The sequence below is a fragment of the Scytonema sp. NUACC21 genome (genome assembly GCF_054684315.1).
This window is the reverse complement of the sequence record NZ_BAAFZH010000073.1, coordinates 57,672-101,503: the sequence shown is the minus strand read 5'-3', so window position 1 is coordinate 101,503 and position 43,832 is coordinate 57,672. Positions and strand designations below refer to the sequence as shown.

The window sequence follows — 43,832 nt, the reverse complement described above, 5'->3', positions numbered from 1 at the left end:
GCCAGATTTAAAGGCAACGGTCTATGAAGCTCGAAGCCCATCACTTACCGCGCTTTTCGGTAGTGTGGGTAGTTCACTTCATTAGTACACTAATCTGACGAAACCCGGTTTCTTCGACTTAGGTCAAGGAAAAACCGGGCTTTTCAAGTACTTAAAATGATTACTCTGGAGGGTATGGGCTTTGTGCGATCGCGATTGTGCCTAATGGGGAAACATTGCTAGATGAGCTAAAAGCCGATATGATTCACTCTTCATCAGGATGGACATTCCCAACCACATCAACACAAAGGGGAAGATTTTACGACCATAGCGAGTTAAAACAGGAGCCATGAGAGGATTGCGAGTCAGATTGTAAGAGAGGAAGCACCACAACCCAACAGTCATATAGCAAATACACAAAATCACCCCTAAACTCGGGAGATCGCTGCTAGCAAATAAAGGCACATAAATCCCAATGTTATTTCCACCATTTGCAATGGTCACTGCAGAGACGCGGTAAGTTTGAGGATCTCTGAGAGTTGCCCATAGGGACTTGTTATGGCGCTGAGATTTTGCAGGAGAGTTAAAGTTAGCTGTTACAGTTTGTACGACTTCCTCTGTTTCCTCTTCTTGAGTCATGAGATGGCTGATACCAATAGCAACTGGAAGAAAACCTAACAATCCAATCCAAGTGCTTGGAATGACTAGACCGCCGAAGAAGCCAGGGAGACTCGCAAACACTAATGCAGTAAATCCAAGAAATTCACCAAAAATAATGTGTTTGGGACGAAAGGTGCGATCGACTTTCCCAAAGAATGCGGTCAAGTATAAATTATCATCAAAGGTAGTTGCAAAAGCAGCAGAAAATCCAATAACTAATGTAGTAATTAGCCAACTCATGGTCATTGCTCACAAAGTAAAGACAATTTTGTTTTAAGCTATACACTTTTTGCTTTAGCAAAGGTTCGCCAGTTATAGCCGATTTCCCAGTGTTAAACTTTTTCTAGACGATGCGATCGCCAGCTATCAAGTTAGTGATTTATGTTCCTCAGTAAAGTACATGAGATGCGAACGTTCTCAATGTTACTGCCCTCAATGAGATACAAGCAAATGTTCTTTTTTCTTAAAAAGATAAATAAAAGTGATTGATAGCTGAGGAGAAAGTATCTTTACTCAGATTTTGCACCATTGCCCACAAAGGCGAAGAAACCGGGCTTCTGAACAAAAGATTAAGGCTAAGCCGCACGTTTGTTGTTGTGCGGCTTAGCCCTACCTGCGTTTTTAGGTAATCGAATGGCACTCTCTGAGAGTAGTCGTTCTCAACAAACCCTGTTTCTGAAGATGGTGCAAGATATCAGCCTAGTGGTCTGTCCCAAAAGTTTTGATAGGTTCGTAGTTGCGCTGTCTTCGCTATTACAACTCAGACCAACCCCCCAAAATTAATGGGACAGACCACTAGAACTCACCTCATTAATTTTGATGGGCTACAAGATACCCGACTTCTTAAAAAAGTTGGGTATGTAACTAAGGTAACCCCTCATAATTAATGCGATGAACCATTAGTTAATTGGAGATTCGTTACCGCTAGTACCATTAGGTGTCTGAATTGGAGTGCTATGAATGTTTGCTAACTTTTTCAGATCCTCAATTTTTTGGTTTAAAGTCTCAATATCAGCTTCTCGCTGACGGAGTGACCCTGCCTCATTATATTCAGCTACCAACTTAAAAAGTTCATCATTCTTTCTACTCAAAAGCTCGAGTATAATTTTGACATCAACTTGCTTATTTTCTAAACCCCCAAGTTTTAACACTTCTAAGTCTAGATCGTACTCAAACTTAGAAAATTTATTATTAAATTTAGCAGAAGTATCATAGCTTTCAGATGGGCGGATAGTACTATTGACAACTCCCAATAATACAGTAATGATACCAAATAAAAATATTATTTTTGATACTAAAAAGTTCAATACTCCGACACGCCTTAACCTCGATTGAATACTTGAATAAGCAACCGTGCTATACGTGTAATTAATAGGTAATGTCAGTTTTCTTACAGCTTACACTGAGATTCTACCCCAGTTTCGCAATCCTTGGACATGAGAAGTCGAATTACGACCTTGGGTTGAGCGATTTTAATTGGTAAAGAATTAATTGTCCGGCTTGATTTTCTATGAATGTTTATGATAACCTTCACTTAATCTAAAAATACGGCAAATCGATAGGCTTACTGCACTTTGTAGTTTGCTTGTTACTCTGCGTTTATTTCTTACACATGAAACTCTACTACATTACCTTGAATAATTCAGACGAAGCACGTAAGATTGGTCGTGCTTTGTTAGAGCAAAGGCTAGCTGTTTGTGTCAATTGGTTTCCGATTACCTGCGCTTACGTATGGAAAGGAGAAATCACAGAAGAACCAGAAGTAGTATTGATTGTGAAAACTCAACAGGGTTATCGGGATGAAATTGAAAGAGCGATCCGTGACCACATTAATTACACTAACTTTATTGCTGAAATATCGCCTACAGAAATTAACCAAACTTTCTTGGAATGGTTGAATGCTGAAGTTCCCATACTTCCTTTAACAAGGATCTCTGTCAAATGATTAGCATAATCTGCTCAGTCAAATTTTCTATTTCGTATGAATATTCGTCAAACTTCACAACCTTTAACAATCATTGGTCGTCGCTTTGTTTTTCTCTCAATAATTGTATTTGCTGCAACACTCATTTTTGCTAGTTGTAGTTAAAATCAAAATCAATTGATTGTAAATATAACCCAAAATATTCAAAAATCAGTAATTACGTAATTAGCGATCGTCCTCCAACGGCTACAGAATACTTTCAACAATGGGTGAGTATATGTTTTACGAACTTGTAGAAAAAGAACTGTCAAATGGTGAAGTTTGGTCTGTAGGGCAGATGGATAAATTACCACTTCACCTTCAGTTACTAGTGGAGCAAAACCAGGGAAGACAGAATATTTGGGAAGTTCCAAACAACCAGACCGAAAACGAGCCTCCAAAGAGAAATTTATTTACAAAGTAATTCTTCAATCACCAAATATAAGTGCGTAGGTTGGGGAGGGCTTACAGTACACGACAGGTATTCAGTATGGTCCGAATTAGGGTAAAGTCTTTTTAAGAAGTATTATTATTCCTTAAATGACTAAAATTCAAAGCCAGACAAAGGCTAACTTAAGAATCTTGCCCTGGTTTTTACGCTATTTGCGCCATCTCAACACCCACCCTTTTTCGTTACCTCACCTCAACAAGCAGCAAAGCTGGCTCTTAAGTGTACTGAGTACTTTTACTTTTGGACTCTTATCAAGTCTCATAACTGCGACTCCAGGACTTGGTGCGGAGGAAATAGAATTTACATACCCACCATTTGGTGACTTTTCCATTTCTACAGCTTCTTTGGAAGCATTCGCAAAGGAAGGTAAGATAACTAACGAATTTGCCTTCTATGCTAAGCGAATGGAAGCACAGCAGTTAGCTCAGTTACGCAATTTACTCAAGACACGCTATGAAATTTCCCCTACCCTAGTATCTCAGTTTACTTATTCCGGTATTGGTGAAAACCTACTGAAACGTTTGGGTGAATTGCTACTTACGGAAAATAGACAAAATGGTTTTTATGCCCTCCGCTCTGCACTTATCTTATCTGCTGCTGACCCAGAAGGTTTAACTCTTGTCAATATCATCCGTCGGTATCCCAGTGCGACATAGACATTTTTACCCCGGCAGTTCCAGAGCAAATTCGTCCATTTACCTGGTTGCAAACTCAAGATAAGTATCTTGTTCTCATGGAAAATGCTACTCATTTCTCCACTTCACAAACATTAAACTCCTCTCAAGGAGTCTTACCTGTTCCACCTCGTTTAATCGGTCCCGATCCTGCGATCGCTCAATCCTATGTTAAAGCTTTGAGCTTGGCTTTCTTCCAAACTCATTTGATAAAGCGGCAGGAATACCGTCCCTATCTAAGTGCAAGCTATGCAAAATTCATTAGTCAATCACTAATCAACTTAAGCTTAATACAAGCTTTCACAGCGCAACAGTTTGCTCAAATTTATAACGGAAGGTATTCAACATCAACTTCTTCATCAAGAAGTCAACCAAACCAGGATAAGCCTTAGTATCGTATTTCTTGACATCCTTTGCCTTCAGCCTTCTGATGTCGGCTTCAAGATGGAGGTAAGAATAGAGTTGCCTTCTTATGGTGAGAGTAGAGGGACTTTTTTCAGGTGTGAGGATTACATGACAACCTAAGACATCAGGAGGCGCAAATAAATGATACCTAAAATTTTAGTCACCTTTGGGGCACTACTTTTCATCGTTGAGCTATCACCAACTGCTCACGCTCAAACAGTCATGGGATCTCGGTCACAATCTCGAAATGTTACCTTATCAGGCGATTCTCTTCGTGGAGTTCAAAGTCGCAGTATTAGGGAACTTTATCCAAACTCTACGTCTCAAACTTCGAGCGCTACCCAAAACCAAGGAAATCTTACTCCCAGATCGCTCCAACCAAATCAGCAAAGTGTGGAGTTAGAAGATAGGCTCGATCTGGTTTTTGAGGAAAACTCACGGAAAACAACAGTTCTTAACCCAATATTAACCGAATTGGCAGGCGATCGCGACCAACGACTCAGAGTACAATATCAATTAACAGAAGATTAAGGGTACAATACTGGTTGAATTTGGAGTGGCATTACACCAAATATGGCACTACGACGATCAAAGGTTTTTGTGTAGAGACGCGCCATGGCGCGTCTTTAGACATAGCTCGGTTTGCCCCTTCAGCGACCTTTGATTAAGCTTCCTCAATTTCAAGTCGGGCTGCTGTGACTGCGTCAAAAGCAAAAGCCAAAACAAGTGGCATGGGACATTTTAAGACATAGGTAGAAATAACTGCTGCGATCGTTCCTATGACGGCTGATATAGACCAAAACTTTTCTTGAGCGGTCATTCCCTTTTGAGTTTTAATCAATCTAAGAACTTGGTTTGGAATGGGCTCTGGCATAACGGCACCTGGCGGAAAAGCCCAGTAGTTATTGGCTCTTTCCTCAAACACGTCTGTCCAGCCATTTTCTTGGCACCATTCTACAATCCAGTCATAGTGATAATGTTTCATATTTAGGTTAGGGAATCGAATTACCATAGTTAAATCGTTAGTCTTTCAATACTGTTAACAAATTAGCCGATTGGTTTAGAACTTAAGCATTATTTAGTTGTTGTCAAGCTTGGTTAAGAAATGAAAACACTGCAATTACTCTCTATACAGTCATATATTCACAGGCTACCAGCCACTAGCCTATTCTTGCACGAAAAGAAAATAAACTTAACTTGCATCTTCGCAACTCAATAATTCTCAATATATTGTGAGCATTTACTTTAAAATACCTCAGAAGCATCTAAGATTGATAACTGACTCAAGAGGGATTTGGTCAAAACAATCTTGAAACCAGATGTAACCAAATCACCAGAAGGCAGAAAATAATAGAAAGCTTAAAATAGGGCGCTTTCCATCATTGAATCTTGCAAAAAGTACTGCACAGTAAAAGCTTCAAAATTATTGGATTAGAATTCTGGCGAGCTGCCGCTATGCTGTAGCGAAGCTATTGCTTTGGTCATAATAAGTAATATTACCTAATAATTAGTCCTGCCCTCAAGAAAGTAGAAAAATTCAATGACCTGGATTGCCACAGCCAGTAGAAGTTTGGCGCGAGGGATGGGGAATTCCTCAATTTAAAATCAGCAACGCCGTACTTTTACGCTGGTCACATAATAAAAAAAAGAGTATCAACAGGTAAAAGCTACTTTGCGATTAGTGAGAACATCCGAGGAGAGAGGATGATGAATACTGTCTTTGACAGCAATCCACCCATGATTCTTGTTGTAGATGATGAAAAGCCAGTACGGTTTGTGCTGCGTCAGGTCATTGAGAAAGAAGGATACTCTGTTGCTGAGGCTAGCAACGGACAACAGTGTTTGGATATCTGTCAGGTGCAAACGCCAGATATGGTGTTACTAGATGCCATGATGCCAAAGATGGATGGCTTTACTTGCTGTTCCCAATTGCGGGATCTTTTAGGCGATCGCTGTCCCCCCATTTTAATGATTACCGCTCTTGAAGATACAAAGTTTGTCAATCGAGCTTTTGAGGTAGGTGTAACAGGCTACCTCACAAAACCATTTGATTGGGACGTCCTTCGTCAGCGAGTCCATCGTTTACTGGCGTATAAATGGGCGGAGATGGAACTGAGAATCAAATCAGTTAAAAATTAACACTAACAACAGTTACTATCAAATCGCCATACTGATGCTTTTAAGAACTGACATATCTCGGATACGCCACCCATCATCCATACGTATTAAATCATACCTTACTCTTAATTGTTCCTTATCAGATCTTTTCATTTGACCGTTTTCATAAAACTCTGTTGCTTCAGTTACCGAAGCTTCTACCGCCGCACGGTTTTGGTCGGTCTGACCGTTTTGTAAGGATTCAATCTTCACGCTATGTTCGTATTTCCGATAGCGGTTATTGGTTCTTTCTCGTTGTCCCCACTGTCGCCATTTTGACAAGGTTGGACCTGCTAAAATCTGCTCCAAACTAGAGAGTTCGTGTTTTGGACCAAAAGCTGCGGCTTTGATATCCAACCAAGTTTGAACGATTTCCCCAGCTTGTTCTTTTGTCAAAGATCCTGTAGGGAGTTGTGGTTGGCTCGTGGGGTCGGGAATGGGTACGATCGGTTGGTTGAGTTCGACTGCCAACTGTTCCCCCTTTAAAGTGAGCCCAGGGGAAAACAAATTTCTAACCAATCCAACCGTTGTTGAGACGACCAGCCACAATAAAACTAAACTGGCTACAGAGGCAAGTGTCATCCACAATAATCGCATTGGCAATCGCCCGTTGCGTCCCCGACGACGACGTGATGAAACTGGACGGTTCTCAGGCCCATACCCCGCTCCACCTGGTTGACCTTTGTGCCTTGTTCGTTGGGGGTATGCTGTATTCGAGCCCGAGCCATTGAAATTGTAATGGGTACCTCTGGCAGGACGCTCCGTATGAGGAAGTGAGTTGACACTTTCTGTTGTGGGGCGGACACCGCTTGAAGGATTGGCTGATGTATAGCTGGGTTGAGCAAAGTGTGAATTTTCCTGCCTTTGCTGCGTTCTGCTTTCTGGTTGTCCCACATAAGGTGTTCTTGACGTTGGCAATTGTTCGGAAACTGGTGTTGAATTGCTACGGAAACTCCGACGATTTGTTTGACTTTGCCCGCTTGGGTTCTGATAATTTCCTGCCGATTCATAAGCGGTGTCTGCATCTGTCGGCAGGTTTTCTAGATAAGCTTGGACGTTTGGATCGGCAAAATAATCTTTTAAGGAAACTGGCTGGTCTACTAAATCCCGAAAGTGAAGAAACACTTCGTTTTGCAACCAGTGTTCCCCATAGCGGCACAATCCCGGTAAAAGGTCTGGCGAGTCTTGAGAATTTTCCCGAATAAAAGCCAAGGCTTCATACTCTTGAGATAGCTCCAATGCACGAGTTGCTTCTTCAGTTTGCCCCAAAAGCAAAGCACAGAGCGACTGTTCTAAATGAACGTCTTGACGCCTGCTCAAGCGGATCAGCATTTGCTTTGCCTGACGAACTAATGCAGGTTGACGTTGAGAAAATCCTTTTGCTATGGAAGCGTAAACAGCCAAATATGTGGCAACAGCTGAAGGACGGGCGCTTTCCGCGTTAAACAATTGGTGCTGTTCTGTGACTGTTAGGTAGTTTCGCAGTTGCTGGATAAATCTTAGGAAATCATCTATGTTTAAACCGGATTTGTCATCTCCTGTGCCATCAATACCACCTCGCTCATTGAGAACGTCTTGTAATAATTGCAATCCTTGGGCTCTTTCGCTGGTTTGAGCTTCAGGTAGTGCCAGTAATTCCAAAATTCGGTACGGTCGCAATCTGTAAAGGTCGGATTGAATTTCCGCCCTTCCACTGGGGAAAAGCCCTTCCCGTGCAAGCAGTTCCTCTCCAGTTTCTAAGGAAATTGCAGCATTTTCATAGTGCCCCTGTTGCCATTGTTCGCGACCTAGTTCTAAACAGGCAAGGGCAACAGTGAGAACTACGTCTGGGCGTTCGCTCTTCTGGGAGTAAGTTTCTTCGCCTTCTTCTGTAACGCCATAGCGGTTGCCCGTGCCGTTTCTGTTGATCAGGTAGGGACGACCAAGTCTTAGGACAAGTTCGTATTCTCCCAATTCTTGCAAAATCAGTAACGCTCCAATTACTTCGTCTGGTGAAATTTCAATGCTGAGATTGAGTGAGTCAATATCACCGTTGTCTTGCTCCGAAATTCCAACTGCGACTGCCGCATTTTGATGCCTGTCAGAACCATATGCGTGAGCCAGGTATAGCTTATCGTAAGCTTTGCGTTCTCTAGGATCTGATAAAACGACGTAAGCTTTTTCTATGAGCTTTTTTCTTGATGTAATGGCTGCATGGGAGTACTCTCGTCGCGGCAATTGCATAATGCGATCGCCGTATGCTTGCCGCAACTGTTCCTCACTTGCCGCCATCGGTATGCCTAAAATTCGGTAGTAATCTAGCGGAATTCGCACAGCCTACTTCCCCTGCAGGGCGATCAACATAATTTTCCTACAGCATGACTGATATGTAAAAATTTACCTTCGTGCTCATCGATAGATTCAGCACTACGATTTTATCTAACAACTTTACCTGAGCCCCCAATAATAATGTTTTGTTTTAGTCGAGACAGCGTTTCTCTGTTTAAGATTTTCTTTAGAATTTTTAGATAAACGAACTTGCAACCCGGATAACAAACTAAAGAGAACAAATATGAACTTTTTTCGCAGCATACATAATAATGCTGTATTTGCAGGAATATCTAGAAGTATATATTTATTCTCTTTCTCAAGGGTATAACTCGACCATTCCTGCAGATGGTTCAGAGAAATTTCCTCTGATAGACAGTAAGAGAAGCACTGTTTTTGAGTTTTTTCCCTAAGAGAACCGAAGTATATCATAGTTATTCTTTCATAGCAATGCTCGCAAGAGGGATAAATACTTTTGCATCTGCTCCATTAAATTGTTAGTAAATAGGCAGAAAACTTGCTATTGTGACAGCTAGTTTATAGCCAAAAGCTAATTAGACAGCGAACAACTGACCGGTCAGCAGTGAGCGATCGCACTCCGATGCTAATTAGGTAGTGATTGAAATGTTATCTTTTTAAAAGCTTACGCTGCATAAGTACAACTTTTCTCCAGTAGGAACTTTAAGATTTACGACGGGAATACCAAAAAATAATGACTCAGGAACGCACGTTACCCAAATTTGATACAGCAACCGTACAAATCACCAAAGAAGAAAGTTTGGTGCTGTACGAGGATATGGTGTTGGGGCGCTTGTTTGAAGACAAGTGTGCCGAAATGTACTACAGGGGCAAAATGTTTGGTTTTGTACACCTGTACAACGGTCAAGAAGCTGTCTCCACTGGCGTTGTTAAATCAATGCGTCCAGGAGAAGACTTTGTTTGCAGTACCTACCGAGACCACGTTCATGCCTTGAGTGCGGGCGTCCCAGCAAAAGAGGTAATGGCGGAGTTATTTGGCAAAGCCACAGGATGTAGCAAAGGACGCGGTGGTTCAATGCATATGTTCTCCTCAGAACACCGTCTTTTGGGCGGTTACGCTTTTGTGGCTGAGGGTATTCCTGTAGCAGCAGGGGCAGCTTTTCAAACCAAATACCGTCGTGAGGTGTTGGGCGACAAAAGTGCGGATCAAGTGACTGCTTGCTTTTTTGGAGATGGTGCTGCCAATAACGGTCAGTTTTTTGAAACTCTGAATATGGCAGCCCTCTGGAATCTACCAGTGATTTTTGTTGTAGAAAATAATAAGTGGGCGATTGGTATGGCTCACGAACGGGCAACTTCCCAACCTGAGATTTATAAGAAAGCCAGCGTGTTTAACATGGTGGGTGTGGAAGTAGACGGAATGGATGTCTTAGCTGTGCGAGACGTGGCACAAAAAGCAGTAGCCCGTGCTCGCGCAGGACAAGGTCCGACCCTCATTGAAGCAATGACCTACCGTTTCCGGGGTCACTCCCTAGCAGACCCAGATGAACTGCGAAGCAAAACCGAGAAAGAATTTTGGTTTGCTCGGGACCCCATTAAGAAATTTGCTGCCTATCTCGTTGAGCAAAACTTGGTTTCTACCGAAGAACTCAAAGAAATTGACCGGAAAGTACAGCAAGTTATAGATGAAGCGGTGAAATTCGCTGAAAGCAGCCCAGAACCGAGCCCAAGCGGGATTGGATAGTACGCTGTTGATTCTCAAGTATCGACTCAAAGCGAATGAAAATCGACCAGCTATTGAAGTTGTGCGAAACTACGGTGATATCCCTGAAATTAATTGCTTCCCCAGCCAGCTTAATCAGGTGTTTATGAACATTCTAGCAAATGCAATTGATATGTTCGATGAAATGGCACAGCAAACAACCTTTGAAGAGTTTAAAAAACATTTCCAACAAATTACGATTCAAACTGCATTCTTATCCGAACAAAATACGATTGAAATTCGCATTGGTGACAACGGTAAAGGTATGAATAAGGAAGTCAAATCTAAGATTTTCGATCGCTTGTTTACCACTAAAGGAGTTGGCAGGGGAACAGGGTTAGGTTTAGCGATCGCCCGTCAAATTGTGGTCGATAAACATAATGGTCGGCTGGAAGTCCAGTCGGAATTGGGACAAGGCACTGAGTTTTTCATCTCCCTCCCAGTTCGGAGTTAGAAATTTCCAAAAAATAAATTAATCAAAAAAATTCAAGAAACAGTTAAGACAATCCCCTATAAAACACTAACTTTAAAAGGAGCCGCAGGTAAAGCATACAAGGAACTTACGAATGGGAGGCTACTGTCCAGCATCATCGGACTCGATCCTGCTGGACCTTTGTTTGAAATCATTTTTAATCCAAACAAATGCAGAGATATCCATTGCTTCGCCCCAATCAACAGCATTATGTTCGGCTGGGCGAGTATGTGTTACAATCCTTTTCGAGTCTTCCTTGGTTATTGCCAGTAACAGAAGCGCAGTACAAGTATTTCAGTACAGAAGGAAATTTTTCGTTTGTTAGAAAAGAAGGTGTCGGTGAATCACCAACAATTAATCCTGATGACTTTACATCAGAAACAATCGAAGCTACGTTAACACTAGGAGGAGCCGAAAATACTACGCTGAAATATCTAAACGATTATTATAAAGACGATCCCAATTTCAGTGATGGAGAATTCGGAAGTAAAGCAGTAACAGATCCACCCGTTAAGAACATTGATGTCATTTATTCAACTGGTTTTGACTCACCGGTGGGAGCATATTACTATAAAGAAGGAGAAGAACTCAAAGTAGCAAGTTACTTGGGTACACAGAAACAGCCTGTGGACGACGGAAACTTTGTTGTAATAAACGGAGTAAGATTAGAAAGAGTCAATAAAACGCAACATCTGGGTTTGTATTGAGAGATGCAAGATCTGAGTAATGCTAATTCTTTAAGGTAAAACACACTTTCTCTGGAAAGCGAACACAACGTGCGTGGTACAGAAGTAAAGATGGTTTGAGAATTCATGCTGATGTTAACGGTGCGTTTAACATTGGAAGAAAAGTAATCCCAAACTCTTTTAATTGCTTGCAAGGGATTGTAGAAAGGGATAGAGGGTGTCTGGTAGTACATCCAAGGCGAATAACACCTTTGTTCTGTCCTACACATGATAAAAAAGGTGTTGCTTAAATCCAGGTATAGTAGTCTGTCTATATTTGACTATGTAAACTGGAACTATAACACTAAACCCCAATCTATAGGAGTATTAGGAAAATGATTGAAAATTCCCCTACAGACTTAGAAATCAAAGCGTATGAAAGCTATGATGCAAGCTATCAAGTTTACCTTGAGAACTGGCAGGTAGATCGTCAGGTAAGTCTCAATTTTATGCAACAGTACCTAAAACCGCAACCTCCACAAGTAGCTGTGTTAAGTGTAGGGGCTGGACCAGGTGATTTTGATGTACAAGTAATACGCACTTTGAAGCAGGCGCTACCAAAAGAATTAACGCTTCGTTACGTCGCGGTTGAGCCAAATCATCTACATCGGCAACGCTATGAGCAAAAAATCAATGTTCCAGAGTTTGCTGATGTTGAATTGAAAGTTTACCCGCAAAAAATTGACGAGTTGCAGACAGATGAAAAGTTCGATATCATTCACTATACCCACTCAATGTATTATATGCCCGGTCAAGAGAGGCGGCTTGTGCAAGAGGGAATAGAGATGCTTAAAGATGATGGCTTTTTAATCGTCACTCTTGACACTATTGACGCGGTGATATTTGACACAATGTTCAAGTATGCTGCTCTTACAGGAGAAGGCTTTTCAGATATGCTACATATGCAACAAATGCAGGAGATAGTTGAGGGGCTTGGGTTAAACTATAAATTAGAAACTTATCCAGAATACACGAATGTTCAACCTTGTTTTGAAGAAAATTCTTGGACCGGGAAAGTATTAATGGATTTTTTCTGTCAAGCTGACTCAAGTCTACTTTCACGCGAACAACGCGAAGAAATCTTACAGATATTAGCATCCAAAGTGATTGAACAGGACGGGCGTCAACTAGTACTTATGCCTGCAGCGACAATGCTTATTCCTAAATGCAAGCAAAAGTAGTCAGTAAATAAGCCATCCAAACAAAATAAAAGTTTACTCCCGCCCTCTCTCCTATAAAGAAAAAAGCTTTGAAATCCCCATTCCTTCGTAGGGAAGAGGGGGCAAAGGGGTTAGGTTGAGACAATAAAAAATGTTTAACAAAATATTATTCAACGATCGCCTATGAACAGGTTAAGACAGTTGTTAATGCTCACGCTAGCACTGTTGTTCGTAATGACAGCGTTTTTAATATCTCCTGCACAAGCCAAGGTCAAGAACTATGTGATAGGTAACTCCGCCGATGTTAATCCCACTCTCGCTGGACCCGCTTATGACTTAGGTGGTGGTGGTACGGATGTGGATGATGCTATTCAATGGTTAATTGATGAAGTGCGTGGTTGTACTGGCTGTGACACCAAGGTCGATTTTGTCGTTATTCGGTTTGATGATAGCGATGGTTACAAAGAACTATTTTCTATACTGGAAGGTATAGACTCGGTAGAGACTCTTGTCATTACTAACCGTCAGGATGCTAAGAACCCTGATGTTGCCAAGAAAGTCAAAAATGCTGAGGTAATTTTTTTTGCAGGTGGCGATCAATGCCAATATGTCCGCAATTTCAGAAAGACAGCGCTTGAGGATGCTGTAGAATCCGTTCATGCCAGAGGCGGTGGTATTGGAGGTACTAGCGCAGGCTCAATGATTCTAGGTGACTATATTTACTCTGCGTGTGGAGATACAGTTGTCTCTCAAGATGCTCTGGATGACCCCTATAAAGATATCAGTTTTACCTACGATTTTTTCAGTTGGTCAACCTTAAAAGGAACTGTCGTTGACACCCATTTTGACCAACGCGATAGAATGGGTCGCTTAATGACCTTTGTGGCACGACAGATTAGGGATGGAGTATCTGATAATACGTTAGGTATAGGTATTGATGAGAAAACCTCAGTAGTAGTGGATAAAATTGGTCGTGCGCGGGTTATGGGTACAGGTTCGGCTAAATTTATATCGGCTGAACACGATCCCGAAGTTTGTGAGCCTGAAATTCCCCTGACTTTCTCCAACTATAAAATTTGGAAAGTAGACACCGGGAATACATTCGACTTGAAAAACTCAGTAAAAACCGGTTTTTATCTTAAGAGTGTCAAAGAAGGGGAAATCACTTCCAATCTTCATGCCTCAAACTGAGCAATAAGTACAAGAAAACTCTTATGGGGTAGGCAGTCAAGTACAACCTAGTATATTTAATCACGATTTTGATGATTAAGTGCGTGAATTAAGCGGACACTAATTGTGCGATCTGCCCTCCGGGCAGGAGCGAAGCTATCGCGACAGGAGTGCCAAGAACTATAAGACACAGAAAGAGTGCAAGCAATAGAACACAAACTTTGAGCAGTATATAGGGAATATTATTGGGATATGGAGTGGTATGCATAATAACCTCCATTTTTAAATCAGTAACTATTTTTCAACTAGGTTTAAAACAAAAAACCCTTTTTTAATTTCCTTATAAAATAAAAATTTGAGGAACTTGTGAGGAAGCCATCTCGCTCTTAGCTTAATTCTGCAAAAGAGCGATCGCACTTTCTGCCAATCAATTGACACTCTACAGAGCTAGCAAACCAACTCAACAGTAATGAGTTAATTAAAAACCCAGCCAAAGCAGCCTCATCAAACATCAACATTTATCTGCTCTATTTGCTTAGCAGCTTTCTCCCAAAGCTTTGCTGAGGACTCATCTTGCCAATGAGTTCTCAAATTTTCTGCTTTTTTGTGACATATTCGCTCTAACATTTCCAAAATTGCGGACAATGTCAATTTATCAATTAATGTTTCTAAAATCTCCATATACTCTTTATGCATGATACTATTCCCAGGTTTGCAAATTCCTTTTGACAACAGCCATCACTATAGCTATGTACTCCATCTCTTCATACAGCAGAAACCATGTGTTCTGAGGCATTGATAACATAGCCATCCTGCATGCGAATAATTCGCTTTGTTTGTGCAGCAATATCGGGTTCGTGAGTGACAATAACTATCGTAATTCCTTCTTGATTCAATTGGGTAACCAAATTCATCACTAGACAAATCAATACCTTTTAGAATAAAGATTGGTATCTCCCCAAGGTAGTAGTTCTTTGTAATATTCTCCATTAAAATCATGCATACGATCAATTAATCACTCCGTAATGCTGCGATGGGGTCTAACCGCGCTGCGTTGCGAGCGGGAATCACACCTGCCACTAATCCGACACCCATAGAGAGGGCAAATCCCACAATAATTGACCAACTAGAGACAACGAACGGAAAGCTAAAAGCCAAGGAACACACAAAGGCAATGAGCACGCCGCTACCAGCACCAATAACACCGCCAATGGTGGAAATCGAAACGGCTTCAATCATGAACTGTGTCAGCACAGCAGAATTGCTTGCCCCCAAAGCTTTACGAATACCAATTTCACGGGTGCGTTCCACAACAGAGACCAGCATAATGTTAGCGATTCCAATGCCACCAACAATAAGAGAAATACTGGCAACCGCCACAACTAAAATTGTCAAAACTCCAATCACATTAGAAAAAGTACTAATCAAATCGGATTGATTCATAATCCGAAAATCATCATTATCTGGATTGTAAATATTGTGTCGCAATCGTAAAATGTTAGTGCTTTTGTAATTTATCTAGAAGGTGCTGAACGAGTCGGTAGGTGGACAGAAATAAACAGAACTACTGGAAAACTTGACAAACGATAGAGGACAAATGACCGAGGACAAATGACAAACCACGACACTTATGATTAACCCACCTTAAAATGACATCTAGCCTATTTTCTAAATTACAAATTTGTAATTTAAGCCAGAAGCAATCAAGCTAGAATCGAGTTATCAAATCCAAGTAAGTTGTTGTGATTGAACGGAAAATAGTGACAAAATATAACTGTTACTGCACCGCCAATGACAGATGACAAAGGACTCTCACTAATGACCAATGACAGATGACAAAGGACGGCGCTTACCTACTTAATTGTCATGAAAGGCTATCAGTTTCGCAAACCAGAATTATCATGAAACAACTGCGATCGTTTCGGCTTAGGATTGCTCTGTTGTCTGGATCTCTAGCTGGTAGCACATTAGTAGGGTTTGGTGCAGTTTCCTGGTTTCAGATTCATAATGCCAAAGTCAGTCGATTAGATGCAGAACTGGTAAATCAGTTAACTCTAACCAGTCTTATATTCCGAAAAGAGGGTTCTTCCACAGTAGAGCGTAACCCATCACCTCACCCCCGAAGACCATTACCCTTTGGTATGGGATCTGATACTAAAAATCCCATTGCTCTGCTGGTACTAAATGCCAATGGTAAGACAATTTTTCAATTAAACTCTTTATCCACTGACGTCGATCGAGTGAACAGCCTATTGCTCAGGCGTCTTGAATTAACACCTTCACCACCACCCCTTCCTAAAAAACGACCAAATCCATCCTCAAATCCACCGCCCTTTCGCCCGCGTCCCCCACAATTTGTTACGGAAAAGACAGCGACAGGAGCTTGGCGGATTGGATCTGCTAAATTTCCCCACAGTCAGATTGCTATTGCTGTGAGTCTGCAAGCTGTCAACCAAGAGATGGCTACGATTAGTAATATTTTCTTAGTTTCCATTCCAGTTGCATTGCTGCTGATTGCTGTTGGAGCATGGTTAATTTCCGGCGGGGCGTTGCATCCTATCGGTCAACTAACAGGCGTGATTCAGCAGGTGACAGTCCAAGGGCTGGCTCGGCGAATTCCCATTGGTACAACTGATATTGAGTTTGTCGAACTGATTCAGGTGTTTAACCAAATGCTGGAACGTCTAGAACGCAGTTTTACTCAAGCCTCCCGCTTCAGTGCTGATGCTGCTCATGAGCTAAAAACCCCACTGACTATTTTACAAGGAGAGCTGGAACGAACCCTGCAACTGGTTGAGCCTGGAAGTGAAGTGCAACAAAGCCTCAGTAATTTGTTAGATGAAGTGCGCCGCCTTAGTGGGATTATGCGGAAACTGTTGCTCCTATCTTTAGCCGATACTGGACAAATGAGCTTGTATTTGATTGAGGTGGATTTGTCTCGGTTACTTGTTGAGATGGCAGAGGATGTGGAATTGCTAGCTTCTGATTTGACCATACAAAGCGACATCCCTGCAGGACTCAAAGTACAGGGCGATCGCGATTTGCTCGTACAAGTTCTACAAAACCTGTTAAGTAATGCCATCAAATATAATCTTCCCAACGGTTGGATAAAAATTCATGTTGAGAAAACCCAGACCTTTGTTCAGGTAACAATCACCAACGCATCAAAAGACATTCCACAGAGCGATCGCGATCGTCTCTTTGACCGCTTCTATCGTGGCGACCCAGCGCGTTCCCGCCAGATCGAAGGAATTGGACTGGGATTGAGTTTAGCTCGTGAAATTGCTCGCGCCCATCGTGGCGACCTTACCCTAAATCCCGTATCTGGCTTTCAAACCGCATTTATCCTGACACTCCCAATAACTCAACCTACATCAACAGTAGGTGTTAAAGACCTTGTTCTTTAACCTCACGAAGATGATAAGCTATGGCGCTCTAGCAAACGTATCCAGCTATTGCGTGCTTGAGCATACTCACTTGGACATCTCGCCGCCCTGCTTTTTGGCAAAATTCCATTTTGGACGATATCAGCATATTTATTTGGATTTTTGCCATAAACTAAGCAAGCCAGACTGGCAAATCTTTGTAAATCCAAAGAATGCTCATCTGCAAATGGAATATTTCCACCTTCAACTTGTCCTTGTCCTTGTAAAGCAAATGCACGCGCTGTGTTGATAACTATTTCATCTGCTGAATCTTCTTCTTCTCCTTCCAACAAAATGATAGCAGCTAACGAATCCACAGCATCTTCTTCTCTTCCTGTTACTGGTATCTTTAACAAATCAACAAGAGCATGCCCTGTTTCATGTAAAACTACGAAAAATAAAACACTTGCCGCTTCTTCAAATGCTTTATCTACCGAGCCTTTAGGAGAATTTTTAGAGAACAATTCTGCATAATGGGTGAGCAAATCATAACAAATTTTGATAGACTGGTCGCCGGGATTGTAATAAGCATTAAGCTCGCCACATTCAGTAAAGATAATTGGTACATCAGTTGGCAAAGTTAACTCAAAGCTATTTAGTGCTTCTCCGATGGGTTCCAATGCTTTCGATTTTCGCAATTCTTTTTGTAATTCTCGATAAAACGGGCTTTTTACTTCTCCATAAACAATACGGAATTTTCCTGGTTTGTACTTTGTTTGTGCAACAAGGTTTTTTTTGGGTTCACCAGCGCTCGCCTGACGGTTCTGCCCCATCAATAAACCAGCGGTTAAGTTGGTACCAAGAACACCACACAAAGAAATAGCGAAGGCTTTTTGAAATAGCGATTTTCTTGAAAACAAGTTAATAGCTCGAGCTAATGGAAATATATGTTTACCCATGTAGTACCTTGAACACAAAAAATAAGAAGTGTAAGTAAGTCGGCGTAAATAAACACAACTAAGAGTTAGATCTGTTAGTGGTTAGTTGTTAGTAGTTACGCTGGCTTTAAGGCTCTTAACAGAATTCCACATAGTTATGTTTTATTTTGCCGACTTATTTATTAAGAGAGAGGGTTACTTCTTTAGCTACATTAACACCTGAGACGATTCCTGAAACGAAGTCTTTTTTATTACAAAAACTATTTTCTCTCATCTTTAGTGCTGTGAAGATTTCTTTAAATAATTTCCCGTGTTATTACTTAAATTCATTATGGAAACTTTATAAATAGGTCAGTTTGGTTTGCCATCAAGTTATGCGATCGCTGGTACCCTTAAAGCCTGATGATAGAAATATGTAGCTTGTGGGAAAAATAACTTACAAAGAAGAAAACGGGGCAAAAGGAACAGAAGTTCTTTATACCAATTTGAAAAAAAGAACGTAACACATGGATAATCACCCTCCCCAATCCTCCCCTTACTAAGCTACTGTAGTGTACACAAATTGAATTTACCCCCTTTAATCCACGCCACTTGCGGGACTGTCACCGAAACCCGCCCATTGCAGTGGCTCCCCCTTATAAAGGGGGGAAGTCAGCAGATTCAATTCCCTCCTATCAAGGGTGGAAGTCAGCAGATTTCATTCCCGAACCTTTATAAGGGGAGGGCTAGGGAGGGGTAAAACTAACGCTAACATCTCCGTCTGTTAACTATTTCAGACTTATGTAGACCACCCTAGCTTTAGTAAGGGGAGGGTTGCCCGATAGGGCGGGTGGGGTTATCTGTCGCCGATATTTTTTGAATCGGTACTCTTGTTTGTTCCTCCCTCTAAATAATGAGCAATGACAAATGACGAACCTAACTTTGTGAAGGGATATGGATTTTATACCTACAAATCTTATTTATAAAATAGCATCTAGTAAAATACCGCTCCGTCTATTTTTAATCATTCCTTTTCTAATTCAAATTTTTACTGCTGTAGGGTTGATAGGATATTTTTCATTTAAAAATGGAGAAAGGGCTGTCAACGATCTTGCCAATCAACTAGAACAGGAAATCAGTTCACGAGTTAATCAGCATCTAGATCAATTTTTAGCGATGCCCCATCAAATTAATCAGCTTAATGCTAATGCTGTTGAACTAGGAAAACTAGATTTGCGAGATTTTCAGAGTGCAGGGCATTACTTTTGGAAACAAATGTCTGTGTTTGATGTTGGTTATATTTACTATGTGCTAGCTACTGGAGAATATGCAGGTGCTGGTATCTTCTTAGATCCAAAAAAAGTGACTATCGACGAACTCTCTGCCAACACTAACAATAAAGCCAATACTTACGCTACAGATAGTCAGGGAAATCGTACTAAGTTGATGGTATCCTACAATAACTACCATCCTCAAGAAGAAGCAGCTTATATTGATGCAGTTAAAGCTGGAAAAGCTATATGGAGTAAGGTTTATCAATGGGATAACTTTCCCAACATTATTTCAATTTCTGCAAGTTATCCGCTTTATACCAAGACTAATAAACTTAGAGGGGTACTGGTGACTAACTTGCGGTTACAACAAATAAGTGATTTTCTCCGCAAGTTAAAAATTAGTTCTTCAGGTAAAGCATTTGTGATAGAACGTGATGGGTTAGTTATTGCTAGTTCTGGTACTGAAGAACCTTATACTTTATCTAATGGTAAAGCACAACGTCTAAATGTGATTAATAGCAAAGACCTTCTGATTCAATCTACAGCTACCTATCTAACAAAATATTATGGTGATTTTAGGAAGATTCAAAGCCGACAAAGTCTTGACTTTATGTTTCAAGGAAAGCGCCAGTTTATTCAGGTTGCTCCCTGGCGGGATAAGTTTGGGCTGGATTGGCTGGTTGTTGTAGTTATCCCAGAAGCTGATTTTATGGAGCAAATTTATGCAAATAATCAGACTACTATATTGCTATGGTTGGGTGCTTTAGGAGTGGCAATAATATTGGGGATTTTTACATCTCGCTGGATTGTAGAACCTATTAAGAAATTGAGGTTAGCCAGTCAAGCGATCGCTTCTGGAGAAATAGCCCAAACTGTTGATTTTAAAGGAATAGAAGAATTAGAGGCTCTAGGTCACTCCTTTAACCAAATGGCAGTACGGTTAGAATCTTCTTTTAAAGAATTAGAAATTCGTGTTGCTCAACGGACAACTGAATTACAGCAAAAGAATGCCGACTTAGAAAAAGCTTTAGAAGAACTCAAACGCACTCAAGGTCAATTGATTCAATCAGAAAAAATGTCTAGTTTAGGGCAAATGATAGCAGGAATCGCTCATGAAATCAACAACCCGTCCGGGGAACATGAATACGATGGGGCGATTGCCACCTTCAACTAAACGAGTGAAAATTCTTTGAGGATCTCGTAACTGCAAAGCACTAGTTGCATCCTCAATGTCTTTGCACACCAGCACCCGACGACGATCGAATTCGGCACGCCCTACTTGCAGCGTATATGCCACATCGGCTAAGTTCGTATTGGGATGTTGTTTGAGGTGTTGAACTAAATTTTCCGTTGCAGTTTCCAGAGCCGAGTCAGTTTTAGCAGAAAGTACCAACAACTGAATCGAGCGAGAAGGGCTAGAAGGTTCCAGTACTGGTGCTTCTTCTAGAATGACATGAGCATTAGTCCCACCTATACCCAAAGAACTGACACCAGCACGGCGAGGGGTATTTCCTGCTCTCCATTCTGTCAGCTTTGTACTAACATAAAAGGGACTATTTGCAAAATCAATCTTGGGATTGGGCTGCTCAAAATTCAAACTAGGTGGGATTTGTTTGTGTTTCAGGGCTAAAACAGTTTTAATCAGTCCTGCAATACCAGCCGCTGCATCTAAATGACCGATGTTTGTTTTGACTGAACCGATCGCACAAAAACCTTTTTTCTGGGTACTGTTACGAAAGACTTGAGAGAGCGCTGCAATTTCAATAGGATCGCCTAATGCTGTGCCAGTGCCATGAGCTTCAATATAGTTTATTGTCTCAGGCTCAACTCCCGCAAGCATCATCGCTTCGGCAATGACCTGGGCTTGACCATTTACGCTAGGCGCTGTATAACCAACTTTACCAGAACCATCGTTATTGATAGCTGAGCTTTTAATGACAGCATGAATGCAATCACCATCCGCGATCGCATCTCCTAATCGCTTGAGAACGACAATTCCTACACCATTACCAATAGTTGTACCCTGCGCTTTGGCATCAAAAGCATGACAGCGACCATCAGGAGATAATGTTCCTCCTGGTTCGTGCAAATAACCCGTTTTTTGTGGTACGTGGATAGAAACCCCACCAGCTAAAGCCATATCACATTGATAATTCAACAAACTTTGGCATGCGAGTGTTGTAGCAACTAATGAGGTAGAGCAAGCTGTTTGTACTGTAATACTTGGTCCAGTCAGATTTAATTTATAAGAAACACGGGTCGTCAGAAAGTCTTTATCATTACCAATTAGGGTTTGATAGCATTGTGCTGACCCTATGCGATCGCGATTTAAATCCAAGGAATAATAGTTATTGAGGCTAGCACCAGCGTAAACTCCAATCCGACTTGTACACCTAGTGGAATCATAGCCAGCGTTTTCCAATGCTTCCCAAGCACATTCCAAAAAAATCCGATGTTGCGGGTCAGTAATTTCTGCTTCTTTTGGATTAAAACTAAAAAATGAAGCGTCAAACAAATCGATGTCTTCTAATATAGCACTGGCTTTTACATAATTGGAATCGTTTAGTATAGCAGGGTCTATTCCATCAGATACTACCTCTTCATCTGTAAAGACAGAGATTGACTCTATACCAGATTGTAAATTCTGCCAAAACTCCTCAATACTTTTAGCACCGGGAAAACGCCCTGCTATACCAATGATGGCAATGGCTTCCATTGATTCATTTGTTTCTGAGCTACCCATCATTTGTTTTTTCTCTTGCTTGATCAATTGTGCATGGATGCTAGGTCAAAAGTATGTTGTTCGATTACCAATCCGAGCAAATATGGAATTTACTTACGGTCGTAGCAGAATCAAACGCTGCGACCATAATTCCATAAGCTCCTCAACGATTCCTTGCGCTTTTCCTTCTTCAGTCTCGCCATTTTCCTGGAGGAGGTTCCCCAGAGTTCTCTCGCTGTTTGCCAACGTCAAAATACGAAAGACTTCGGCTGACACCCCTACTTGAAACTTCGTATCGTAATTATTCCCGATATAAAAGAAATTGCTAAACTTGCCGTCTGAACTAGACTTCTTAACCTGATGCAACGAAATATGTGGAGGGAGTGAAAGTCTAACAGACAGATAATTCCGCCAAGATACCTCCTTCTTTTTAATTAAATACTCTCCGATAATGAGATAGTCCAATCCCGTAGTTAAAAAACAAACCACTGCATCTTCAACAGAATCTACAATTGGTTCAACGTTATTGTTGAATGACGTGTTTAGCACAACTGGAACGCCTGTCAACTTTTTAAAAGAGTGAATTAAATCCCAATATCTTTCGTTTGCTTTACGTGATACAGTTTGTATTCTTGCTGTTCCATCAACATGGGTTACCGCCCCTAAAAGGTCGCGTTTTTCTTTTCTAACATTGACTACAAATATCATGAATGGGAGTTGTTTTTGATTAGATGGAACTTCAAAAAAATCATCAACTTCCTCTTCTAAAATAGATGGGGCGAAAGGTCTGTACCCTTCCCGCTTTTTAATCATTTTGTTGATACGCTCTTTATTTTCTTCCGGACGAGGATCTGCAAGAATACTTCTGTTCCCTAAAGCCCTAGGTCCAAACTCTGAGCGCCCTTGAACCCATCCCACAACATAACCACTTGCCAGCAACTCTGCTGTCTGTCCACCTACATCCATCAATTGCTCGAAAGCAATAAAATCTTGCCATTCCCTCAATTGGCTCAACACTGAGGAGTCGCTCCCGATATCTGTTCCCCAGTAAACATGCTCCAGTTTGAAAAACTTCTTAGCCATTGGCTTTGCTTTATAGTATGCATATAAGGCTGCTCCTAAGGGACATCCTCCATCATGAGCCGCAGGCTGTACAAATACATTTTCAAACATTCCGGAGTGCAATATTTTTCCGTTAAGAGTACAATTATGCGCTACTCCTCCAGCCATACATAGATTTTTCAGTTTGGTTTCCTGTTGATAAAATCGAATAACATGAAACGCTATATCCTCCAAGGCTTCCTGGAGAGAAGCAGCAATATCCTTATGCGTTTGTGTGAAGGGTTCCCCTTTCCGACGTGGCACCCCCAAATCAAACAGCGAGATTATCTTGTCGGAATGAATCACATAATTTCCCTTGGGAAGTAATGTATATAGTGTTTGGAATAAACCTCTATATCTTTCAGGATTACCATAAGGAGCTAATCCCATGACTTTGTACTCATCAAAGTTGCCATAACCCAAAAAAGCTATTATGTTGTTATAAAAATGACCAAGAGAATTCGAGATTGAAATATCGGCTATTTGTTTAAGTATTGTCCCCTCTCCTTCAAAAACCATACCAGAAACACCATCACCTTGCCCGTCGAATGTGGTAACAAGACTTTTTTCATAACCAGAAAGTGCCAGTGCGCTCATGGCATGTGCATGATGATGATGAACAAAACAGAGCCTATCTGGATCTATTTCAGAGTTTAATCCTTTACGTAAAAGATCCAGAAAAAAAGTAACGGCGTCAATTGTTTTTATCTGAGGATTCTCGAAAAAAACTTGCTTCAAAAACTGCTCTAATAAATTCTTTGAGGCATAAAAGGCAATCAAGTCTATGTCCTGTAGTTTTACGCCGTGGCTCTTCAAGCATAACTGTAATGATTGAGTAGGAAACTTGTTTGTATGTTTTATTCGATTGAGCCTTTCTTCCTCGATTGCAAAAACCACTTGTCCATCTTCAATCAAAACGGCTGACGAATCATGAATTTCTGAAGGCATATAATTTTCATGAATTAGTTCTGTTCCTCCACCAAACCCTAATACTAGCATTTTTTACTCCTTCTCAAAAAGTCACAAATTCACAAAAGCATCTTTGCCAATTTTTGCGTGCTGGTTAACATCGACTTTCAGAAAAGTCACTCCAATATCGATTGGGAAAATTTAATATAGTCGCAGTTGCAGCAACGAAAAATAAATTCAATTCTGCTGTGGCGCTTCAAAGTCCATTCAAGGAATACCAACCAGATCGAATGGAGGTCAACAGCAACAAGCAATCTGTGCAGGACAGGAAGGTTGTTAGCTACTTTAGATGTGAGGGCAAATGATGATGAAAAGCTTCAACGGCACGCGTTACACCGTTTTCTGCCTGAATTCGTTTCCCCATGACCGCTGCACGCTCCTGCATTTCTTTGTCAGTAATGGCAGCTAAAATTGCAGATGCAAGCCTTTTGGCTGACAACTGCTTTTGTAGAATTGGTGTCGGTCCAAGACCTAACTTTGCTACCCTACTACCCCAGAAAAATTGGTCGCTAATGCTAGGAATAATAATCGTAGGGACGCCAGCATGCAGGCTGCTCATTGTTGTTCCACAACCACCATGATGCACAATTACTGCGACTTGAGGGAACAACCATTCATGAGGAATCCATTCTGTGATATTGAAAATCTCTTCTGGTAGTTCAGTATCATTATCCAAACTCTGCACAATAATTCTATGTCCCGTCAGCGCTAATACTTTTAGCACTATTTCCTTATTCAAAAACCTGCGATTCATGTTATTGCTGATGTATATTGGTGGTGCTCCATCTGCTAAAAAATTCACTAGACTAGCAGGTGGTTGCCAATCTGTTGGTCGATCTAAAAACCAATAGCCAGTAACGTAGAGCCAATCTGACCAATCAGATGGTTTAGGCAGAACAGAGGGACTATAGCTGTAGAGACAAGGTGTTTGCTGCTGGTGCATCCGACGCATTATACCTGACCAAGGTGGGAGAGGAGACAAGTTCAAACTTTTCTGTCGCCATCGATTGAGCGGCTGCTGAAAAAGTTGCCAGCAAAGCTGGTCAAACAAGGAATAGCTTAGCCAATTATAAGTACCTCCCATATGAAACCTACATGGCATATATGGAACAGGAAAAGCATTCGTTTGATGATGGGGCTGAGCAAAGGCGGCGTAACTAGGTACACCCAGTTTTTCGACAATCTCATAGATTGGATGTGCTCCTTCGCCAAAGATAATTGCTTCTGCATCTTGACAAACACGCCAACACTCAGGTAGTACACTTTCCTCATAAACTCGCAGCAGCTTGCTTTGATAAAGTATGCTACGGAAGGTGTGGTGCATGGGAGGTGGGTATTCGGCTTCCTCATTGCTGGGATTGATGGAAACATAATTAATACCATAACTGCTGACTATTTCTTGATGTAGATTATTTGTAGCTAGTTGAACTGTATGACCAGCCCGTTGTAGTCCCAAAGACAAGGCAATATAAGGTACTATGTCACCAGCTGAACCCCATGTTACAATTGTAATTTTCATAATGAGTTTTCTTAATTCACTTTCTGAACTTCATTTTTTTAGGCTTAAGGTAACTTAAATGACTATAAATTTGCCGTCGAGTATCTTGAAATGCTCTACGACCATGCAAAAATCTTGAATTATCAATCATTACCATGTCGCCACTCTGCCACGGGATCACCCCAGTCAATCTATCCATGATTGTGTTAATTTCATCGATAACCACATCAGGAATCAATGAACCATCTTCAAAGGTTACTCTCTGGGGTCTTGCTTGTAAATAAGTTACTAAAAATTGTGGTAGAGAGCCAAAAAACTTTCCCAAGGTCGAATTAGTATACATCTCCAGCAAATAAGACTTTATCTTTTCCCACCTCCCTTGCTTGTGATACCACGGTATAATGCTATTAGCAAATGCCTTTGTGCTAGAGGTTCTTGTGTTTACCACAGCTGAGCAATTATATTCCATATGGATAGATCGATCGTCTCTGACAAAGTAATTTATTTCCTCAAACTCTTCCATTGCTCGCTTCGCATCATCAAGAGTGGAATCTGAACCAAAAAATAACTTCCAGCTATCAACATCAAAATCAAACATAAACTTCAGCTTTTTGGAAAGAAATAGCTGTTTCGTCTGTTCACTCAACTCCTTCCAAACCTGTACACCATCCCAGAATAAAGTTTCACCATCCTCAACAGCAGGCACAGCACAGCAAAACCAAACAACATCAGGTCGAAAGGGACTTACGGCATTTTCACAATGAGGAGGAATATAATCAGTGCCGTTATCTACTAACTGGATAAATTTGTCTGGAGAACCTACAATTTGTCTTTCCGGATCTCGGACATATTTAGAACTAAACTTTCCAGAAAATTCTACCATCTGTTCGTAATTGACCCCAAATCCTCGAAAAAGAAGAAGACCAAATGAATTGAACAGGTCTAAAACTTCTTGCTCTGGAAGGCTAAGAATATTTTGGCGATTATCATTAAAAACTATCTTGGCATCGCTAGTTCCAAATGGTGCTATCTTAATCATTGTAGTCATAACTTAGAATTGATAGTTTTACCTTTAAAAAGTTTTTCGATTCTGCTTTAGCAGTAATTGTTTTCGTTTTTCTAAGGCTTCTAGTTGCTTCTGAACCCGAGCGTGCGTCTGTTGAAACAAAGGCTGCTCTTCCGGTTTTTGATTTAAATATTGTGCTAAAGATTTGATAGTTGGATTTTGAAATATTTCTACAATTGTTAAATTTTGGTGCAAATTTTGCTGCAGTTTACTATGAACTTGAACTATCAACAATGAATGACCACCAAGGTCAAAGAAATTGTCATTTACACCCACTTTCTCTAAGTGCAGCACCTCTTGCCAAATATTCGCGATCGCTCGCTCCATTTCAGAACGAGGAGCTATGTATACCTCTTCTAACTCTGGGCGATCGCCATCTGGCACAGGTAAAGCACGACGATCTACTTTGCCATTCGTTGTCAACGGCAGTGCCTTAAGCTGTACAAACACCGACGGCACCATATATTCTGGTAGCTGTTCTTTAAGAAAATTCCGCAGGTCACTAGTGGTAAGCGCTGTCTCCGTGTTGGTAACACAATAAGCCACTAAACGCTGATTTCCCGGTAAATCCTCCCGCATCAGCACCACTGCTTCTTGAACTTCTGGATGTTGTTCCAGTAAACCCTCAATTTCTCCAAATTCAATACGGTAACCACGCACCTTTACCTGATAGTCAATCCGCCCCAAAAACTCTAGATTTCCGTCGGCTCGATAACGGGCTAAGTCCCCAGTCTTGTACAATCGCGCTCCCGGCTCGCTACTAAAGGGATTTGGAATGAATTTAAGAGCCGTAAGTTCTGGTCGATTCAGATAACCACGGGCTAAAGGGACACCACCAATGTATATTTCACCCGGAACTCCAATCGGTACTAACTGGTGGTATTGGTCTAACACATATAATAGAGTATTAGCTATCGGCTGTCCAATAGGAACTGAGCTTGACTTAATCTCACCCTGAGGTACTCGATAAATACAACATCCCACAACAGTCTCTGTTGGACCATATTCATTTACCAGCATTGTATCAGGCGCAAAGGATTTCCAGAAGTTGATGCTTTCTGTCAAGAGGTTTTCTCCTCCAATGATGAACGCTCTGGTTCTGCCTGCTACTTCTTGTGGCGATAATTGCTGAGAGAGTAGTAATAGTTCAGCTGGTGTGATTTTAACAAGGCTCAAGTTTGACTCTTGGCGAAGTGCATTCCCCAAAGATTCAATGCTTTGGTCTTCGGGAATAAGTTCTACCTGACGCCCAACTAATAATGGTGAGAACAAACTTGTGATAGTTAAGTCAAAAGCAAGAGAAGAGTGAACAGTGGTTCCTTTTCCTTGCTCAACTGCATATGCTTGAGTACACCAGTTTAAGTAGTTGAGTAATCCCTTATGAGGAATTAATGTTCCTTTAGGCTTACCAGTGGAACCAGAGGTGTAGATAACATAAGCTAGGTTGGCAGAATTTGTCTCGCAGACGGGGCTTTGTGAAGGCTCTTGAGCAATTTCTTTCCAATCCGAGTCTAGACAAACTACCTTGGTGGCATTCGTTGGCAATTTCTCTATCAACCTCTGCTGAGTTAGCAGTATTGGAATTTGGGTGTCTTCTAAAATGAAGCCTAAACGCTCTTTGGGATGTGCAGGATCTAAAGGCAAGTAGGCTCCGCCAGCTTTTAAAATACCTAACACTGCAACTACCATTTCCAGAGAGCGCTTCATGCAAATACCAACAAGTACCTCTGGTTTTACACCCAACTTTTGCAGGCGATATGCCAGCTGATTCGCCCGGTTGTTCAACTCGCGGTAGGTCAATTGCTGCTTTTCAAAGATGAGTGCGATTGCATCTGGTGTTTTTTCTACTTGTGCCTCAAACAATTGATGAATGCATTTATCTTCAGGATACTCTGTCTTGGTATCATTCCACTCCACTAATAACTGCTGTAGTTCAGGTGGCGTTAATAATTGCAATTGTGAAATACATTGTTCGGGATCGCTAACTATGCCTTCCAGTAAAGTCTGGAAATGCCACAGCATCCGGGTAATGGTATCTGCATTAAATAAATCCGTGTTGTACTCACAAGTCGCAACCAACCCTTGCTCGGAATCCTCCATAAATAATGTCAAATCAAACTTAGATGTACCGTTATAACCCTCCTCATGACTGACTGATATATCAGGTAAATCTAAATTCGGTATTGGAACATTCTGAAGAACGAACATCACCTGAAAGAGTGGGTTGTAACTCAGGTCTCTTTGTGGTTGTATTTCCTCTACTAACTTTTCAAAAGGTAAGTCTTGGTGAACATAAGCTTCTAAAGCTGTTGACTTCACCCGTTCTAGCAACTCTTGAAAACTCAGATCACCAGATAAGTCTGTACGCAGTACCAAAACATTGACAAAAAATCCTATTAATGGCTCAATTTCTGCTCGGTTGCGACTGGCAATTGGCGAACCGACTAAAATATCAGTCTGCCCTGTGTAGCGATAAAGCAAGATTTTGAAGGCTGTAAGCAAGGTCATAAACAGAGTTACTCCCTGCTGACGGCTCAAATTCTTCAGTTCTTTTCTCAGAGTTTGGGGAAGAACTAATTTCGCTTGAGCGCCTTTGAAAGTTTGAACTGACAATCGCGGACGGTCAGTTAGTAAATTCAATACAGGCAAATCGCCGCCTAACTTCTCCTTCCAATAGTCTATTAGGGTTTGAATATGCTCGCTTTTTAACCACTGATGCTGCCAGTATGCAAAATCTATATATTGAATGGGTAATTCAGCAAGTGGAGAGGGTTTTGCTTTTGAGTATGCTTCATACAGTGCTGCGAGTTCTTTCATAAAAACTCCCATAGACCAACCGTCTGCAATAATATGATGCAGCGTAAACAGCAGTCTGTACTCTTGTTCAGCTAAGCGTAGAAGTTTTGCACGCCAAAGTGGTTCGTTCGACAGGTCGAAGGATTGTTGAGCTACGAGAGTAGATAAACGTTGCACTTCTTTTGTGCGTTCACTCTCTGATAATTCTCGTAAATCCTCAACTGACAAAGTTAAAGCTGCTGCTGGTTTAATAACCTGAACGGGTTTACTTTCACTGACAACAAAGTTTGTTCGTAAGATGTCATGGCGTCTAATAATTTCATTTAAGCTTTGTTCTAGTACAACTACGTTAATATGCCCTGTCAAATTAATAATAATAGGAATGTTATATGTAGGATTGTCAGGAGCTAGCTGATTGATAAACCACAATCGCTGTTGGGCAAAAGATAGAGGGTGAATTTGCGTAGTTTTTTCAACTGGAATCAAGGAGACTGACGATTGAGAAGTTGTTGATGACAGTTCAGCAAGTATCTTAGTGGAGAGCGATCGCAAATTCAAATTTTCAAAAAAGTCAGCTACAGATACAATAACTTCCAAGTCAATCTCAATTCGGTTTTTTAACTCAAAAACTTTAATAGAATCGAGTCCTAAAGAGCTTATTGGCTGTTGAGGTTTGATTTCATGCGATGGAATAGAAAGTACCCGTGCAATATTGTCTTGAAGATAAGACTCCAACAGTGGCTGGCACTCCTGTGGAGTGAGTGATAAAAGAGCTTCACGCTGCAACCTATTTTGCTTTCCATTAATGTTAGTAACTTTTTGAATGCTATTGGCAACAACTTCTAGTTTACCTGCTAAAAAATCGGCTTTTGTGGCACGACGTTGAATTTTGCCGCTGGAAGTTTTAGCAATACTGCCAGGTTTTATGAGCACCACAGCATAGATTTGCACCTCATATTCTTCGGCAACCGCTTGACGAATCGCTGCAATAACTTCCTCAAGATTTGGTTTGGCACGAAACTCTAACTCTTGCACTACGACCGGTTGTTCTTCGTTGCTTACCGCAACCGAGAAAACTGCACCACTACCTAAACGTAATGATGGATGAGAGCGTTCTACAATTAACTCTATATCTTGTGGGTAAAGGTTGCGACCGCGAATAATAATTAAGTTTGGTGGTGGAGCGATCGCAGCTGGTGGTGGCGGTATGGCTCTTGGTACTGTTGTGCTAGGTGGTATCACTTTTTTACCAGCGTTGGCAATTGGAGGCTTTTTTGCAGCTCGTGAAGGTGAAAAAGCCATGACAAAGGCACGAGAATACGAAGCCAAAGTCAACAAAGCTATTACTGAAATGAATGCTGCCAAAGACTATTCACAAAAAATCAAACAGCGGATTACAGAGTTGAAAGGCATATTTGAATCTCTTAACACTCGTGCTGTTGCTGGTCTTAACGAACTTGAATCTCAACCTTTTGATTCAAAGAGTGATGCTGAAAAGTTTCAACAGGTAGCAATGGTAATGAAGGGACTTGTAGAAATTTTGAAAACCCCTGTTTTGAATAGCGAAGGGAAACTTAATACTGGCACCGTAACCATTATAGAAAAATATCGCATTTTACCTGGTAAATAAACATGATACCTAACAAAGTTCCTGTGGAAGTCGTGAGTGGAGTTTCAGCGGCTGAATGCTTACGTGATATTGTTCAAGCTTACTCTGAATATAGAATAGTTGCGGAAGAAGAGCAGACGAAACGCAGTGGTATAGAAGCCTGGGAAAAAACAACAATTGCTCAGATTAATGCCCAACGAGATGCTCTAGTAAAGTATCTTGAACAGTCGTTTGATGAACGTGCTAAAAACTTTTATTTCTTATTTGAAAAAGTCGATCGAGCCATAATCAAATGTGATGAAAACCAGTTGGCTTTATCGTTAAATTCAATAATAGAAATTGCAAAAAACAGCCCATTTAAAGACCTTGCTGATTTGACATTAGTAAGAGCAGCGCTTAATGACCCAGACCATGAGTGGGAATTTTAAACCACATTATTTTAAATAGAAAAAGAATAGGCAATTAGAATGAGTTGGGAAAATTTTCAAGAAGCTGTTAACGTAGCTAATGACTGTTCTGAAAATGACTAGCTTTCTGGTTGCCCTTACTATCAAACTGAAATGTGTTTACATCTTCAATTACTTCAAAACCTAGAGCAAATTTACCAAATTTAGAAGTAACTAGACATATGGATGAAATTATTAGAAAAGTTGCTGCTTTGGGATTACCAGGTGTGTTGTTAGCAATTACAATAGCTACTACAGGTTTTGCTGGTGGTGCGGCTCTCACAACAGCGCTTGCTGCCCTTGGTGGACCTGTTGGAATGCTCGGCGGTATCGCAGTTCTTGGAGTTGCAGGCTTAGTTGCTGATGCTGTTGCTAAAATCGGCATTGAGAATTTTCTTGTAGGAGTTTACTGCAAACGACGAATAAATGAGTCACATAGCAGCCTTTTAGCTGAAATTCGTAATCTACCTGTATCACAAGACTTGAAGAATAAGCTAGAACTGGTTGTTAGGGATGGCAGAGGTTGTTAACAAGATTTTTGCCTTGGTCACCTTCCCAAGACTCTCAATAAAATACTCCTTCTTCAGTGTCAACATGTCTGCTGAAAAAGACTGCATTTATTCTCCTGATTTGACAGCAGAATTTGTTTGCGATCGCTCCTGATTCACCCATTAACAGCAACCAATGACCAGTTCATCCCTATACTTGAAAGTAGGGAATTTAATTAGGAATCAATTTCTTTCTTTTACCTTAAAATCGCAAGCTATCGCACTTACCCTAGTGTCAAAACTCCTGCTGGCAAATCTGCTACAAGTCGCTTGAGTTGCAGCCAATTCACACCTAAGAGAATATCCGGAAGTTCATCTCCTCCCAAGACTTCAATAGCGAACTGCTGTTCGTCAAGAAGTACAGCCCCTTGATAAAGATTAAAGCGTGCTTCGCCCCACGCTGTTTGCATGTCCCTTCTTTCATGAATATTCAGGTTCCATCCAAGACTTAAAGCATCTTGGTTATCAATTGCTAGCCAACCTGTAAAACCTGTGTCTAAAACTGCATTGGCTAGAATAATATCACCATCGGCAGCAACCAAGCCAATTTCAAAAATTAACTCTCCTCTACTACTCAATTCTCCTGAAATCATATTCTGCCGCAGGTTCCCGTCTCGTTAAGGCGCATGATCAGGCGCAGCTTATCAGGGTATTTTTCACCAGCTTTTGTTCTTGCAACGGTTTCATCCGGATCGATAAAATAGTCACCACTGTCAGGCTCTATGACTATAAACCAATCATAATGGTCTTTGATGAGTTCTGGTTGAACCCTATCAAAAATCAACCGACATCTTTGAGCAAAGGCTTCATCTTCCGCTTGACGTCTTGCTTTTTCTTCAGGAGATAATTGACGTTCTGGAAACACTCTTCCTCGACGCGGAGTGCGGTTATTTGATATCTGAGTCATGTTTTGTTTATCTTTATAATCGGGAAAATAGTGACCTATTGTAATTCTAGCGATGCGATCGCCTAAGGTAGTCAAAGTGTTGGTAACACAGAAGAAAAAGTCATCACCGGGACAATTACACTTACCGTGACACCAGTACCAGGTATTGGAAAACCCTGCAGTACAAGAAGTATTACTTATACCAAAATTGTGACAAAAGAAATCTGTCCGGGTGCAAAAACAGCCCGGATAAACCAGGCTGAAAACAAACTATTCGTTATCTCGATCTTAACTACGAACCACCTCAAAAACAGCAAAGAAACAAAACGACCATTACACCTACACCGGCTGCTTTTGCGCTTGCGTCAAAAATGCAGTTTCTGGCAGCCCATAGCGGGTGTTGCTGCGGCAGTTGTGTCACTGTTGGTAACGCTGTGGAAACTCTAGGTTGCACCTAACGATTAAGTCGTTAGCGCCCCATCATCTAATGATGGGGTTTTAGGTCAATACGGTTCAGATAAGACCAGAACCCCGATTGGGAACACAACGTAGAGACGCGCCATGGCTCGTCTCTACAACGTGATTATTTACTGTGTTGCTTAAATAGCAATTAGTTAAGATGTTTTTATGTTGATAGATTGGTTGAATAAGTTTTTCATATTCAACCCAATCTTCAACCATTTAACCATGACTTCAACCAATCCTAATGCAGTAGGCATAGCTGAAACCCATGTATATTAGTAAAAAACGGAGAGGGAGGGATTCGAACCCTCGTTGAAGTTTCCCCCAAACAGCATTTCCAGTGCTGCGCCTTCAACCACTCGGCCACCTCTCCAGGTGTCACGAATTATCATTGTATAGCCAATTCTATTAAACTGCAACTAGTTTGCATCTAAAATAAGCAAAAATCTCAAATCCAAAATTCCGATGTCCCAGAGTTACACTGTTAGAGTTCGCGATCGCGCTAAGGGCATTGTCCACACGCTCCAAGTTCCTGATAACCGCTACATCCTGCATACCGCTGAAAAACAAGCTGTGGAACTGCCGTTTTCTTGTCGGAATGGGGCTTGCACCACTTGTGCCGTGCGGGTGCTGTCAGGAGAAATTTATCAACCTGAGGCAGTTGGGCTGTCCCCAGAATTGAGGAAGAAAGGATATGCTCTGTTGTGTGTCAGTTATGCCCGTTCCGATCTAGAGGTAGAGACACAGGACGAAGATGAAGTTTATGAACTTCAGTTTGGGCAATATTTTGCTAAGGGGAGAGTTCGCAAGGGTTTGCCCTTAGATGAGGATTAAAAAAGCGGTTAGTTGTTAGTTGTTAGTAGTTAGTAGTCTCAACCACTCACCGATAACTACTGACTACTAAGTAGGTGGGCAGGAATAAATAGAACTATATTACAAAATGTAAATTCGTTGGCAAGCCTTACCAATGACGAATGACAAATGACCAAGGACGACCTGCTTAACAATTGACCAATGATGCGAATTGCAATAATAATCTTTCTCTTACTGCTGGTTGCTTGCCAACCCCAAAAGAAAACAACTGAAGAAAGCCCACAGTTGGTGGTTAAAGTAGCACAGGTAGTGAGTGGGCAAACTTTAGAAGTGGTGGGAATGGGCGAGCAACCTAACTTAATTACTCAAGTGCGGTTGATTGGTATGGATGCACCAGATTTGCAGCAACGTCCTTGGGGTGATGCTGCAAAACAACGCTTGGAAACGCTGATTGGCGGCGAACAACCTGTCATGCTGGAGTTTGATGTGGAAGTGAAAGATAAATTCGGAAGGACTTTGGCTTATGCGTGGAAAGATGGAGTGTTGTTAAACGAACAGCTGGTGAAAGAAGGACACGGGCTGTTTGTGCCGCGATCGCCAAACCTCAAATACGACAAGCGTTTAGAACGCGCCCAACAATGGGCTAGACTCATGGGCGCAGGCATTTGGAACCCAGAAAAACCCATGCGTCTCACTCCAGCTGAATTTCGCCGTCAGTATAGGTAGGAGATGGGGAAAATAACTAACAACCAATATCTAGTGGCTCTTGACTCTTGACTAATGACTGTGGACTAATGACTATGGACTAATGACTATGGACTAATGACGAATCTACAAATCTTTTTAGATGTTGCTACAGAAGCCGCGCTTGCTGCTGGTGCAGTGTTGGAAGGTTACCTGGGTAAGATTGAAGACGCAGTTGTTGAAAAAGGGCGTCCTGGGGATTTAGTGACTGCTGCTGATAAAGCTTCAGAGGCAGTTGTTTTAGATATTGTGCAGCGTCACTTTCCCAATCACTCTATCCTTGCTGAAGAATCAGGAAAACTGGGAAATCAAGATAATGAATTTCTTTGGGCAATTGACCCTTTAGATGGTACAACCAACTTTGCCCACCAATACCCCTTCTTTTCCGTTTCTATTGGGTTGTTAATTAATGGCGTCCCACAAGTTGGTGTGATTTACGATCCTTTCCATGATGAATTATTTCGCGCCGCACAAGGATTGGGGGCTACGCGCAACCGCCGCCCGATTAAAGTGTCCAATACATCTGAACTTAGTAAGAGTTTACTAGTTACGGGATTTGCTTACGACCGACGTGAAACTTTTGACAACAACTACGCAGAATTTTGTCACCTAACCCATCTTACCCAAGGAGTTCGACGGAGCGGTTCGGCATCTTTAGATTTGGCTCACGTAGCTTGCGGTCGTATCGATGGTTACTGGGAAAGGGGAATTGCTCCCTGGGATATTACTGCTGGTGTGATTTTATTACGAGAGGCTGGAGGTAAGGTCACGGCATATGATGATAGACCCTTGGACATCTCTTCTGGAAGGCTTCTTGCGACTAATGGGTATCTTCACAGTTGCCTCAGCCAGGAACTCATGCAAGTTCCATCGCTATCTACGTGGGGTCACTAAGCTGGTTAATTTTATAGCCATTTGTCAGAAGCAAAGTAAACTAGAGAAATCCAATAGATCCCAATGGCAAAGCAACTGTTACATTTATGTCATTCAAGATAGAACGCGGACTTTTTAGACATGATTTTATAGATCATCATGCAATTCTATGCGTGACCGTTGATGCCGATATTAAAGATATTCGCAAGCGTTATCTTAAAATCGCTCGCCAACTACACCCCGATAGCTGTGCTGCAGCAAGCGATGCTGAGAAGCACCTAGCAGGCGAATTGCTGTCTAAACTGGTCAATCCAGCATATGAAAAGCTCTCTCAAGAGAAAAATCGAGCAGAGTATCTCTTAGTTTTGTCGCAAATGGGCAAGCGCTTGGTTCAAGAATCAGCATCCGTGGAACTGACAACGGATTTGGCTAAACAGCTTGCAAGTGCGCCAAATTTTGACCATATCTATAGAAATGCGATTGGCAAAATTGCTGAAACTCAGTATGACTCTCTGCAAAAAGTACAACATATTGTAGGCTTAGTCAGCGAGTTGAATTTGGTTTACCTGATGCGGACTGCTGGCAAAACATTTGCCGCCCCACAACCGACGGCTCAATCCAAAGTTCAAACCTCTCCACCAACAGCAGTCAAGAATACACCCGCACCACCACCTCCACCTTCCCCACCCAAGGAAGATTCGGCAGTGACCCATTACATTCGCCGCGCTCAAGAATTAATGGCGAAGAATCAACTGGCACAAGCTAGGGTAGAATTACAAGATGCCCTTAAGCTAGAGCCAACTAATAGTCGTTGCCATAGCTTGATAGGGTTAGTGTATTTGAAGCAAAATCAAATCACGATGGCAAAGGTTCATTTTGACCGCGCCCTGCAATTAGACCCTAAAGACCAAACTGCGTCGGACGGGAAACGCAAAATTGAACAGATTACTGGTCATAAGCCCAATGGAACGAAGCCTGCTGCAACGTCTCATAGTGGGGCTAAACAACCAGATAAATCTGGGGGTGGCGGTTTGTTTGGTGGTTTGTTTGGTGGGAAGAAGAAGTAATGGTGTATCAACCGCCAGCCGGAGCAAGGGATTTATTACCCCTTGATGTGGCTCAAAAACGCTGGATTGAAGATAGGCTACAGCAAGTTTTTCACCGTTGGGGGTATCACAGAATTATTACCTCAACTCTGGAACGTATGGATACGCTGATGGCGGGGGGAGCAATTCAGCGCTCAACGGTGATTCAACTGCAAAATGCCGAAGATGAAGATTTGGGTCTGCGTCCGGAACTCACAGCTTCTATCGCTCGCACCGCTGTGACGCGCATGGCAGGTGCGACCTATCCGCAACGCCTGTACTACAACGCTAACGTTTTCCAACGCACGCGAGAATTAAAGCACAACAGCCAGCAGGAATTTTATCAAGCTGGGGTTGAGTTGTTGGGTAGTGGTGGATTGCTTGCGGATGCAGAGATTTTGCTGTTGCTAGCAGATTGTTTGCAAGCACTGGGTTTAAACCGCTGGCATTTGATTCTAGGTGAGGCAGAAATTGCCCGATCGCTCCTCAAGGCTTTTCCTCCCCATTTACAAGGAAAAGTTCGGAGTGCGATCGCTCACCTTGACCGTATTACTATTGACTCCCTACCCCTCACTGATGAACTGAAAGAACGTGCCAGAATCATGCTGGATTTGCGCGGCAACCCGGCTGAAGTCTTGCAAAAAGTCAGCACCTTAGATCTAGACCAGCCTCTGAAAGTGGCGGTAGATAATTTGCAAGCATTGGTAGAATTACTATATCAATCGGTAAATTTAGGCATAAGTTCATCTCAGGAAAAAGGGATAGAGATAATCCTTGACCTCAGCTTAATCCAAACAATCGATTACTACACTGGCATTGTATTTGAGGTAGTGAGCGATACTGATGGACAAGCCAGGGTTGTGGGGCGAGGGGGTCGCTATGACCGTCTTTTGGAACTTTATCATCCTCAAGGAGAAAATATACCGGGCATTGGTTTTGCATTTCTCCTAGAAGATTTACAACAAGTTCTGTTGTCAGGCGGTCAGTTACCACAAACAACTCCAGCTATTAACTGGTTGGTAGTACCAGAAGATAAAAATGCATACACTGCTGCTTTCACCTACACCAAAAAACTCCGCGATTCTACCCATATCGTCAGGGTGGAAATGGATTTGGGAGGACGAAATGCAGATGAAATCAGGCAATATGCACGCGATCGCAGTATTGCCCAAATAGCTTGGATTAAAGCTGATGGTTCGACAACGATCGAGTCAATGATGAAGAGTTAATAGTCAAGAGTTCATGGTGAAAGACTCATGACCGATGACTCAGCAATATTGCTAGTGTATGATTACAGCTTGTCAATTATAAGAGTCTTTTGCTAAGTAGAGAGGGGAACCAATGCCGCATACGATTGTTACAGATGTCTGTGAAGGCGTCGCTGATTGCGTGGACGCCTGTCCAGTTGCTTGTATCCATCCCGGTCCAGGCAAAAATGTCAAGGGAACCGATTGGTACTGGATTGATTACGCCACCTGTATCGACTGTGGGATTTGCATTCAAGTTTGCCCTGTAGAGGGGGCGATCGTTCCAGAAGAACGACCAGATTTGCAAAAAACGCCAACCTAGTACAAAAAGGATGAAGTATGAAGGCTAAAGGATAAAATTAACAAACTTTTACTGGGAGCTTTATCCAGATTTACAATAGTAGCCTGATTTCTGCCGAGTATAGTAAGTATTTCTACGTACAAGTTTTTTGAAAACAGGCATTCCATTGCGAACGACTGCCTGTTTTTACCGTAAAATTACAATTCAATGATATTTCTTTCATAAAAGCTTAACAGTACCTTCGTAAATATTTGTTAGAAAGATAACAATCCGTATTCTTTTGCCTGAAAAGTAGGTATGCCCGTGTATAGCTTACTGTGGTACCCCTACTTAGGAAAAATCATGCTAAAAAATTTTTGTTTATTTCGTATCAGGTGTTTCTTGAAGATAGGATTCGCTGCTACCGCTATGACGCTGATGTCTGCTTATAGCGCTACGGCGGCGACATTCTCTCTTGATAGAGACAAGTTTGTCAAGCTACCCGGCGTAACTGGTGGAAATCCCCAAGGAACTGCTGTTTACTATGTAGAAATATCTGATTTTGACTCCGATATTAGCTCGATTACGATCGCTGATAGCAATAGCCAGCAAGGTGGTACGACTGGAAGATTTAGCGGTTTTGATTTAGACGCCATTAAGCTGAGCAATGTTTTGGTGAACAATGCAGCCAGCGCCAACACCACCCCTGGTTTAAACGTATTCGATTTTTCTTCGGCTGGAGTCGTCCTCACTCCAGGGACACAACGTTCTCCTGTAGCACCGCCAGACGCAACAATTGCACCAGATTTATTTGGCTCAAGTAATGGTGCGATCGATAACTCAGTAGCGACATTACAAAGTTTTGATGCCAACTCTACATCTGCTCTAGTCACCGACTCCGCAAATCCTACAACAGCTTTTGGATTTATCAGCTTAGGCGATGGAGGGAGAATATCGTTTAATCTGACTAATGCTGTTTCTACCAGCAGTGGTCCGTTGTATCTTTACATTGGAGAGGTCGGTGATAATGGCGAGGTTGTCAGCGGTCAAATTACTATATCCGATCGACCCGTTCAGGTTCCAGAACCCACTAGCATCGCTGCTTTGTCTTTGATTGGTGCGTGCTTTGCTATAGGTCTCAGTCACAAAAAGAAGGTTGCTTAGCTTTTAAGAGTGCATATCTATTTCTTGTGGTACGGGAGTTTTATCTTCTTTAAAAGGATGGGGGCTGTTTGAGAAGGACGGGCGAGACGCCCGTACCACAAGAAAATGAAAATTATATAACCAAAAACCCTCTTGCAAAGTAAAGATGGAAGGGTTCAGAGAGCGCAAAAAGTAGCATCCAGCGTAGGTTGGGTTGAGGCACGAAACCCAACACAATCGACCATTTGTTTGCTAGAGCAAGACTGAACCTTATTGTTTTATGTACATCGCCAGAACCATATTGTTGGGTGCAGAAGTGGAAAAATAATTTTACAGTTAAATTGGCTAAGATTCGACTGTTGGTCGCTCCTTCACTAGAGGAAATAAATAGATTACGAGATGAGATTGCGAGATTAAAGGAATTACGAAATTACCTAGAAAGTGTCAAACCAGCTTTGGCTTGGCTGAATCCTAATAGTAGAGGAAATTTTTTGGGAGAGTTAGCAGAACAAGCAAGTGAAGAAGTTATTTAATAAATCTTGATACACCTGAAGGTCTTTTTAATTGGTCTGTCACAAGTTTCGCGATAGCTTCGCTACTGCCTTCGGCAGATCGCATTCAACATAACCTTTACCCAGACTAACTGTTACCTTCGTAATCAGGGCTGGTGGGCAGTGCCCACCCTACGCTTGGGATAAGCTTTTTGGGCTTTTCATCCCCCTGGAGGTTTCATGGAAAGAAATTTTTGTGTACCATATATAGCCGTTTCATTGCTGTGTAACAGTCCTGGGTGCGGAATATGGGTTAATCGTTTGCGCCTTTAAATAACAAACGAACTATAGTTAAATGGAATATATTTTACCTATATTCTATAGATATTATGTCTGATTCGCTAAATTCGTCCCCCATATTAGAAGTTCAAAACGTTTATGCAGGCTATATCAAAGATGTGGATATCCTGCAAGGTGTCAACTTTCGAGTGCAGCAGGGAGAATTGGTAACAGTTATCGGGCCTAATGGTGCTGGTAAATCAACTCTAGCAAAAACTATCTTCGGGCTTTTGACCCCCCATACAGGCACAATTACTTTTAAAGGTCAGAATATCGTTGGGCTAAAGTCGAATCAAATCGTTGAACGGGGAATGTGTTACATACCACAAATTGCCAATGTTTTTCCTTCCCTGAGTGTGTCCTTTGTACTTGCTAGTGAAGGACAAACTCTAGGGCTGGTTTCCCGTCGCATATATTTATTGATATTGGGAACTACAGCAGTCACATTGGTACTGACTCCCTTTGTACTGCGTTCGGTGCCGATTTTATTTAATTGGGTAGAAACAATACCTTGGCTGAAGAATTTTTTAAACGATGAAGGTCAGCCGTTGGAAGTCGCTCAAGAGCTACCTCTGAAAGATCATGTGGTAGTCTGCGGTTATGGACGTGTAGGACGCAATTTGGTACAATTATTGCTTTCTCATGAGTTGCCGATAGTTGTGATTGACCAGTCGGAAGCAAGAATCCAACAGTTGCGGGAAGCTGGTATTCCTTACGTCTATGGCAATTGTGTGAGTTTTCACGTTTTAGAAGCCGCTGGGGTAAATACTGCACGAGGAATGGCGATCGCACTTCCTGACCCCATGAGTACCCGTCTTTGCCTCAAACGTGCTTTGGAACTCTCTCCCGCTCTCGGTGTTGTTGTACGCGCTACCAATGACAAAAACATTGAAGTGCTTTACCAACTTGGAGCTAGAGAAGTTGTACAACCAGAGTTTGAGGCTAGTTTGGAAATGGTAGCCTACATATTAACAGATGTAGGCTTATCACCTTCCGTCGTGCAGCGAGAAATGCAGGAAATCCGCAATCACCATTATTTAGACCTACGACCCGTGCGTACTGCTTCTGAGGTTTCCCGCGATTTACAACAAGCAACTCAAGACCTGAACAAACGCTGGTATCCCTTACCATCTGGTTCGCCTCTCATTGGTATGTCCTTGGAAGAAGCGGATATGCGCTACTTAACAGGGGTGAGTTTGATGGCTATTCGCCGCGAAGGGGGTGAAGAAATCGATTTTCCTTCTGTCGAAACCAAATTGGAAGAAGGCGATCGCTTGTTGGTCGTGGGTTCTGACGGTGAGTTTGCTGCTTTGGATGAATTCGCTAAAGGACAGGTTGCTGTTCCCGGCGAAAACAATGCTTGCCAGTGGGTTACAGTCAGCGTTGACTCTTCAATGGTTGGTAAAACTCTAGCAGATTTGGATATCCACAACCAGTATGGGGTAAAAGTGCAGGCAATGCGACGAGATGGCAAATTTATCCGCCTTCCCAATGGCACTACGGATTTACAAGCTCGCGACCAAGTCTTACTATGCGGTAGCTTGCCGTCTGTCAATCAATTTGTAAAATTGCTTGCACCCGACACCGAAGTACCTGTTTCTATCCCAGTGGTAAAAGCCGGTGAGGCGGAAGCACTCAAGGAGTTTCTGCCAATGGATAGTCTACTGGATTAGTTCTCCGTAGAGACGTGCCATGGCACGTCTTTTATGGCACGTCTTTTATGGCACGTCTGCCGTAGCACGTCTCTACATTGGTTTGACATAGGCAATTGCTTGCTTCCAAATAGTAACCTGCTGGTTATTTTCATCTGCAAGACACAAACATTGTGCATCTTGCCATATCACTTTCCCGGTAAGTAAATCATTAGTGAGCAGTTTAATCTGAACTGGGGAAGCTTGTTTAACCAAGTTTTGTACTTGTCGAATGCTAGGGAGAGAAGTATCAAATTCAGTAATCATAGTTATTAGTCATGAGTCATTGGTCGTTTGTCATTAAGTCATTGGTCATGAGTGAGAATATTGGACAAATGACCAAGGACAAAGGACAGAACACAAATATAATTCACGGATTTTGGAAATGGCAATCGAATTTACTAAGTATCATGGTTTGGGGAATGACTTTATCCTGATTGACAATCGCTCGTCATCCACGCCTGCTATCACCCCAGAAAAAGCAGTGGAGTTGTGCGATCGCCACTTTGGTATTGGTGCTAATGGCGTGATTTTTGCCTTACCGGGAGAAAACGGAACTGACTACACGATGCGGATTTTCAACTCCGATGGTTCAGAACCAGAAATGTGTGGTAATGGTATTCGCTGTTTGGCAGCTTTTTTAGCCGATCTAGAGGGAGTAGATAGAAAGAGCGATCAATATCGCATTCATACCCTTGCTGGTGTCATTACACCCCAACTTATGCCCGACGGTCAAGTTCGGGTAGATATGGGTCTTCCCAGACTGCTTGCTGGTGAAATTCCCACTACGATCGGCCCGTCTGATGAAAAAGTCATCAATATGCCGATAGAGGTAGCGGGGAAATCTTGGGATGTCACCTGCGTGAGTATGGGTAATCCCCACTGCATTACTTTTGTGGAAGATGTAGCAGCAATTCCGTTAGAAATCATTGGTCCGCAATTTGAACACCACTCAGCGTTTCCTCAAAGAACGAACACAGAATTTATCGAAGTCGTGGGTCGTGACTACGTGAAAATGCGTGTATGGGAACGTGGTGCTGGTATTACTTTAGCTTGCGGTACGGGTGCGTGTGCATCTTTGGTCGCTGGTGTGTTGACCGGGAAGTGCGATCGCATCGCGACTGTGGAACTTCCTGGAGGACCATTGGAAATCGAATGGTCGGAAGTAGACCAACGGGTTTACATGACCGGACCTGCTGAGCGAGTCTTTACTGGGAAAATTTAAGCAACCTTGGTAAGGTGGGCACTGCCCACCCTACCTTTATGCTTTTTTGCGGAAGCGTCGGCGCAAACTTGCACCAAAACCAAGCGCGGTTAGTGAACCCAAGATAGTAAGGGGTTCGGGTACTGGCTCTTGGTTAGCATTGCTGAGTGTTAATCGCGATGAGTTAGTAAAATCATCCACATCGATAACACCAATGCCGATGTTATAGGTGCCAGGGGTGTCGAAAGTACGGCTGAAACGACCAGAAGTTCCGTCTAAATTGAAGACAGAGTTACCAATCGTCACAAAGGCGCGGTCAATGCTTCTAGTGTCAAAAGTTGTGAAGTTCCAATCAAAGCTGAAAGTATCACCAGCTATAACATTCAATGCAGTTTGGAT

At 42.0% G+C, this 43,832-nt stretch carries 43 protein-coding genes, 1 tRNA gene and 2 pseudogenes (1 of these 46 only partly in view); 26 read left to right on the top strand and 20 right to left on the bottom strand.

The features are described 5' to 3' along the window. Positions 1-201: 201 nt before the first annotated feature. Together ACYRY3_RS14540 and ACYRY3_RS14535 are read right to left on the bottom strand one after the other, a co-directional pair. Complete coding sequence (locus ACYRY3_RS14540; RefSeq protein ID WP_460202356.1) at positions 202-879, bottom strand: cadmium resistance transporter; 678 nt, start codon at positions 877-879, stop codon at positions 202-204. Positions 880-1,538: 659 nt separating this feature from the next. Further along, positions 1,539-1,946 (bottom strand): hypothetical protein, encoded by a 408-nt coding sequence (locus tag ACYRY3_RS14535; RefSeq protein WP_460202355.1) that lies wholly within the window; start codon positions 1,944-1,946, stop codon positions 1,539-1,541. Positions 1,947-2,251: 305 nt separating this feature from the next. Here ACYRY3_RS14535 and cutA point away from each other — a divergent pair, with 305 nt between their 5' ends. The 5 genes from cutA to ACYRY3_RS14510 all read left to right on the top strand — a co-directional run bounded on the left by cutA (position 2,252) and on the right by ACYRY3_RS14510 (position 4,663). Further along, positions 2,252-2,584, top strand: coding sequence for a divalent-cation tolerance protein CutA (gene cutA, locus ACYRY3_RS14530; RefSeq protein WP_460202354.1), 333 nt, complete (start codon positions 2,252-2,254; stop codon positions 2,582-2,584). Between the two features lie 256 nt (positions 2,585-2,840). After that, on the top strand, positions 2,841-3,026 hold the full coding sequence (locus ACYRY3_RS14525; protein ID WP_460202353.1) for a hypothetical protein: 186 nt from the start codon (positions 2,841-2,843) through the stop codon (positions 3,024-3,026). 116 nt (positions 3,027-3,142) lie between these two features. After that, the gene (locus ACYRY3_RS14520; protein WP_460202352.1) at positions 3,143-3,709 is read left to right on the top strand and encodes an alpha/beta hydrolase; all 567 of its coding nucleotides are present in this window, start codon (positions 3,143-3,145) and stop codon (positions 3,707-3,709) included. Positions 3,710-3,786: 77 nt separating this feature from the next. Then, complete coding sequence (locus tag ACYRY3_RS14515) at positions 3,787-4,119, top strand: hypothetical protein (RefSeq protein WP_460202351.1); 333 nt, start codon at positions 3,787-3,789, stop codon at positions 4,117-4,119. A 154-nt stretch (positions 4,120-4,273) separates the two neighbouring features. Beyond that, positions 4,274-4,663 carry a hypothetical protein gene (locus ACYRY3_RS14510; RefSeq protein ID WP_460202350.1) on the top strand — a complete coding sequence of 130 codons (390 nt, stop codon included), beginning with the start codon at positions 4,274-4,276 and terminating at the stop codon, positions 4,661-4,663. Positions 4,664-4,796: 133 nt separating this feature from the next. Here ACYRY3_RS14510 and ACYRY3_RS14505 read toward each other — a convergent pair whose 3' ends face one another. Next, positions 4,797-5,117, bottom strand: coding sequence for a slr1957 family protein (locus ACYRY3_RS14505; protein ID WP_460202360.1), 321 nt, complete (start codon positions 5,115-5,117; stop codon positions 4,797-4,799). Positions 5,118-5,836: 719 nt separating this feature from the next. Between ACYRY3_RS14505 and ACYRY3_RS14500 the strand changes: the two genes are divergently transcribed. Continuing rightward, complete coding sequence (locus ACYRY3_RS14500; RefSeq protein WP_460202349.1) at positions 5,837-6,271, top strand: response regulator; 435 nt, start codon at positions 5,837-5,839, stop codon at positions 6,269-6,271. Between the two features lie 18 nt (positions 6,272-6,289). On the opposite strand, the gene ACYRY3_RS14495 is transcribed toward ACYRY3_RS14500, so the two are convergent. Continuing rightward, positions 6,290-8,602: an IMS domain-containing protein gene (locus ACYRY3_RS14495; protein ID WP_460202348.1), complete on the bottom strand. Its 2,313-nt coding sequence runs from the start codon at positions 8,600-8,602 to the stop codon at positions 6,290-6,292. Between the two features lie 706 nt (positions 8,603-9,308). Between ACYRY3_RS14495 and pdhA the strand changes: the two genes are divergently transcribed. From pdhA to ACYRY3_RS14470, 5 genes are all read left to right on the top strand, one after another. Next, positions 9,309-10,319, top strand: coding sequence for a pyruvate dehydrogenase (acetyl-transferring) E1 component subunit alpha (gene pdhA, locus ACYRY3_RS14490; RefSeq protein WP_460202347.1), 1,011 nt, complete (start codon positions 9,309-9,311; stop codon positions 10,317-10,319). Then, positions 10,312-10,791, top strand: coding sequence for a sensor histidine kinase (locus tag ACYRY3_RS14485; RefSeq protein WP_460202346.1), 480 nt, complete (start codon positions 10,312-10,314; stop codon positions 10,789-10,791). Before pdhA ends, ACYRY3_RS14485 begins: the two co-directional genes overlap by 8 nt. Before the next feature lie 188 nt (positions 10,792-10,979). After that, positions 10,980-11,516: a hypothetical protein gene (locus ACYRY3_RS14480; RefSeq protein WP_460202345.1), complete on the top strand. Its 537-nt coding sequence runs from the start codon at positions 10,980-10,982 to the stop codon at positions 11,514-11,516. A gap of 353 nt (positions 11,517-11,869) precedes the next feature. Further along, the gene (locus ACYRY3_RS14475) at positions 11,870-12,715 is read left to right on the top strand and encodes a class I SAM-dependent methyltransferase (protein WP_460202344.1); all 846 of its coding nucleotides are present in this window, start codon (positions 11,870-11,872) and stop codon (positions 12,713-12,715) included. Between the two features lie 162 nt (positions 12,716-12,877). Beyond that, positions 12,878-13,885, top strand: coding sequence for a cyanophycinase (locus ACYRY3_RS14470; RefSeq protein WP_460202343.1), 1,008 nt, complete (start codon positions 12,878-12,880; stop codon positions 13,883-13,885). A gap of 88 nt (positions 13,886-13,973) precedes the next feature. On the opposite strand, the gene ACYRY3_RS14465 is transcribed toward ACYRY3_RS14470, so the two are convergent. The 5 genes and pseudogenes from ACYRY3_RS14465 to ACYRY3_RS14445 form a co-directional block, all read right to left on the bottom strand. Then, positions 13,974-14,132, bottom strand: a complete 159-nt coding sequence (locus ACYRY3_RS14465; RefSeq protein WP_460202342.1) for a hypothetical protein — start codon at positions 14,130-14,132, stop codon at positions 13,974-13,976. A gap of 118 nt (positions 14,133-14,250) precedes the next feature. After that, entirely contained in the window at positions 14,251-14,382 is a 132-nt protein-coding gene (locus ACYRY3_RS14460; RefSeq protein WP_460202341.1) for a hypothetical protein, read from the bottom strand. Continuing rightward, entirely contained in the window at positions 14,369-14,560 is a 192-nt protein-coding gene (locus ACYRY3_RS14455) for a hypothetical protein (protein ID WP_460202340.1), read from the bottom strand. The genes ACYRY3_RS14460 and ACYRY3_RS14455 overlap by 14 nt, the downstream gene beginning before the upstream one ends. A gap of 68 nt (positions 14,561-14,628) precedes the next feature. Next, positions 14,629-14,778, bottom strand: coding sequence for a hypothetical protein (locus ACYRY3_RS14450; protein ID WP_460202362.1), 150 nt, complete (start codon positions 14,776-14,778; stop codon positions 14,629-14,631). A 97-nt stretch (positions 14,779-14,875) separates the two neighbouring features. Next, positions 14,876-15,376, bottom strand: a pseudogene (locus ACYRY3_RS14445) (ABC transporter permease); the annotation flags it as partial. Between the two features lie 389 nt (positions 15,377-15,765). Between ACYRY3_RS14445 and ACYRY3_RS14440 the strand changes: the two are divergent. After that, on the top strand, positions 15,766-17,271 hold the full coding sequence (locus ACYRY3_RS14440) for an ATP-binding protein (protein ID WP_460202359.1): 1,506 nt from the start codon (positions 15,766-15,768) through the stop codon (positions 17,269-17,271). A 2-nt stretch (positions 17,272-17,273) separates the two neighbouring features. On the opposite strand, the gene ACYRY3_RS14435 is transcribed toward ACYRY3_RS14440, so the two are convergent. Further along, positions 17,274-18,188, bottom strand: a complete 915-nt coding sequence (locus ACYRY3_RS14435; protein WP_460202339.1) for a DUF4344 domain-containing metallopeptidase — start codon at positions 18,186-18,188, stop codon at positions 17,274-17,276. Positions 18,189-19,100: 912 nt separating this feature from the next. On the opposite strand from ACYRY3_RS14435, the gene ACYRY3_RS14430 reads away from it, so the two are divergent. Beyond that, positions 19,101-20,594 (top strand): cache domain-containing protein, encoded by a 1,494-nt coding sequence (locus tag ACYRY3_RS14430; protein WP_460202338.1) that lies wholly within the window; start codon positions 19,101-19,103, stop codon positions 20,592-20,594. Here the strand turns inward: ACYRY3_RS14430 and ACYRY3_RS14425 are convergent. The 5 genes and pseudogenes from ACYRY3_RS14425 to ACYRY3_RS14405 form a co-directional block, all read right to left on the bottom strand. Beyond that, positions 20,532-22,163, bottom strand: a pseudogene (locus tag ACYRY3_RS14425) (type I polyketide synthase); the annotation flags it as partial. The gene ACYRY3_RS14430 and the pseudogene ACYRY3_RS14425 overlap by 63 nt on opposite strands. 93 nt (positions 22,164-22,256) lie before the next feature. Then, positions 22,257-24,242: a carbamoyltransferase family protein gene (locus ACYRY3_RS14420; RefSeq protein WP_460202337.1), complete on the bottom strand. Its 1,986-nt coding sequence runs from the start codon at positions 24,240-24,242 to the stop codon at positions 22,257-22,259. A 250-nt stretch (positions 24,243-24,492) separates the two neighbouring features. Continuing rightward, a complete protein-coding gene (locus ACYRY3_RS14415) occupies positions 24,493-25,731 on the bottom strand; it encodes a glycosyltransferase (RefSeq protein WP_460202336.1) in 1,239 nt (412 codons plus the stop codon). A gap of 16 nt (positions 25,732-25,747) precedes the next feature. After that, positions 25,748-26,758 carry a TauD/TfdA family dioxygenase gene (locus tag ACYRY3_RS14410; RefSeq protein ID WP_460202335.1) on the bottom strand — a complete coding sequence of 337 codons (1,011 nt, stop codon included), beginning with the start codon at positions 26,756-26,758 and terminating at the stop codon, positions 25,748-25,750. A gap of 24 nt (positions 26,759-26,782) precedes the next feature. Then, on the bottom strand, positions 26,783-30,814 hold the full coding sequence (locus tag ACYRY3_RS14405) for an amino acid adenylation domain-containing protein (RefSeq protein ID WP_460202333.1): 4,032 nt from the start codon (positions 30,812-30,814) through the stop codon (positions 26,783-26,785). On the opposite strand from ACYRY3_RS14405, the gene ACYRY3_RS14400 reads away from it, so the two are divergent. The 3 genes from ACYRY3_RS14400 (at position 30,780) to ACYRY3_RS14390 (ending at position 32,157) form a co-directional block, all read left to right on the top strand. Further along, positions 30,780-31,202 carry a hypothetical protein gene (locus ACYRY3_RS14400; protein ID WP_460202332.1) on the top strand — a complete coding sequence of 141 codons (423 nt, stop codon included), beginning with the start codon at positions 30,780-30,782 and terminating at the stop codon, positions 31,200-31,202. The genes ACYRY3_RS14405 and ACYRY3_RS14400 overlap by 35 nt on opposite strands. A gap of 2 nt (positions 31,203-31,204) precedes the next feature. Next, positions 31,205-31,609 carry a hypothetical protein gene (locus ACYRY3_RS14395; RefSeq protein WP_460202331.1) on the top strand — a complete coding sequence of 135 codons (405 nt, stop codon included), beginning with the start codon at positions 31,205-31,207 and terminating at the stop codon, positions 31,607-31,609. A gap of 200 nt (positions 31,610-31,809) precedes the next feature. After that, a complete protein-coding gene (locus ACYRY3_RS14390; RefSeq protein ID WP_460202330.1) occupies positions 31,810-32,157 on the top strand; it encodes a hypothetical protein in 348 nt (115 codons plus the stop codon). Between the two features lie 242 nt (positions 32,158-32,399). Here the strand turns inward: ACYRY3_RS14390 and ACYRY3_RS14385 are convergent, their stop codons facing one another. From ACYRY3_RS14385 to ACYRY3_RS14375, 3 genes are all read right to left on the bottom strand, one after another. Continuing rightward, positions 32,400-32,768, bottom strand: coding sequence for an aspartyl protease (locus ACYRY3_RS14385; protein ID WP_460202329.1), 369 nt, complete (start codon positions 32,766-32,768; stop codon positions 32,400-32,402). Continuing rightward, positions 32,765-33,082, bottom strand: coding sequence for a hypothetical protein (locus ACYRY3_RS14380; protein WP_460202358.1), 318 nt, complete (start codon positions 33,080-33,082; stop codon positions 32,765-32,767). The genes ACYRY3_RS14385 and ACYRY3_RS14380 overlap by 4 nt, the downstream gene beginning before the upstream one ends. A gap of 727 nt (positions 33,083-33,809) precedes the next feature. Next, a tRNA-Ser gene (locus tag ACYRY3_RS14375) sits at positions 33,810-33,896 on the bottom strand. Between the two features lie 92 nt (positions 33,897-33,988). On the opposite strand from ACYRY3_RS14375, the gene ACYRY3_RS14370 reads away from it, so the two are divergent. The 9 genes from ACYRY3_RS14370 to ACYRY3_RS14330 all read left to right on the top strand — a co-directional run bounded on the left by ACYRY3_RS14370 (position 33,989) and on the right by ACYRY3_RS14330 (position 42,211). Beyond that, entirely contained in the window at positions 33,989-34,357 is a 369-nt protein-coding gene (locus tag ACYRY3_RS14370) for a 2Fe-2S iron-sulfur cluster-binding protein (protein ID WP_460202328.1), read from the top strand. A 180-nt stretch (positions 34,358-34,537) separates the two neighbouring features. Next, complete coding sequence (locus tag ACYRY3_RS14365) at positions 34,538-35,062, top strand: thermonuclease family protein (protein WP_460202327.1); 525 nt, start codon at positions 34,538-34,540, stop codon at positions 35,060-35,062. 96 nt (positions 35,063-35,158) lie between these two features. Further along, a complete protein-coding gene (locus ACYRY3_RS14360; protein WP_460202326.1) occupies positions 35,159-35,974 on the top strand; it encodes an inositol monophosphatase family protein in 816 nt (271 codons plus the stop codon). A gap of 86 nt (positions 35,975-36,060) precedes the next feature. Then, positions 36,061-37,020 carry a J domain-containing protein gene (locus ACYRY3_RS14355; protein WP_460202325.1) on the top strand — a complete coding sequence of 320 codons (960 nt, stop codon included), beginning with the start codon at positions 36,061-36,063 and terminating at the stop codon, positions 37,018-37,020. After that, positions 37,020-38,267, top strand: coding sequence for an ATP phosphoribosyltransferase regulatory subunit (locus ACYRY3_RS14350; protein ID WP_460202324.1), 1,248 nt, complete (start codon positions 37,020-37,022; stop codon positions 38,265-38,267). The genes ACYRY3_RS14355 and ACYRY3_RS14350 overlap by 1 nt, the downstream gene beginning before the upstream one ends. A 112-nt stretch (positions 38,268-38,379) precedes the next feature. Next, positions 38,380-38,607, top strand: coding sequence for an indolepyruvate ferredoxin oxidoreductase subunit alpha (locus tag ACYRY3_RS14345; RefSeq protein WP_460202323.1), 228 nt, complete (start codon positions 38,380-38,382; stop codon positions 38,605-38,607). A 360-nt stretch (positions 38,608-38,967) separates the two neighbouring features. Next, positions 38,968-39,729 (top strand): PEP-CTERM sorting domain-containing protein, encoded by a 762-nt coding sequence (locus tag ACYRY3_RS14340; RefSeq protein ID WP_460202322.1) that lies wholly within the window; start codon positions 38,968-38,970, stop codon positions 39,727-39,729. Positions 39,730-40,049: 320 nt separating this feature from the next. Beyond that, entirely contained in the window at positions 40,050-40,241 is a 192-nt protein-coding gene (locus ACYRY3_RS14335) for a hypothetical protein (protein WP_460202321.1), read from the top strand. Between the two features lie 347 nt (positions 40,242-40,588). Continuing rightward, on the top strand, positions 40,589-42,211 hold the full coding sequence (locus tag ACYRY3_RS14330; protein ID WP_460202320.1) for a TrkA C-terminal domain-containing protein: 1,623 nt from the start codon (positions 40,589-40,591) through the stop codon (positions 42,209-42,211). Positions 42,212-42,283: 72 nt separating this feature from the next. Here ACYRY3_RS14330 and ACYRY3_RS14325 read toward each other — a convergent pair whose 3' ends face one another. Continuing rightward, positions 42,284-42,496, bottom strand: a complete 213-nt coding sequence (locus ACYRY3_RS14325; protein ID WP_460202319.1) for an Hfq-related RNA-binding protein — start codon at positions 42,494-42,496, stop codon at positions 42,284-42,286. A 118-nt stretch (positions 42,497-42,614) separates the two neighbouring features. On the opposite strand from ACYRY3_RS14325, the gene dapF reads away from it, so the two are divergent. Beyond that, on the top strand, positions 42,615-43,454 hold the full coding sequence (dapF, locus tag ACYRY3_RS14320; RefSeq protein ID WP_460202318.1) for a diaminopimelate epimerase: 840 nt from the start codon (positions 42,615-42,617) through the stop codon (positions 43,452-43,454). A gap of 36 nt (positions 43,455-43,490) precedes the next feature. Here dapF and ACYRY3_RS14315 read toward each other — a convergent pair whose 3' ends face one another. Beyond that, a protein-coding gene (locus ACYRY3_RS14315) for a PEP-CTERM sorting domain-containing protein (protein ID WP_460202317.1) crosses the window boundary here: on the bottom strand, positions 43,491-43,832 show its 3' portion. Its footprint extends 321 nt past the window's final position; 342 of the gene's 663 nt are visible here — the last part of the coding sequence; its start codon lies off the right edge, out of view; the stop codon is at positions 43,491-43,493.

What these genes read in the sequence shown, in the direction of transcription:
- ACYRY3_RS14540 (WP_460202356.1), bottom strand. Translation starts at nt 879, where the DNA reads ATGAGTTGGCTAATTACTACATTAGTTATTGGATTTTCTGCTGCTTTT.
- cutA (WP_460202354.1), top strand. Translation starts at nt 2,252, where the DNA reads ATGAAACTCTACTACATTACCTTGAATAATTCAGACGAAGCACGTAAG.
- ACYRY3_RS14525 (WP_460202353.1), top strand. Translation starts at nt 2,841, where the DNA reads ATGTTTTACGAACTTGTAGAAAAAGAACTGTCAAATGGTGAAGTTTGG.
- ACYRY3_RS14520 (WP_460202352.1), top strand. Translation starts at nt 3,143, where the DNA reads ATGACTAAAATTCAAAGCCAGACAAAGGCTAACTTAAGAATCTTGCCC.
- ACYRY3_RS14515 (WP_460202351.1), top strand. Translation starts at nt 3,787, where the DNA reads ATGGAAAATGCTACTCATTTCTCCACTTCACAAACATTAAACTCCTCT.
- ACYRY3_RS14510 (WP_460202350.1), top strand. Translation starts at nt 4,274, where the DNA reads ATGATACCTAAAATTTTAGTCACCTTTGGGGCACTACTTTTCATCGTT.
- ACYRY3_RS14505 (WP_460202360.1), bottom strand. Translation starts at nt 5,117, where the DNA reads ATGAAACATTATCACTATGACTGGATTGTAGAATGGTGCCAAGAAAAT.
- ACYRY3_RS14500 (WP_460202349.1), top strand. Translation starts at nt 5,837, where the DNA reads ATGATGAATACTGTCTTTGACAGCAATCCACCCATGATTCTTGTTGTA.
- pdhA (WP_460202347.1), top strand. Translation starts at nt 9,309, where the DNA reads ATGACTCAGGAACGCACGTTACCCAAATTTGATACAGCAACCGTACAA.
- ACYRY3_RS14480 (WP_460202345.1), top strand. Translation starts at nt 10,980, where the DNA reads ATGCAGAGATATCCATTGCTTCGCCCCAATCAACAGCATTATGTTCGG.
- ACYRY3_RS14475 (WP_460202344.1), top strand. Translation starts at nt 11,870, where the DNA reads ATGATTGAAAATTCCCCTACAGACTTAGAAATCAAAGCGTATGAAAGC.
- ACYRY3_RS14470 (WP_460202343.1), top strand. Translation starts at nt 12,878, where the DNA reads ATGAACAGGTTAAGACAGTTGTTAATGCTCACGCTAGCACTGTTGTTC.
- ACYRY3_RS14465 (WP_460202342.1), bottom strand. Translation starts at nt 14,132, where the DNA reads ATGCATACCACTCCATATCCCAATAATATTCCCTATATACTGCTCAAA.
- ACYRY3_RS14460 (WP_460202341.1), bottom strand. Translation starts at nt 14,382, where the DNA reads ATGTTGATGTTTGATGAGGCTGCTTTGGCTGGGTTTTTAATTAACTCA.
- ACYRY3_RS14455 (WP_460202340.1), bottom strand. Translation starts at nt 14,560, where the DNA reads ATGCATAAAGAGTATATGGAGATTTTAGAAACATTAATTGATAAATTG.
- ACYRY3_RS14450 (WP_460202362.1), bottom strand. Translation starts at nt 14,778, where the DNA reads ATGAATTTGGTTACCCAATTGAATCAAGAAGGAATTACGATAGTTATT.
- ACYRY3_RS14440 (WP_460202359.1), top strand. Translation starts at nt 15,766, where the DNA reads ATGAAACAACTGCGATCGTTTCGGCTTAGGATTGCTCTGTTGTCTGGA.
- ACYRY3_RS14435 (WP_460202339.1), bottom strand. Translation starts at nt 18,188, where the DNA reads ATGGGTAAACATATATTTCCATTAGCTCGAGCTATTAACTTGTTTTCA.
- ACYRY3_RS14430 (WP_460202338.1), top strand. Translation starts at nt 19,101, where the DNA reads ATGGATTTTATACCTACAAATCTTATTTATAAAATAGCATCTAGTAAA.
- ACYRY3_RS14420 (WP_460202337.1), bottom strand. Translation starts at nt 24,242, where the DNA reads ATGCTAGTATTAGGGTTTGGTGGAGGAACAGAACTAATTCATGAAAAT.
- ACYRY3_RS14415 (WP_460202336.1), bottom strand. Translation starts at nt 25,731, where the DNA reads ATGAAAATTACAATTGTAACATGGGGTTCAGCTGGTGACATAGTACCT.
- ACYRY3_RS14410 (WP_460202335.1), bottom strand. Translation starts at nt 26,758, where the DNA reads ATGACTACAATGATTAAGATAGCACCATTTGGAACTAGCGATGCCAAG.
- ACYRY3_RS14400 (WP_460202332.1), top strand. Translation starts at nt 30,780, where the DNA reads ATGGCTCTTGGTACTGTTGTGCTAGGTGGTATCACTTTTTTACCAGCG.
- ACYRY3_RS14395 (WP_460202331.1), top strand. Translation starts at nt 31,205, where the DNA reads ATGATACCTAACAAAGTTCCTGTGGAAGTCGTGAGTGGAGTTTCAGCG.
- ACYRY3_RS14390 (WP_460202330.1), top strand. Translation starts at nt 31,810, where the DNA reads ATGGATGAAATTATTAGAAAAGTTGCTGCTTTGGGATTACCAGGTGTG.
- ACYRY3_RS14385 (WP_460202329.1), bottom strand. Translation starts at nt 32,768, where the DNA reads ATGATTTCAGGAGAATTGAGTAGTAGAGGAGAGTTAATTTTTGAAATT.
- ACYRY3_RS14380 (WP_460202358.1), bottom strand. Translation starts at nt 33,082, where the DNA reads ATGACTCAGATATCAAATAACCGCACTCCGCGTCGAGGAAGAGTGTTT.
- ACYRY3_RS14370 (WP_460202328.1), top strand. Translation starts at nt 33,989, where the DNA reads ATGTCCCAGAGTTACACTGTTAGAGTTCGCGATCGCGCTAAGGGCATT.
- ACYRY3_RS14365 (WP_460202327.1), top strand. Translation starts at nt 34,538, where the DNA reads ATGATGCGAATTGCAATAATAATCTTTCTCTTACTGCTGGTTGCTTGC.
- ACYRY3_RS14360 (WP_460202326.1), top strand. Translation starts at nt 35,159, where the DNA reads ATGACGAATCTACAAATCTTTTTAGATGTTGCTACAGAAGCCGCGCTT.
- ACYRY3_RS14355 (WP_460202325.1), top strand. Translation starts at nt 36,061, where the DNA reads ATGTCATTCAAGATAGAACGCGGACTTTTTAGACATGATTTTATAGAT.
- ACYRY3_RS14350 (WP_460202324.1), top strand. Translation starts at nt 37,020, where the DNA reads ATGGTGTATCAACCGCCAGCCGGAGCAAGGGATTTATTACCCCTTGAT.
- ACYRY3_RS14345 (WP_460202323.1), top strand. Translation starts at nt 38,380, where the DNA reads ATGCCGCATACGATTGTTACAGATGTCTGTGAAGGCGTCGCTGATTGC.
- ACYRY3_RS14330 (WP_460202320.1), top strand. Translation starts at nt 40,589, where the DNA reads ATGTCTGATTCGCTAAATTCGTCCCCCATATTAGAAGTTCAAAACGTT.
- ACYRY3_RS14325 (WP_460202319.1), bottom strand. Translation starts at nt 42,496, where the DNA reads ATGATTACTGAATTTGATACTTCTCTCCCTAGCATTCGACAAGTACAA.
- dapF (WP_460202318.1), top strand. Translation starts at nt 42,615, where the DNA reads ATGGCAATCGAATTTACTAAGTATCATGGTTTGGGGAATGACTTTATC.